Source organism: Anaerococcus provencensis, from assembly GCF_000312365.2.
Taxonomy (GTDB): Bacteria; Bacillota; Clostridia; order Tissierellales; family Peptoniphilaceae; genus Anaerococcus; species Anaerococcus provencensis.
In genome coordinates this window covers 758,538-816,208 of sequence record NZ_HG003686.1, presented here as the reverse complement: position 1 = coordinate 816,208, position 57,671 = coordinate 758,538, and the positions used below count along the sequence as shown (strand labels likewise).

51 protein-coding genes, 1 tRNA gene, 1 pseudogene and 1 riboswitch (1 of these 54 only partly in view) are annotated in these 57,671 nt (G+C 31.1%); of the genes and pseudogenes, 8 read left to right on the top strand and 45 right to left on the bottom strand.

The genetic code is table 11. The annotated features are described in order from the left end of the window. From BN38_RS06580 to BN38_RS06515, 14 genes are all read right to left on the bottom strand, one after another. On the bottom strand, positions 1 to 1,040 hold the 5' portion of the coding sequence (locus BN38_RS06580) for an ABC transporter permease (protein ID WP_044566166.1). Its footprint begins 1,462 nt before the window's first position; the window shows 1,040 of its 2,502 coding nt (coding positions 1–1,040); its start codon is at positions 1,038 to 1,040; its stop codon lies off the left edge, out of view. After that, complete coding sequence (locus tag BN38_RS06575; protein ID WP_044566165.1) at positions 1,003 to 1,680, bottom strand: ABC transporter ATP-binding protein; 678 nt, start codon at positions 1,678 to 1,680, stop codon at positions 1,003 to 1,005. The genes BN38_RS06580 and BN38_RS06575 overlap by 38 nt, the downstream gene beginning before the upstream one ends. Before the next feature lie 88 nt (positions 1,681 to 1,768). Beyond that, complete coding sequence (locus BN38_RS06570; protein WP_044566164.1) at positions 1,769 to 2,641, bottom strand: sensor histidine kinase; 873 nt, start codon at positions 2,639 to 2,641, stop codon at positions 1,769 to 1,771. After that, the gene (locus BN38_RS06565; protein ID WP_044566163.1) at positions 2,629 to 3,282 is read right to left on the bottom strand and encodes a response regulator transcription factor; all 654 of its coding nucleotides are present in this window, start codon (positions 3,280 to 3,282) and stop codon (positions 2,629 to 2,631) included. The genes BN38_RS06570 and BN38_RS06565 overlap by 13 nt, the downstream gene beginning before the upstream one ends. A gap of 617 nt (positions 3,283 to 3,899) precedes the next feature. Beyond that, positions 3,900 to 4,640 carry a hypothetical protein gene (locus BN38_RS06555; protein ID WP_044566161.1) on the bottom strand — a complete coding sequence of 247 codons (741 nt, stop codon included), beginning with the start codon at positions 4,638 to 4,640 and terminating at the stop codon, positions 3,900 to 3,902. Positions 4,641 to 4,704: 64 nt separating this feature from the next. Next, positions 4,705 to 6,483, bottom strand: coding sequence for a recombinase family protein (locus tag BN38_RS06550; protein WP_044566160.1), 1,779 nt, complete (start codon positions 6,481 to 6,483; stop codon positions 4,705 to 4,707). Positions 6,484 to 6,538: 55 nt separating this feature from the next. Further along, on the bottom strand, positions 6,539 to 6,676 hold the full coding sequence (locus tag BN38_RS11175; protein WP_195890886.1) for a hypothetical protein: 138 nt from the start codon (positions 6,674 to 6,676) through the stop codon (positions 6,539 to 6,541). Positions 6,677 to 6,981: 305 nt separating this feature from the next. Next, entirely contained in the window at positions 6,982 to 8,718 is a 1,737-nt protein-coding gene (locus BN38_RS06545; protein ID WP_044566159.1) for an ABC transporter ATP-binding protein, read from the bottom strand. Then, a complete protein-coding gene (locus BN38_RS06540) occupies positions 8,711 to 10,432 on the bottom strand; it encodes an ABC transporter ATP-binding protein (protein ID WP_044566158.1) in 1,722 nt (573 codons plus the stop codon). The genes BN38_RS06545 and BN38_RS06540 overlap by 8 nt, the downstream gene beginning before the upstream one ends. Beyond that, positions 10,404 to 11,894 (bottom strand): ABC transporter ATP-binding protein, encoded by a 1,491-nt coding sequence (locus BN38_RS06535; RefSeq protein ID WP_044566157.1) that lies wholly within the window; start codon positions 11,892 to 11,894, stop codon positions 10,404 to 10,406. Before BN38_RS06535 ends, BN38_RS06540 begins: the two co-directional genes overlap by 29 nt. Before the next feature lies 1 nt (position 11,895). After that, positions 11,896 to 12,567 (bottom strand): energy-coupling factor transporter transmembrane component T, encoded by a 672-nt coding sequence (locus BN38_RS06530; protein ID WP_044566156.1) that lies wholly within the window; start codon positions 12,565 to 12,567, stop codon positions 11,896 to 11,898. Then, positions 12,564 to 13,154 (bottom strand): MptD family putative ECF transporter S component, encoded by a 591-nt coding sequence (locus BN38_RS06525; protein WP_019115691.1) that lies wholly within the window; start codon positions 13,152 to 13,154, stop codon positions 12,564 to 12,566. Before BN38_RS06525 ends, BN38_RS06530 begins: the two co-directional genes overlap by 4 nt. 66 nt (positions 13,155 to 13,220) lie before the next feature. Then, a complete protein-coding gene (locus tag BN38_RS06520; protein WP_044566155.1) occupies positions 13,221 to 14,198 on the bottom strand; it encodes a helix-turn-helix domain-containing protein in 978 nt (325 codons plus the stop codon). 9 nt (positions 14,199 to 14,207) lie between these two features. Beyond that, entirely contained in the window at positions 14,208 to 14,792 is a 585-nt protein-coding gene (locus tag BN38_RS06515; protein ID WP_044566154.1) for a TetR/AcrR family transcriptional regulator, read from the bottom strand. A gap of 356 nt (positions 14,793 to 15,148) precedes the next feature. Between BN38_RS06515 and BN38_RS06510 the strand changes: the two genes are divergently transcribed. Continuing rightward, on the top strand, positions 15,149 to 15,490 hold the full coding sequence (locus BN38_RS06510) for a plasmid mobilization protein (RefSeq protein WP_044566153.1): 342 nt from the start codon (positions 15,149 to 15,151) through the stop codon (positions 15,488 to 15,490). 321 nt (positions 15,491 to 15,811) lie between these two features. Here the strand turns inward: BN38_RS06510 and BN38_RS06505 are convergent, their stop codons facing one another. From BN38_RS06505 to BN38_RS06480, 6 genes are all read right to left on the bottom strand, one after another. Beyond that, the gene (locus tag BN38_RS06505; protein WP_044566152.1) at positions 15,812 to 17,716 is read right to left on the bottom strand and encodes a UvrD-helicase domain-containing protein; all 1,905 of its coding nucleotides are present in this window, start codon (positions 17,714 to 17,716) and stop codon (positions 15,812 to 15,814) included. Next, positions 17,704 to 19,770: an ATP-dependent nuclease gene (locus BN38_RS06500; protein WP_044566151.1), complete on the bottom strand. Its 2,067-nt coding sequence runs from the start codon at positions 19,768 to 19,770 to the stop codon at positions 17,704 to 17,706. The genes BN38_RS06505 and BN38_RS06500 overlap by 13 nt, the downstream gene beginning before the upstream one ends. A gap of 75 nt (positions 19,771 to 19,845) precedes the next feature. Beyond that, positions 19,846 to 20,682: a nucleotidyl transferase AbiEii/AbiGii toxin family protein gene (locus tag BN38_RS06495; protein WP_044566150.1), complete on the bottom strand. Its 837-nt coding sequence runs from the start codon at positions 20,680 to 20,682 to the stop codon at positions 19,846 to 19,848. Next, positions 20,679 to 21,266: a type IV toxin-antitoxin system AbiEi family antitoxin domain-containing protein gene (locus BN38_RS06490; protein WP_044566149.1), complete on the bottom strand. Its 588-nt coding sequence runs from the start codon at positions 21,264 to 21,266 to the stop codon at positions 20,679 to 20,681. The genes BN38_RS06495 and BN38_RS06490 overlap by 4 nt, the downstream gene beginning before the upstream one ends. Before the next feature lie 312 nt (positions 21,267 to 21,578). Beyond that, a complete protein-coding gene (rlmD, locus tag BN38_RS06485) occupies positions 21,579 to 22,949 on the bottom strand; it encodes a 23S rRNA (uracil(1939)-C(5))-methyltransferase RlmD (RefSeq protein ID WP_044566148.1) in 1,371 nt (456 codons plus the stop codon). Further along, a complete protein-coding gene (locus BN38_RS06480) occupies positions 22,936 to 25,281 on the bottom strand; it encodes an ATP-dependent DNA helicase (protein ID WP_044566147.1) in 2,346 nt (781 codons plus the stop codon). Before BN38_RS06480 ends, rlmD begins: the two co-directional genes overlap by 14 nt. A gap of 67 nt (positions 25,282 to 25,348) precedes the next feature. Here BN38_RS06480 and BN38_RS06475 point away from each other — a divergent pair, with 67 nt between their 5' ends. Further along, positions 25,349 to 26,113: a nitroreductase family protein gene (locus tag BN38_RS06475; protein ID WP_044566146.1), complete on the top strand. Its 765-nt coding sequence runs from the start codon at positions 25,349 to 25,351 to the stop codon at positions 26,111 to 26,113. A 2-nt stretch (positions 26,114 to 26,115) separates the two neighbouring features. Here the strand turns inward: BN38_RS06475 and BN38_RS06470 are convergent, their stop codons facing one another. Next, entirely contained in the window at positions 26,116 to 26,724 is a 609-nt protein-coding gene (locus BN38_RS06470) for a DNA-3-methyladenine glycosylase (protein WP_044566145.1), read from the bottom strand. Positions 26,725 to 26,773: 49 nt separating this feature from the next. Next, positions 26,774 to 26,864, top strand: a riboswitch (THF riboswitch). A 21-nt stretch (positions 26,865 to 26,885) separates the two neighbouring features. On the opposite strand from BN38_RS06470, the gene BN38_RS10760 reads away from it, so the two are divergent. Next, entirely contained in the window at positions 26,886 to 27,404 is a 519-nt protein-coding gene (locus BN38_RS10760) for a folate family ECF transporter S component (protein WP_049944460.1), read from the top strand. Positions 27,405 to 27,428: 24 nt separating this feature from the next. Here BN38_RS10760 and BN38_RS06460 read toward each other — a convergent pair whose 3' ends face one another. The 8 genes and pseudogenes from BN38_RS06460 to BN38_RS06425 all read right to left on the bottom strand — a co-directional run bounded on the left by BN38_RS06460 (position 27,429) and on the right by BN38_RS06425 (position 36,337). Then, positions 27,429 to 27,935: a nucleoside 2-deoxyribosyltransferase gene (locus tag BN38_RS06460; protein ID WP_044566144.1), complete on the bottom strand. Its 507-nt coding sequence runs from the start codon at positions 27,933 to 27,935 to the stop codon at positions 27,429 to 27,431. 9 nt (positions 27,936 to 27,944) lie between these two features. Then, the gene (locus BN38_RS06455; RefSeq protein ID WP_044566143.1) at positions 27,945 to 28,784 is read right to left on the bottom strand and encodes a TPM domain-containing protein; all 840 of its coding nucleotides are present in this window, start codon (positions 28,782 to 28,784) and stop codon (positions 27,945 to 27,947) included. Positions 28,785 to 28,793: 9 nt separating this feature from the next. After that, positions 28,794 to 29,387, bottom strand: a complete 594-nt coding sequence (locus BN38_RS06450; protein ID WP_044566142.1) for a LemA family protein — start codon at positions 29,385 to 29,387, stop codon at positions 28,794 to 28,796. A gap of 26 nt (positions 29,388 to 29,413) precedes the next feature. Further along, positions 29,414 to 29,904: pseudogene (gene nrdG, locus BN38_RS06445) on the bottom strand (anaerobic ribonucleoside-triphosphate reductase activating protein). Next, a complete protein-coding gene (nrdD, locus tag BN38_RS06440) occupies positions 29,901 to 32,018 on the bottom strand; it encodes an anaerobic ribonucleoside-triphosphate reductase (RefSeq protein WP_044566141.1) in 2,118 nt (705 codons plus the stop codon). The pseudogene nrdG and the gene nrdD overlap by 4 nt, the downstream one beginning before the upstream one ends. A gap of 114 nt (positions 32,019 to 32,132) precedes the next feature. Next, positions 32,133 to 34,715, bottom strand: coding sequence for an ATP-dependent chaperone ClpB (clpB, locus tag BN38_RS06435; RefSeq protein ID WP_044566140.1), 2,583 nt, complete (start codon positions 34,713 to 34,715; stop codon positions 32,133 to 32,135). A 3-nt stretch (positions 34,716 to 34,718) separates the two neighbouring features. Then, positions 34,719 to 35,648: a J domain-containing protein gene (locus BN38_RS06430; RefSeq protein ID WP_044566139.1), complete on the bottom strand. Its 930-nt coding sequence runs from the start codon at positions 35,646 to 35,648 to the stop codon at positions 34,719 to 34,721. Between the two features lie 170 nt (positions 35,649 to 35,818). After that, a complete protein-coding gene (locus tag BN38_RS06425; protein ID WP_044566138.1) occupies positions 35,819 to 36,337 on the bottom strand; it encodes an adenine phosphoribosyltransferase in 519 nt (172 codons plus the stop codon). A gap of 85 nt (positions 36,338 to 36,422) precedes the next feature. Here BN38_RS06425 and BN38_RS06420 point away from each other — a divergent pair, with 85 nt between their 5' ends. From BN38_RS06420 to BN38_RS06405, 4 genes are all read left to right on the top strand, one after another. Beyond that, positions 36,423 to 37,751, top strand: a complete 1,329-nt coding sequence (locus BN38_RS06420) for an aminotransferase class I/II-fold pyridoxal phosphate-dependent enzyme (RefSeq protein WP_044566137.1) — start codon at positions 36,423 to 36,425, stop codon at positions 37,749 to 37,751. A gap of 60 nt (positions 37,752 to 37,811) precedes the next feature. Continuing rightward, positions 37,812 to 37,961 carry a six-cysteine ranthipeptide SCIFF gene (scfA, locus tag BN38_RS06415; protein ID WP_044566136.1) on the top strand — a complete coding sequence of 50 codons (150 nt, stop codon included), beginning with the start codon at positions 37,812 to 37,814 and terminating at the stop codon, positions 37,959 to 37,961. 77 nt (positions 37,962 to 38,038) lie between these two features. After that, entirely contained in the window at positions 38,039 to 39,424 is a 1,386-nt protein-coding gene (gene scfB / locus BN38_RS06410; protein ID WP_044566135.1) for a thioether cross-link-forming SCIFF peptide maturase, read from the top strand. Between the two features lie 71 nt (positions 39,425 to 39,495). Next, positions 39,496 to 40,017 carry a hypothetical protein gene (locus BN38_RS06405; RefSeq protein ID WP_044566134.1) on the top strand — a complete coding sequence of 174 codons (522 nt, stop codon included), beginning with the start codon at positions 39,496 to 39,498 and terminating at the stop codon, positions 40,015 to 40,017. Here BN38_RS06405 and BN38_RS06400 read toward each other — a convergent pair. The 15 genes from BN38_RS06400 to BN38_RS06330 form a co-directional block, all read right to left on the bottom strand. After that, a complete protein-coding gene (locus BN38_RS06400) occupies positions 40,009 to 40,635 on the bottom strand; it encodes a ComF family protein (protein WP_044566133.1) in 627 nt (208 codons plus the stop codon). The two genes, BN38_RS06405 and BN38_RS06400, sit on opposite strands and share 9 nt — an antisense overlap. Next, positions 40,628 to 42,784: an SF1B family DNA helicase RecD2 gene (gene recD2 / locus BN38_RS06395; protein WP_044566132.1), complete on the bottom strand. Its 2,157-nt coding sequence runs from the start codon at positions 42,782 to 42,784 to the stop codon at positions 40,628 to 40,630. The genes BN38_RS06400 and recD2 overlap by 8 nt, the downstream gene beginning before the upstream one ends. Continuing rightward, positions 42,785 to 44,062 carry a UDP-N-acetylglucosamine 1-carboxyvinyltransferase gene (gene murA, locus BN38_RS06390; protein ID WP_044566131.1) on the bottom strand — a complete coding sequence of 426 codons (1,278 nt, stop codon included), beginning with the start codon at positions 44,060 to 44,062 and terminating at the stop codon, positions 42,785 to 42,787. It lies immediately after the preceding gene. 11 nt (positions 44,063 to 44,073) lie between these two features. Continuing rightward, on the bottom strand, positions 44,074 to 44,706 hold the full coding sequence (gene upp, locus BN38_RS06385) for a uracil phosphoribosyltransferase (protein ID WP_044566130.1): 633 nt from the start codon (positions 44,704 to 44,706) through the stop codon (positions 44,074 to 44,076). Between the two features lie 9 nt (positions 44,707 to 44,715). After that, positions 44,716 to 45,753 carry an L-threonylcarbamoyladenylate synthase gene (locus tag BN38_RS06380; RefSeq protein WP_044566129.1) on the bottom strand — a complete coding sequence of 346 codons (1,038 nt, stop codon included), beginning with the start codon at positions 45,751 to 45,753 and terminating at the stop codon, positions 44,716 to 44,718. After that, complete coding sequence (locus tag BN38_RS06375; protein ID WP_044566128.1) at positions 45,734 to 46,729, bottom strand: cation diffusion facilitator family transporter; 996 nt, start codon at positions 46,727 to 46,729, stop codon at positions 45,734 to 45,736. Before BN38_RS06375 ends, BN38_RS06380 begins: the two co-directional genes overlap by 20 nt. Before the next feature lies 1 nt (position 46,730). Next, positions 46,731 to 47,801 carry a peptide chain release factor 1 gene (gene prfA, locus BN38_RS06370; RefSeq protein ID WP_044566127.1) on the bottom strand — a complete coding sequence of 357 codons (1,071 nt, stop codon included), beginning with the start codon at positions 47,799 to 47,801 and terminating at the stop codon, positions 46,731 to 46,733. 2 nt (positions 47,802 to 47,803) lie between these two features. Then, the gene (gene prmC / locus BN38_RS06365) at positions 47,804 to 48,598 is read right to left on the bottom strand and encodes a peptide chain release factor N(5)-glutamine methyltransferase (protein ID WP_044566126.1); all 795 of its coding nucleotides are present in this window, start codon (positions 48,596 to 48,598) and stop codon (positions 47,804 to 47,806) included. 36 nt (positions 48,599 to 48,634) lie between these two features. Continuing rightward, entirely contained in the window at positions 48,635 to 48,838 is a 204-nt protein-coding gene (gene rpmE, locus BN38_RS06360; protein ID WP_044566125.1) for a 50S ribosomal protein L31, read from the bottom strand. Positions 48,839 to 48,907: 69 nt separating this feature from the next. After that, on the bottom strand, positions 48,908 to 50,212 hold the full coding sequence (gene rho, locus BN38_RS06355) for a transcription termination factor Rho (RefSeq protein WP_044566124.1): 1,305 nt from the start codon (positions 50,210 to 50,212) through the stop codon (positions 48,908 to 48,910). A gap of 54 nt (positions 50,213 to 50,266) precedes the next feature. After that, positions 50,267 to 51,133 carry a class II fructose-1,6-bisphosphate aldolase gene (gene fba, locus BN38_RS06350; RefSeq protein WP_044566123.1) on the bottom strand — a complete coding sequence of 289 codons (867 nt, stop codon included), beginning with the start codon at positions 51,131 to 51,133 and terminating at the stop codon, positions 50,267 to 50,269. Positions 51,134 to 51,187: 54 nt separating this feature from the next. Beyond that, positions 51,188 to 52,900: a proline--tRNA ligase gene (locus tag BN38_RS06345; protein WP_044566122.1), complete on the bottom strand. Its 1,713-nt coding sequence runs from the start codon at positions 52,898 to 52,900 to the stop codon at positions 51,188 to 51,190. Between the two features lie 8 nt (positions 52,901 to 52,908). Beyond that, entirely contained in the window at positions 52,909 to 54,996 is a 2,088-nt protein-coding gene (locus BN38_RS06340) for a Tex-like N-terminal domain-containing protein (protein WP_044566121.1), read from the bottom strand. A gap of 9 nt (positions 54,997 to 55,005) precedes the next feature. Next, positions 55,006 to 55,779 (bottom strand): TraX family protein, encoded by a 774-nt coding sequence (locus BN38_RS06335; RefSeq protein WP_044566120.1) that lies wholly within the window; start codon positions 55,777 to 55,779, stop codon positions 55,006 to 55,008. 7 nt (positions 55,780 to 55,786) lie between these two features. Next, entirely contained in the window at positions 55,787 to 56,983 is a 1,197-nt protein-coding gene (locus tag BN38_RS06330) for a hypothetical protein (protein WP_044566119.1), read from the bottom strand. Between the two features lie 104 nt (positions 56,984 to 57,087). On the opposite strand from BN38_RS06330, the gene BN38_RS06325 reads away from it, so the two are divergent. Next, positions 57,088 to 57,163 (top strand) — tRNA-Thr (locus BN38_RS06325). Positions 57,164 to 57,320: 157 nt separating this feature from the next. On the opposite strand, the gene BN38_RS06320 is transcribed toward BN38_RS06325, so the two are convergent. Next, a partial coding sequence (locus BN38_RS06320; RefSeq protein WP_044566118.1) for a group II intron maturase-specific domain-containing protein occupies positions 57,321 to 57,671 on the bottom strand: 351 nt, incomplete at its 5' end.

Below are 57,671 nucleotides of genomic sequence, written 5' to 3'. Positions count from 1 at the left end.
CCTACTATATCTCCAACTATTATTGATGGAAGTGCTACTGCTAAAGACTCAAAATGAATAAGCTTTTTGATTTGTGACCTTGTCATTCCAATTGTTTTTAAAAGTCCCAGAAGTTTAATATCTTCATTTACGGATATCTTGAAAATATTATTTATTATTAAGTATCCTGCGACCATTACCAAAATTAAAAAAGCTAAGTATGGTAGAAATGTATTAAAATCAAAACTACTATCGCCAGATAAAAGATATGCAAAGTTAACGCCAATCCTTATTTCCTTGTCGGATAAATTTCCAGGATTATCTACCACTTTATAACCATTTCTCTCTGCAATTTTTAAAAGCTTATCCCCTATATTAAAAGAATTATTTAACATTACTCCCAAATCGCTATTATTTTTTGGAATCGATAATTTATCTACATAAGCTTTTGATAAATAGATTTGACCTACACCGACATTGGAGTCAATAGGATTTTGAAAAGTCCCCGATATAATAAATTTATCACTTTTATTTTCGATAATCTCTCCTGTGTAAGCTTTTTCTATTTTAAAAGGAACTTCTATTTCTTCTCCTATTTCATCCTTATGACCTAATTTATTAGCAGTTGATATATCTATAAATACTTCATTTTCTTTTTCTGGAAACTTTCCCTTAACTTTTTCTATTAGAGACCATTCAAATCCTTTTTTATCCATATAAGATAGTTCTGCCATAACTTTTTCATCGTCAAGGGTCCCAACTTTCTTTCTTATTGAAAAATCCTTTATATCCTTATCATGAGTTAATATATCTATATCTTCATCAGAAATATCTTTAAAAGAACCATGACTTACTGTACCAATAGTTTTCATCGTTTGGGTTTCCATACTTTTCCCTAAGCCAAAGCCTACAAAAAACAGACTTGTAAATAGTATAGAAGTCAAGGCAATGGCTAATAAGATAATATTTCTCCTGCTTTTATTCGCATTTAAAATATTTTTTGCTAGACTCCTTATATAAACTTTATTTTTGACTTTCATTATTTCCCACCAGCCTTCCATCTTCTATCCTTAGAGTTTTTTCTGCAGCTTGAGCGACAGCATCATCGTGAGTAATCATAAGAATAGTATTTCCAAGCTCTTTATTAATCTTTTTTAGTAAGTAAACAACTTGGGAAGAAGATTTTGAATCTAAATTTCCTGTAGGTTCGTCAGCTAGAATTAAAGATGGTTTGGTAACTAAGGCTCTTGCTATGGCAACTCTTTGTTGTTGTCCACCTGATAATTCATTTGGCATTTTATATTTTTGATCGCTTATCTCAAGTATATCTATTACAGAATCAACATATTTTTTATCTACCGTATCTCCATCTAGACCAAAGGGAATAATTATATTCTCATACACATTTAGCATTGGTAAAAGATTATATGCTTGAAAGACAAAACCAATATTTCTTCTCCTGAAAATAGTCCTCTCATCATCTTTTAAAGCATAAATGTCAATTTCATCAATCAAAACCTTCCCGCTTGTAGGATAATCAAGTCCACCTAGTAAATGTAATAGGGTTGATTTACCAGATCCGCTTGCTCCGATTATAGAAATAAATTCCCCTTTTTCTACATCAAAAGATACTCCGTCAAGAGCTCTTACTTCTACATCATTTGTTTTATAATATCTTTTTAAATTTTCTACTTTTAACATATCTATCACCTCTTTACATCTAATATAACATTCATATCTTACAAAGTACTTACAAGACTTCTTACAGTTTTGTAAGAAAAAAGACTTCTCACAAGGGGAAGTCTACTGAAAATTTTATTTTATTTTCATCCTTTGATGCTCTTATATTTCCGTCATGTTTTTCTATAATTTCTCTAGCTATAAAGAGACCCAGACCCAAACCGTCTTTGGAAACTGAATTTTTTCCTCTATAAAATCTTTCAAATATCTTTGGCAAATTTTCTTCTGACAAGTCTTGGCACTCATTTTCTATGTCTAAATTATAGTTTAGGTAAGATTTATAAACTGAAATAATAATAGTAGAACCATTGGGAGAGTATTTTATAGCATTATCTACCAGATTATGAATGGCTTCTTTAAGCCATCTTTCGTCTAAATTAAAAATTAAGTCTTCGTCATTTAAATTTATGCTTATACATTTTTCATCTAATATTACTTTAAATTCTCTCAAAACATCTTTTACTAAGTCTTTTAAATTTGCCGATGTTTTTTGTAAAGCAATAATATCAGATTCGAGCCTAGAAGATTTTACTAGGTTTTGTATTAAAAATTCTAGTTTATTAAGCTCATACTTTATAATTTCAATATACTCATCTTTGGGCTCGTCTTCTAAAAGACTAATGTATAAAGAAAGATTGGTTATTGGTGTCTTTGTTTGGTGTGATATATCTGCTATTAAATCTCTTGTTTTATTTTTTTCAGCATTTATTTTCGCTTCTTTTACTTGATTTGCATACAAAAATTTAATGAGTTTTGATTTTATTTTAGATAGTTCTTTTTCATCAAATTCTGTAATTTCTAAATTTCCATCCAAAGCCTTGTCAATATAGTCTGAAAGTTCACGCATTTCATTTTTCAAGATTATATATTTATATAAAAGAATTCCAATTATAAGAACTAAAATGCCTACTAAAAATGCCATTTATATCCAACTCCAAAGACTGTTTCTATTGGGTCATAGGGTTTTAATTTATTTCTGATTCTAGAAATATTGACACTCAGTGTATTTTGATCAATAAATTCATCATCTATTCCCCAAACAAAATCAAATAACAATTCTTTAGTAAGAACTTGAGACTTGTTTATTATTAGGTAGTATAAAATTTTTGTCTCTGTCCTTGTGAGATCTATGTTATTATTATCTACATAGAAGATATTTTCATTGAAATTAAAGTCTAAACCATCTTTCTTATAAAGATTTAAATCACTAGAAACTATTTTTTCAAAAGCTCTTTTTATCTTTGCTTCTAGGATTCCTAAAGAAAAAGGTTTTGTTAGATAGTCATCTGCCCCTAAATTTATGGCTGAAATGATATATGCTTCAAGATCTATGGCAGATAAAACTATAATAGGAATTGATGAAGTTTCTCTGGTATATTTTATTATTTCAAGACCATCTCCATCGGGAAGATTCATATCAAGTAAAATCAAATCCGCATCATCAATAAAATTTTTAGCTTCACTAATTGTGCTTACAGATAAAACCTCATAATTATTATTTAAAGCTATGGAAAGTCCTTTATTTAAATTTTTATCATCTTCAATTATTAATATCTTTTTCAATGAAATATTCTCCATATAATACCAATCTTAATTATAGCAAACTTTAATTATTTTTATTAAAATTTAACCTTTTAAAGATTTAAATAATCCAATATAAAATATTTTTATAACATAACTACTTTTATTTATTAGTTTTCTAATACATCAATAATTACTATATTTATCTATCGAATTACTCTATTCAATTTAAGCGTTTTATACTGCATAGCAAAATAAATTTAAAACTCTGTAATAGATGCAAAACTACCAAAAGGATTAATTATTGAGAACTTAAATTATGAAATATGGCCTGGATACTTTTATAAATAAATTATTTATTATGCATTTCGTTATTTATTAGTAATATTATCTATAAAATTAAATGAAATCATATATTAAATCACAATTATCCATAAACCATTCGTATCAAGATGTTGGATTATTTTTCACTAATCTATGCTCACTTTCATATTCAATAAATCTAATCAAAACAATACGTACATTTAAAATTATATCGTCATAATAATCCATATGAATCTCATTAAAATCCCACCAGGAACTTTTAGCAGGGTGAGCGCCATATTCGCATCTTAAATCATATATTAAATCTAGATATCTAATATTTAAATCGTTAATATTTAAAATACTTTTAATATATCTATGCATAATTTTTCTTTTTTTGTCGGTAAACTTTCTCTTATTTTTATAGATTGAATTATTATATCAATACAATTATCTAAACATATGATTGCCTCTTCTTCAAATAAGTTACTTATTAGTCCTAGAGACTTAGAATAATAAAAGATTGCTCTATTTACATAAGGATCAAGTGCGTTTATTTTGCTCATTATATAAATAAACATTTTGTAATTCCTATTATGCTTAGTATTATTTATACCAATACTATTAGTAAATTTCTTATAATCTTCATCTACGTTGTAGTGACCGTATCTAAACATTGATTGTCCCATAAATGAGCTGGATACTCCATATACTAGCGCTAATGCTCCAATGACGTTAATTATATAACTTCTATGCACATATTGACTCGAAAAATACATATAATTCGATATAAGTTCTGAAGTATATTTATTAGATGATATATTTCTCCATCCTTTAGACCAATCAGGTGATACTAACCCTACTATGAGTTCGTTTTCAAAAAAATCATATTTACAAGATATGTCTTCTGAAATATAATTGAATCCTATTGTTTCATCACAGCTTAAATCTCTAATCATTATAAGTTTATTACCTTCCATATCTTTTAATATTAAAGGTATTTTATTTAAAGAATTTTTAAGATTCTGTGTATTAAAATTACTATTTTGATTTATTACATCATTTATAAATTTATTTTTAAATTCTAAAAAGCACATTATCACCTCAATATCTATAACTAATATAATTATAGTTAGTTCTAGATTTTATTTATATAATATTTCACGTGATATCAATGCAATAGCCTCCACATGCGTTGTATTTTGCTTGGGAACATAATTTTTTATCCTCGTCATTCTTGTAGGAACACAATTTATTAATGTCATTGTCTTTGGCATTTTTTCTTTTATCTTTAAAGTTATTAGAATCTTGACTATCTTTAACTCCTGTTTTGAAATAGAATGTTAAGTCATATGGATGAACTGTTCCGTCTTTGTCAATTCTTCCAACCACAACTTTATCAACTATGCTTTCAAATACTGTTCTGTTAAATTCCTCTATAATTTCTCTATTCTCTAACACCTTTTTAAATTTCTTTAATCTTTCTTTAATAGAGTTTTCATCTTTTATCGTTAGTTCCAATGTTTTCTTTTCATCAAGTAATTCTTCTTTTTGTTTTGTTAGTTTTTTATACTTTTTAGCATAAACTTCTTCGTCTATACTATCTTCTAAATGCAGATCAACTAACTTTCTTTCTTGACTAATGATTCTGTTTAATTGGTTTTCTAACTTTTTCAAATCTTTGACTAAAGTATTATCATTTATTTCTTCTTCTACAATTTTTAAAAAGTCATCTATTACTGTTGAATCTGCATGGCATAATTGCCTATAACTTTCAACAAAAGCTTTTTCTATTGCTGCTTCTTGTATTCCTTTTGAATGAGGGCAATATTTTTTACCTTTTTTTGTTGACCTTACACATTGCCAGTTAATTTTTTTATAAATTGAACTAGTGTGCCATGTTCTTCTTGAAAGTATTTCACCACAAAATCCACATTCCAGCATACTTGAAAAAGCGTATTGTCTTGATAGTTTTTCTCTTTTTCTATCCTTGTTAGCTATAGTGTTTCTGTTTTGTGCTCTCCTAAGTCTAATCTCCTGTGCCTTTTCAAAATCTTCTTTTGATATAATTGGCTCGTGATGATTTTCAATGTGGTATTTATCAGATTCACCAAAGTTTGCTAGTCTTCTTTTTGTTATGGGATCAACTGTAAAAGTTTTTCCCATTAGTATGTCGCCAATATACTTTTCATTTTTAATTATTCCTAGCACTGTAGTATCAGACCATTTTGTTTTACCTCTAGGGGTGAGATATCCTTGTTCTTCTAGTTCCCTACCAATGACCGAACCACCATTGCCTTCTAAATATCTTTTAAAGATATATCTAACAATCTTAGCTTCTTCTTCATTTATAGAGACACTTTTTGTTATAGGGTCATAGTCGTATCCAAGGCAACCTTGAAAACCAATAAGCTCCCCTTTTTCCATTTTCATTTTCAGTCCTTTTTTTACATGGGCTGAGGTATTTTCTACTTCTTGTTGAGCTACTGAACTTAATATTGTTAATAGTAACTCTCCATCCATTGTCAAAGTATCTATATTTTCTTCTTCAAATACTACACCAACATTGTTTTCCTTTAATAGTCTTACATACTTTAAGGTATCTAATGTATTTCTAGCAAATCTTGATATAGATTTAGTAATTATCATGTCTATATATCCATTTTGGCAATCACTTATTAGTCTCATGAAATCTGCTCTTTTAGTAGCAGTTGTTCCTGTTGTTGCTTCATCTGCATATATACCAGCCAAAGTCCAATTCTTATTATTTTTTATTAGATTTGCGTAATAATCAACTTGCGATTTATATGATTCAAGTTGGTCTCTACTATCAGTGCTAACTCGACAATATGCTGCAACTCGTTTTAATTCTAAATCTAGTGCATTTCTATTTCTTGCTCCTGTATTTGAAGCTTTTATTAATTTTACTTTAGTATTCATTTTACCCCCTTCCCATTTTGTATCTTTCTACAGTGTTATTATATCACAAGAACAATTACTTTCTATCCATCTTCTTATAATCATTTTCTAATCTATTTTTAATTTTTGTATATTCCTTATCATTAATTAATTTAAGATCATAAAGTCTACATAACATAGCAACTCTCATACTATAAATCTTTATTGCTTGCATTTTAACCTCCTATATAAGTTGATTTTTTTTACCTTGATAAGTGGATTAAATCTGAAATGTGCTAATTCCACATAAGCAACTTCAAGAATATTGGCACTTCAAAGTATTTTTGTTTTTATAGCAAGATGACAAAATACCCCTCACCTTATAAAGTGAAATTTGCCCTCTCTGGTAACCAAAATTTTTATTTTTTTAGTATTTTGAGTTTTAATGATTAATTTGAACATAAAAAGAGGACTTATGCTATTAGGCATAAATCCTCTAATCTAAATTTTCCTGTTCAAAGACTTTAATATTTCTTTCCATCAATTATTTAATTTCCATGATTCTGCCTTAGCTTTTGCATTGATAAGGTCAGAATAAAGTCCATTATTTTTAATCAGTTCTTCGTGATTTCCACGTTCTACTATTTCCCCATCTTTTAAGACTAAAATCTGGTCAGCATTTCTTATTGTCTTTAGTCTATGGGCAATCATTATTACCGTCTTATTTTTTGTTAATGATTCTATTGCTTCTTTTAATTTATCTTCATTTTCTGGATCTATACTTGCTGTGGCTTCATCAAAGATTATGATGTCCGCATCTTTTAGCATGGCTCTTGCTATGGATATTCTTTGTTTTTCTCCTCCAGAAAGGCTTGCTCCACCTTCTCCGATAATAGTATTATATCCATCTGGGAGATTTTCTATAAATTCATGGCACCTTGCCTTCTTTGCAGCTTCTACAACTTCTTCATGGCTTGCGTTTTGTTTTCCAAATTTTATATTGTTTTCAATTGTATCCTCAAATAGATATACATCTTGAAATACCATGGAAATAGAATTCATTAGATTTTCTATCTTATAATTTTTAATATTTTCTCCACCTATTAAAATTTCACCAGAATTTACATCCCAAAATCTCGCTATTAGATTACAAAATGTTGTTTTACCAGATCCAGATGGACCAACTATGGCAGTCATAGTATTTTCTTTTATCTCTGCTGATACATTTTTTAAAATTGGTCTGTCATCATAAGAAAAGCTAACATTTTTAAAGACTATATTGTGATTTTTTATAGGCTCTGTAATACTTCCTTCTCTTATATCAGGCATAGAGTCGATAAAACCTAAAGAATCTATAGCATTTTCGCAAGCTCTTAGGATTGCCATGTTTGATCCTGCCCCGATTAAGCCTTCAAAGATAATAAAGGATGCCATAATCATAAGAATTGTTTCAGCAAGTGGAAGTTCACCAGATAAATTTAATTTTAATGATACATAGACCATAGCTACTGTTGTTATTCCCATTACAATTCTTTGGATAACTGTGTAAGGTGCTACAGATATTTCTAAATCTAAAAGTATATTTGATGTATCTTTTATAGACTTTCTTAAAGCCCTGTTATTTTCTCCACCAAGATTATAGGATTTTATAACCTGCATTCCTTGTAAAGTTGCTAATACTTCTTTTGTAAGTCTTGTTTGTGTTTCTGTCATTTTGTCTGCATTAGCTGATGATTTTTTCTCCATCATTGATGTAACGATGAAAAATACTACCACACCTGCTACAGCAACCAGTCCTACCTTTATGTTAAAAATTAAAGTTCCAAGGACAAAGACTAAAGTATTTAAAACTCCACCAAGTACAAGAACCAAAAGCATAGGCACCCACATTTCTGCTTGGGAAAGTGAAGATGTAGCAATAGTAGTTAATCTTCCTAGTGAAAAGCTTGAAAAGAAACCCATAGGAACTCTTTTTATTTTTTCTCCTATTTCTATCCTCTTATGAGCTGCCATAAAATATCCAGCGTGTGTTTGTGCCATTTGTGATGATTTTTGTGTCATTATCTTTCCAACAAGGGATATAACTAATATTCCAAGACAAACAAAGATAGCCTTATCGTCTAAAGTTTTAGAAAATATATTTACTAGCATATAGTAAATTGCACCAAACTCAAGGGCATTAAATACTGCGTGCAAAAATCCAGCGAGAATAGATTTCTTAATATATACCTGTTCTTCTTTTGAAAAATTCCATATCTTTTTAAATACATTAAGCATTTTCATCACCCCTTAAATTTGCAGCATACATTTCCTTATAAAGTTCTGATGACTTTAATAGTTCTTCATGAGTACCATAAGAATTTAATTTGCCATCTTTAATAACAAATATCCTATCTACATCAACAATTGTCTTTAACCTATGAGCGATTATGATTAAAGTTTTACCCTTAACTAGATTTGCCAAGGCGTTTTGTATGAGAGCTTCATTTTCAGGATCTATATAAGAAGTTGCTTCATCTAAAATTACGATTGGTGCATTCTTTAGCATGGCACGAGCAATAGATATTCTTTGTCTTTCTCCTCCAGACAGATGACCTCCACCTTCACCAACTCTTGTATCATAACCATTAGATAGATTCATAATAAAATCATGGCAGGCAGATTTTTTACATACCTCTATGATTTCTTCGTCAGAGGCATTCTTATTTCCAAGCCTAATATTTTCCTTTATAGTCATATCAAAAAGAAAATTATCTTGGGATACGAAAGAAATTAATGAAGACAAGTTTTCGAGAGACACATCCTTTGTTTCTACTCCACCGATTTTAATAGAACCTCTATCTACATTCCAAAAACCAGCAATAAGTTTTGCTATTGTTGACTTGCCTGATCCCGAAGGTCCAACGAGGGCTGAAACAGAAGATTCTTTTATTTCCATAGAAAGATTATCAATGACTTTCTTTTCTCCATCGTAAGAAAAGTCTACGTCTTGAAGTTCTATATTATAGGATTCTATTTTTTCTCCCTTGTCAATATTTTCTAACTCTCTTGAGTCTAAAATCTTTCCTATTTCAGAAGTTATAGTTGATATTCTTGACATATCATCCATATAGTTCATGATTTTTAAAATACTAGAAACTGTAGCAAAGGATAAGACGATTAAGGTAATTAAATTTCCTAAATCAATACTTCCATTTATATAAAATAAAATCCCAAAGGGTATGATTGTAATAATTCCCATAGGAGAAAGTAATCTACCTATGGCAACCCTATTCATAGATTCACCCATCCAGTTATAATAAAAGCTTGCATTATCATAAACTGCATCAGCATATTTTTTATAAGATGATTCGCTTTGATTAAATGTCTTTATTACTTCTATTCCATTTATATACTCAACAATGGAATTATTCATATGTTGACCAATGGCAACTGACTTTCCAAACATTTCTTTATAATGAGCATTCATAACAGACATCATGGTAGCCATTCCCACCACAAATGGAATTAGTGATAATAAAGTTAAACGCCAATCTAATGTAAACATGTAAATAAACAATAGAATAGGTCCTACTAAATTTGCAGTAAATTCTGGCACTAAGTGGGCAAGGGATGTTTCCATAGAATCAACTTGCTCAACAATTATATTTTTAAATTCCCCTGAAGATCTTGAAAGAACATCTCCCAGTGGCATCTTAAATATTTTTTTGGAAATATCATTTCTAATTTCTCCTAATGAATTAAAGGTTGCTGTATGAGAAATACTTGTTGATATTCCTGCTGCCACTTCTTTAATAACAAATGTTATTAAAATATTTATGCATAGTGGAGTATATAAACTCATATCATTTGCACCATTAATTAAGTTTACAACAATTTTTGCCATGTATATATAGGAAAAAAAACCTGCCACCACTCCCACTATCGCAAGTAGGACGGATGCAAAATATGATCCTTTTCTTTTACTTACATATTGTTTTATTAAATCCATCAAATCCCCTCCTAAATATTAAATTTTTTCCCATTAATATAGCTAATATTTTTTCTTTATCCTCCTTTGTAGAAAATTCCTCAAAAGAGTATCCGTCTAAATAAAGAATTTTATTGCAGGAATTACACAAAAATTCATAATCATGGGAAATTATAAGTATAATTTTTTCTTTTTCTTGTAATTTCTTCATTCTTTCTGAAATAATTTGCATATTATGTCCATCTAAACCACTTGTTGGCTCATCAAATAAATAAACATCTCTTTCTAAAAGTTCTGCTGAAGCGATAGTTAATCTTTGTTTTTGTCCGCCTGACATGATTTGTGGATGGATGTCTTTTATATTTTCTAAGTTAAAATCAGCTAATATTTTATCTGTATCTGCATCTTTATTATTTAGTTTTAACTCGTCTTCTGCTGAAACTTCAAAAAGATTACTATCAGGATTATTTGACAGGTAGTATATTCTTTTTTGCCTATTTCTTTTGTTTAATTTTTCTCCATTTATAGATATAAAACCACTATCTTTTTTCATAAGTCCACTTAAAATTTTAAACAGAGTAGATTTGCCTATGCCATTATCCCCAATAATTCCATAAATATTTCCACTTTTAAATTCGTAGGTCAAATCTTTTATAAGGACATTCTTATTATAGGAAAAAGAAATTTTTTCTAAGTTCATAGAATTTATCTCTTTTAACTTATTTATCTTAGGAGATATTTTATTTAAAGAAAAGAATCTTAATCCTAACTTATTGAAAAAATCTTCACTTTTTGATAATAGTTCTTCCTCTGTAAAAACATTGCTAATTTCCCCATTTTCAAGATAATAATATTTATCCACTACTCCTCTAAGGTAGTATAGCCTATGCTCTGAAATGATTATTGTCTTTTTATTTTTCTTTAATAAAAGCATAAGTTTTCTTAAAGCTTCTACACTTTTCATATCTAGGTTAGCAGACGGTTCATCAAAAACATAAATAGGTGGATTAAGTGCATTTATTGAAGCAATTGCTATTTTTTGTCTTTCTCCACTTGAAAGATGAAATAAGTTTTTATCTTTTAAATCTTCTCCATTAATAGATTTTAAGGAATTATTGATTATTTCATCTATTTTTTCTCTTTCTATCCCATAATTTTCAAGCCCGAAGGCAATTTCATCTTCTACATTTTCTGCAAAAAATTGACTCTTGGGATTTTGAAAAATAGATCCTACTTTCCTCCCTATTTCATATAATTCTTTTTCCAGGGGATTTATTCCATCTATGGAAATTTCTCCCTTTAATTTCCCTCCATAAAATTTATAAGCAAGACCATTTATAAGTCTTGTAAGGGTAGTTTTACCACAACCACTCGCCCCTATAAAGGCAACACATTCCCCATCATTAATTTCCAAATTAATATTTTTTAAGATGTTTGCTGAATCTTTACTGTAGGCAAAGCTTACATTTTTTAACTTGATCATCTTAATAACTCCTCTCCAGGAAAATCATGCTCATTGTGATAAAGATGGTGATTAAACAAACAATAACATCAAGATTTCTAAATTTTATTTCTCTTCTTGAGCTATGTTTTCCAGATGCAGAAATTCCTCTTACTTCCGATGCGGCGGCAAGTTCTTCAGCTATTTTTGAAGATGAAAACATTATAGGAACAAATAAATATTCCATCGTTAAAAATGGTTTTTTAATAGAAATTAATCCTCTCAATCTCAACGAGTCGATAATTTCTTTAAACTCACTTTTAACTACTGGGAAAAATCTCATCATGAAAATAAGTGGCAAAGCAACATTTCTATGAATTTTCATTTTTTTCATTATTGCCATTATCTCTCCTAGAGGTGTTTTTAAAATTGGTATTACTGATAGAACTATAACTAATGTTCTTATAACCATAAACAGAAACATATCTGGAATCAAAATGCCAAAACCTTCACCATTTGAGACAAATCTCAAAAAACTTAAAACACCCATTGCAATAATTAGTTTTATAGTAGATTTGCTATATCCTTGCAGTGATACATAAATAACTAGAATGGCGGCTAATAAAAAAAGTACAGTATCTTTGGACAATACTGAAACCAAAAATACTGTACTTAAAAATACTACTAATTTGGAACGTAAGTCCAAATGCATCATTTTATTATGCCTGTCTTTTTAAAATGCTTTTCTGTCATCTTATTTCCTAAATAGCAACCAATAATTGCCGCCACAATTGTACATGCTAAAGAAATAAGAATCCATTTAGGATTTGTATAATACTGAGTTTGTATTTGAACTTGTTCGGGAGATACGCCAGACTTAATGAAGGCATCTTTAAAAAACCATATTTCGCTCATACCATGAGCCGCTCTAGTTAATGATGTAATTATCCAAGCAATAGTAATTCTTTTTATATTCCTATAGCTATCTGTACCAATCATAGATAACTCTGCAATTATCCCGCCACCTACAAACCATGGAATCATAAAAGGACCCATAAAGACAGTTGCTAATATAGCTTGTATAATGTTATAAATTAGTGCAACTCCTGGTTTACCTACTTTCATAGCCATATAAACAAAAAATGGTCCTAAAATTAGTGCAGTAAACACAGCATTAAAAATCATATTAAAAAATAATGATGCTCCTGTAATCATTGAAAAAGCAATGAATACAACAATCATGATTGCAGAAAAGATTCCTATGGTTGCTAAATCTTTTATAGTTAATTTTTTGCTTTCCATAATTCAACCTCCTTAGTTGATAGCTGTTATCATTCTATAATAGACTAAGCTTATTTTCTTGACTATTTAGACTAAATGTGCTGTTTTAGATATTTTTCTATATTCTGAAGGAGTGAGATTAAACTTATTTTTAAAAGTATTTGAAAATTTAGCATGATCTGTGAAACCTACCCTAATAGCAATTTCCGTAATTGAAATTGATGTATTATTCAAAAAATCAGCTGCTACCTCCAATCTTTTACTTGTTATAGCTTCCTTAATTGTTTGCCCAAAAACACTCTTATAGCAAGATTTCATTGTGGTAGTATTTATCTTAAAGATTTCTGATAGTTTATCATAAGTTATATTTTTTTCGTAATTATTCTTTATAAATTCATCTATTTTCTTTACAATATCAACATTTGTCTTAATAAAATATTTCCTATCGCTTATCTTGTTACTGGTATCAAGGCTTGAAATATATAGGAAAAGTTCTTGAAATTTTACCCTTAGATATTCAATTAGAATTTCATCTGGAACTTTATAAACTTCATAAAAAATATGTTCAATATGCCGAGTAGCTCTTTGTACAAAAATTTTGTCCTTATTGCATAATTTTCTTAAAACAACTTCAAATTTAATCCCTAACATTTCCTCTAAAAAATATATTTCGCTATCAAATTCTTTTGGATTAATATAAAAAGTCACACCATGATAATGAGATATAGGAAAAAAAGATTCCTCAGAGCTGTTACTACTTGCATTGATTGCAAAATCTCCCGATTCCATATAAGTAATAGTTCCATCGCTTAACACACATTCAAATCTTCCTTCTCTACAATGATTAATCTCATAGCTTTGATTTAAATTTTTTGATAATTTTTTCTTTATGACAGAAGTGTGTATATCATTATAAAAAACTGTTACCCCTTTGAAAATTTCGTACTTCGAAACTATATACTTCCCATTTTCCAAATTATAAAATTCGCAAATTCTCCCTTTAGAATTTTCTATTATTTTTTCTAAATTTCTTCCATAAAGATGGCACATTAACTCCTTACCCATAAAAATCTCCTAATTAATGAGTTTTTCTCTCAAATAACCTTCCAACATCTTTTTGATTGTTTTTTTATTTTCAATAAAAATTTCTTTTTGATTTAAACTTTCATATCCTAAAATCAGAGTATTTACAAAGGTCACTAAAAACTCATCTTCAAAAATAGATGAGAGCTTATCGTTTGGATCAAATGCAGACGATAAAATTTCTGTGTTTGTTTCTTTTAAATTTTCAAACATTTCACACAATCTTTTATCTTCATTTTGTAGTTTCAAAAAAATTGCATAGATGCTTTTAAATTCATTTTCATCATAAATTCTTTCCATCATCATCTCAGTAATTGCGTCTAAAGTCGTTAACTTAGATGTGTCGATAGTTTTGCTTTTTTCTCCTCTATATTTGATGCCTAATTTCATAAAATCATAAATCATTTCGTAGGTTGATCCATAATGATAGTAAACACCACCTTTACTTAAACTTACTTTTTCTATAACATCTTCCATAGTTGTATTTTGGAAACCCTTTTCTAAGAAACATTTTTTTGCAGCTTCCAGAATTTCTAACTTCCTTTTTTCTCCAACTTTCAATTTTTTATCATTCAAAACTTTATCTCCTGTCAATAAATAATTCCGACGCTATCGTCAGTTTTATTGTAGCTCATTTGATAATTAATTTCAATACATGGATTATTTTAAATTTTAGTAATCTTATTTAAGATATTTGCTTGAACGCCCTTTATACTTCTTTATTAATTTCTTTAAATGCGGTATAATTAATAGAACTTAATAAACGCTTAACGCTTAACGCTTATAACTTTAATAGCAAGCACAGTAAGTGTACGGACACTTACGAAAAAATTAATGGAGCAGACCTTTACGGAATGCTCTATTTTTTTTAATTTTTACCTTGTTAGGGAGAACCCTAAGACCCCGAAATATCTTTTATAAAGGAGAATAAAATGGCAAATAGATTTAGAAATGAAAGAATAGAAATAAAACTAACTAAAGAAGAAAAAGAAGTTTTTGAAAACAAAATGAAACTTGCAAATTGTAAAACAATGTCCCACTTTCTTAGAAAGTGCGTATTAGAAAAAGAAATTTATGTAGTAGATTTAGAACCATTTAGAAACCTACAATGGCTACTTTCAAATGCAACAAATAATATAAACCAGATTGCAAAAGCTACTAATACAACTGGTGTTATTTACAAGAATGAAATCGAATCAATGAATAAACAGATAGAAAAATTATCAAGAGAAATATGGCAGATCCATTCCCTACTTCTTAATAAATCAAAATGAAATTTATTATATAAGTCAAAATTTAATTTATAAATACATTAAATACCAGATGAGAAATTCTACATTTTTAATAAAAACTAGGTACATCAAATACTGCATTTTTCATGAATATAATCAAGTTTTTATTTTTCAAATCAATCTACATGATTTGAAAAGTATCTTTCCGAACTTAAATATAGTATTCTAGTAAATACAATAAAAAAAGAATACCCTCATGCAAGAGTATTCTTAAAATAAAAATAGTAATTATCTTTTTTCATTCTATAGAATAATATTAAAAAGCAGCATAAAACATAAGTAGAAATAGTGCCTACTTTTCAATTAAATCGAAGAGAGATCTATAACATTTTCTTCTCCAAAATACTCTTTAGCTTTTTCTAATATGTCAGAATCATCAGTAGGCATATATATTATTAAATTCTTTTTTGCTCTTGTTATACATACATAAAATAATTTTTTTGTACGTTTCTGAACATTAGAGTTCGGAGATCCTTTCCCAAATAATGTTCTAAAGTCATATTTATTCCAATCAGACTCTAATACAAGCAATACATTGTCATATTCACTACCTTTAACACTATGTTGAGTACAAATTGGTGAAAATTCTTTTAAATATAAAACGCTTTTTCTATATTGATTAAATGTTATCTTTTTTATTCTCTCCCATAAATAAAACCCTTTATTTGAAATATAATCACTAAACAATTCATCTTCTTTGAGTAACCCTTTTACTTCCGCAAATTTTAATACATTTTCTATCGTTTGATTATCTTCACTTACAAGATAATCAATTGCTTGCTTAAGGCAAATCTTATCATTTCTATTATGAATAGAAAATTTTGTTATTCGTAGAAAATCATTAAATCTATTAGCCTCATATAATTCAATAATCTCCTCTAATATATCTAATCTGCGTAAAATCCTATCTCTATAAGAATTAGCTTCATATCTACCACTCATTCCATTTAATTTATATGACATGAGTGATTCCTTAGTGATTCTACATTTTTCGTAAGCTTCTTCCCATGACATATCTTCTAAAACACTATATATTGACTGATAAATTTCATTTCCGTTAATTTGATCTAACAGCTCCACTTTGTTATATGTCGGTTTTACCTCTAACGCTATTTCTCCCAAAGTCTTATTACAGTCTAAATTTCCCTTATCAATTTTTTTCTTTATCCCACTTATAAGCTTAGTTATCAAATCAGCATTATATAGATCATATAAGTCTTTAAAGCCAGTCATTTCAGCATTATATTTATGTGTTAGCCTTAACTCTTTTGTTTGTTTTCCATCAGAAAAATCCCAAGATTCAAAAATATTCTTCCCCTTTACACTTATAAAATCATTTATTTCAGTTCCATATAAAAATTTAATACTACCTTCTCTAATAGTACCATTTTCCATATTAGGTGCATTTATATCTTCTGAAGGTCTTTGCTCAATATCATCATCTCTAAACTTATTGGCTACTTCGATTACAACTCTTGGATTTCTTCGGTTTTGCGTCTTTACTATTTTAGTTAAATTATATTGATTTAAATTACCAACTCCGTCGTCATATATAGACTGCATTGAATCTCCAAAAAAACCAATTACATTTTTCTTATCGCTTTGCTCAAGATGCTTTAGTAAAATATCAGCAACTAAAGGACTTGTATCCTGATATTCATCAACAAAAATACAATCTGCAATATCCTTTAAAATGTCCGCTATTTTTTTATATTTCCCAAACATTTTCTCTGCAACAATCAAAATGTGATCATGGCTGATTTTCACTATATTTTCATCATTTGGCGTTACAGAATAATACTCGTCATAATCAACATAAAGATTTTCGAAATATTCTTCAGAAATTAAATCCTCAGAAAAATCTTTTGGCTTTTTAAAGTTCTTTTCATTATCATCGTTAATAAGCTCAACTAAAATATTTTTTATTTCATTCTGATATTTTCTGATAAGAGCCCATATAAACTCATGTATTGTTGAAACCCAAATATTCTCATTTTCTATTCTTGATAAAATTTCGGCAACTGCATTATTTGTATATGTAATGCATACTATCTTAATATCTGGAAATTCCTCTGTGAGTGCATTTATTAAGGAAATTAAGGAGTATGTTTTTCCACTTCCTGCTCCACCTTCTAAAATAAAATTTTCACCATTTTTTATACATTGAAGAGCTTCTAATACTTCTTTTTCCAATGTTAGCGTATCCATAATAAGCCCTCCTCAATATAATGTGGAACTGCCCATTTTTCATCTTCTTCTCCATTCTCATCATCAAAATACAATAAGCTTGATGCAAATGCCGATTTCTTTTTCACATTATTTAAAGCAAAATTATAATAATCACCATTATCTATTTCATCATTCGAAAAATCTTTTAAAGCTCCGTACTCACAAAGACCTTCTTTATTCTTTAATATAAAGTCTTTATTTAACGCTATAAATGCATCTTCAAAACTACTTACTTGGTACCCACCATCAGTTTCCGGTATTTGATAAGCTATTCTTATATTATTTTTAATTTTATCCTCAGGTGTTTTTTTTAAAAGTTCCTCAAATTCATTATTTGACTCATCAAGACAAGTATCTTTGAAAAAATCTTTTATCGAAGCGTTGCTTGTATACTTTGCTTCCTGAGGGTGAGATTTTACATATCTCCCATTGTTATTTTTAGTAGCGGCATCTATATCTGTGATTATTAAAACCTTAATACCTAAAAACTCAAATAATGGAATAAAGATATGTGAATGCGCTCCAACTTCTATTATAGAAATATTCTGTGATAATAGTGGTATAAGATTTGCTTTTGGCTTTTCTTTATTGTCAATCTTATGCATCATCATTGGCATTAAAATTCGTTCAGTATCTCCTTCTATACAAATAGCTTTATCAGTAAAGAAAAGTTCACTTCTATTCATTGTCAGATATTGTTTTACAAACTTAAATCCTTTCTGTTCATCTCCGCCATACTCTTCTTTTAAAGAATTAAAACTCTTAGCTATAACCGTATTTCCGTTTTTCTTCAAATATATAATGTCATCAAAGTTACATTCAGAAACTATATGTGATGAATGCGAAGTAATTAAAACCTGCAACTGCTTATTCTTTTCTTTCAACAACTTATTTCTATGTGCTTTGATATGAGATTTAATATTCCTTATAAATATATACTGTAACTGAGGGTGTGTATGTGCTTCAGGTTCTTCAATATATAAAAGATTTATATCTGCTGGTTGTTCAAACAATTCTTGTATATTGGTTTCAATCTCAAATAAAATACCAATTAAATTCAAATACCCCAACCCATTATATGTTTCTGGAAGCGAACAATCTCCCCCTTGTCTATAACTTAAGTTTGTATTATCTGACAATAAATTTTTCTCTGAAATAGATGACTCTATTGCTATATCAATTCCATTTTCTGCGCCACCATAAGTTTTAATAACATCTATAACATCACTAAAAATACCATCAATAGGTTCTTCACCTTCACTTTTTTCTCCATTGTAAATCTTATATAATTCTTTATCGGCTTCCTCCAATTTTTCTTCAAGTCTTGTAAATACCGATTCACTTTCATCTTTTGCAGCTTTATAAGAACTGAAATATTTACCAGTTAAACCTGATAAAACATGATTACGATCATCATTAGAAACCGCTCGATCAGCTCTTATTCCTGCCACTTTAATGACTTTTTGAATATCTTTATTATCAATTTCTTCTGATCTATCTTGCGTTATTTCGTTTGCTTCAACATCAAACCCTCTTGAATATTTTTTCGTTTCAAAGAAGTTTCCAAAATTCTTACTCATAAATTTGGAAAATGATTTAAAATCTTCAATATTTTTTTCACTCATAATGTTTTTTAATTCTATGATTTTTTTTGCAGCTATTAACGAAATAAATTCTAAAACTATTATGTTATTATCTGGATTTAAGTCCATCATGAATTTTTGAATATTCTTATATGAATCATTATCATTATACTCAATAAATAATTGCATATTAATAGTTTCTAATAATTGAACTTCATCCAGCTTTGTTATATCAAAACCAATTATTTTTTTATAAAGATCTTTCTGGCATTCTAAATTTATATCTTCCCAAAATAATTTAGATGAATTTAGCATTTTATCTAAAACAATAATGGATGACGTTTTTCCACAATTATTTTTACCTATAACTAGCGACAATTCATCTTTAAAATTTAACTCAAAATTTTTTAATAATCTAAAGTTTTTGACTTTCATCTTTTTTAAAATCATTTTAATACTCCTTTTTACCTTCTACATCAAACTTTTTTTTATATTTATTTTCCTAAAATCCTTTGTCTACTTACATCAACTTGTTGTTTCCGAGACAATTCTCACTACATCAACAACTTTATCAAAGGTCAGATCTTCAATATACTTATTTTCACTGAGATATACATCCCACAAGGATCTTAGGTATGAATCTTCTTTTATGTCCTCGATTATTTCCTCATAGTCTTGCATTTCCTCCTCACTTCCTCTTTTGTCAGAAGTTCTTTCTATTGCTTCTTTTAAAATTTTATAATCTATATCATCTTTTTTTAGTTTGTAGAGGGTGTATAGGTCGTAGAAGTCTCTCATTCGTGTTGTTGTTATATTTCTTCTGATTATGGTTTCATATTTTTCAGCTAAAATTGTTTCTAATGGATATGCCATTATTTTTATATCTTCTTGGCTAAAGATACAGGGATAAGTATATTCTATTTCCCTTGGCGTTATTGCATCTCCTGTTGTTAGGTCTAGTTTCATCGGGTTTTTGGTCTTTCCAACATTTGCTATTAGTGATATTCTAAAGTTCTCGTACTCGTCCTCTTCCCTAATATAACTAATGTCTTTTATTTCAAATCTTATTCCATCATCGACATCTATATTTATAATTTCATCTACGATTTCTTTTATTTTTTCTTCTTTTAGGGGTATGCCTTTTATGGTTGTGTCCATATCCATAGTTGTTCTATTTTCAATTCCAATTAAGGAAGATATTAGGAATCCTCCTTTTATTACAAAATTATTTTTGTAATTTGATTTGGATAGCCTTTCTAAAAATCTTTCGAAGAAATATATTTGCAGAACTTCTTGCGACTTTAGATTTTTCTTCTCTGCCATGCTTCTTATCTTGCCCTTTATACTCTCAATATTAATCACGATAATACCTCCATGTATTTTCTAATTTCATTTTCTATTTTAAATAATCTACTGTATTTTATGAGTCGTCTTAGATTTTTATTTTGTGATTTAAAGTATCTTTTTATGGCTTCTGTAAAAATTTGCTTATCTATTTTTTCTCTGTCTATTATGATATCGCAAATTGTTCGATCTATATCGTAAACTGGAATAAGGTTGCCTTGTGGTGATTTTATTTCTGTCTTTCCTATTTCGTATAAGTCTTTTTTTACATAGTGAACTTGCAGGTCTTCGTATCTATTTTTGATATGGCTTGCATTATAGCCTTGGGGCACAGATATATGAAATACATTTGGAGTTCTATCTGATAGGTCGTGGAGATAGAGGGCTGTTTGATGGGAAAATATAATTCGATTACTATTTGATGATATTAAAACAAAATCGTCTATTACTTTTCCTTTTAATTGATATAGTCCCGGTCTTAATCTTTCTAATTGTCCGCTCTTTGTTAATTCCGATAGATTATGCCTGGTATATCCAAGGTCTTCCGCTTCTTTGTTGGTTATTACTAAATTTTCTTGTATATATTCTTTAAGTGTATTCATAGTCCGCCTCCTCTCGTTTACGCTTTTATTATATCTTATAAAAGCGAATATGTAAAGTTGCTTATGAGTTTTCCATTTTTTGAAAAAGGATGTAACGAAATATTACTACCTTTAATAAAAAAGAGCAGCCTTTTAAGCTACTCTTGTAGAAAGTACAAAATGGGTTAATTATATTTTTTGTGTTTCCTCATACTAGTCTCAAAACTACTCTTACATCCATGTAGTTTTTTTGAGTCTTTTTGACGTATCCTTCTTCATCTTTATCAAAGACAAAATGCTTATAAAACTGCTTGAAATGCAGGATTTCTAAGTTTACATCTTTTGTATCAACGCTATAGTCTCCACATGCCTAGATTTTGGAAATTGGTCTATCACTTCGTATTTGTTTATTTTGTATCCATTAGCTATAAATTCTTTCAAGTTTTCAACTTGAGTTTTTGGATTGCAAGAAATGTATATAAATTTTTCGGGATTTAATTTTAAAATTTTTTCTAGTGCATTAGCAGCTATTCCTACTCTAGGAGGATCTAGGATTACTAGGTCAAAATCTCCTTTAATATGATCAATTTCTTCTAGAACATCTCCACATAGAAATTCTATATTTTCTATTTCATTGATTTTTGCATTTTCATATGCCTTGTCCACTGCTTCTTCTACTATTTCTATTCCTGTAGACTTTTTGGCAGCCTTTGCCATTACTTGAGTTATGGTTCCTGTGCCAGAGTATAGGTCTAACACATTTGTATCTCGGTCTATTTCTCCAAGTTCAAATGCTTTTTTGTAAATCTTTTCTGCAGTAAATACATTTGGCTGGAAAAATGAAAATGGTGATATATTAAATTTAAGTCCCATCATTTCTTCTGTTATATGATCTTTTCCAAAGATTAGGTTGATTTTTTCAGCAACTACTGCATCTGCTGGGGAATCATTGATTACGTGGAAGATAGAAACTATCTCACCTTGTAAATCAAGATCTTTTACGAAGTTTACAAATAATTTTTTTCTTATCTCATCAAAACTATCTTCACTTGTTGTGACAAGGACTAACATTATTTGACCAGTTCTCAGAGCCTTTCTAATGATTAGGTGACGTAATAGCCCCTCTCTTGTTGATTTGTGATAAAAGCTAGTTTTTCTATCTCTGAAATATTTCTGTACAGATTGTCGTATTTTATTGAAATCTTCATCTACAATATTACAATCAATGGTATCTACTATTTCATAGAATCTATTTTGCCTGTGAAGTCCAAGGACTAGTTCTCCACCTTTTTTACTATCTCCAAAAGTGTATTCCATTTTATTTCTATAAGCACTAACTACATCTGCCCTATTTATTGAAATATCACCATCGTATACAATATCATTATCAGCAAAGAGCTTCTTAATCATATCAAGTTTTAGCATAAGTTCTGTTTCATAGGCCAATTTTTGATAAGAACATCCACCACATATATCTGCCTTAGGACAATGATTTTTATTATTTTCTAGGTAAGAATTTTCAACTAATTCTAAAAACTTGCCTTTTTTATATCCATTTCTATTTCTAGTAATTTTAACCCTTGCTTTTTGCCCTAATAATCCACCTTTAAATTCTACAATCTGATTATCGCTTGTTTTACCAATGGAAATATTAGGATATTTCATATCATATATATCTACTTCAAATGTCTTATTCTTTCTCACTATCTGTCTCCCAAAATCTACTTATTTCTTTTCTAAAATCTCTGGATTCATTTACAATTTTTATATCTTTTTTTCTCCAGTGTTTAGGGTAAAGCATTCTATATTTGTAGCTAGTAAATCTATCGTCTAGTAAATATATTATTCCCCTATCATATTCACTTCTTATAACTCTTCCTGCTGCCTGAAAAACCTTATTTATACCAGGATAAGTATAGGAATAGTCAAATCCATTTAATCCCTGTTTGTCAAAGTGCTCTTTGATAAGATTTCTCTCAAATCCAACTCCTGGCATGCCAACAGAAATTACCATTGTACCTATAAGTCTATCTCCAAGTAAATCTACTCCCTCAGAAAAAATACCTCCTAGTACTGCAAAAGCAGTATTATTAGTATCCTTGTCAAATTTTTCGAGAAACTTATGAGCATCTTTTTCATTCATAAACCTATCTTGGAGTAAAATCTCATCATCATATCTTGACGAATAATCTTCATAAACATCCATCATATATGAATATGATGGAAAAAATATAAAATAATTACCTTCTCTAGAATGAATAAATTCACTTATAGACTCACTAACTATAGGCACGTTATAATTTCTATCCCTATATCTAGTGGATATTTCTCTGGCAAATATCTCATAATTATCATTTGAAAATGGCATATCAAGCTTAAGTCTTAGGGCATCATTTGCTCCAAGCATCCTCATAAAATAATCCATTGGTGAAAGGGTAGCTGAGAAAAATACTGTTGTTTTTGAAAAACTATAAATGTTTTTTAAGACTTGTGATGGATCTATACATTTTATTTCAAAGTATATCTCGTCGTTTATCTCATCGTAGGCAATTATTGAATAGAATCCTTCGGTGTAATGATCAGTTATTTTAAAATACCTATTGATATCAAAATACAAATTTAATAAATCATCGTAGTTTTCATCTTCCCTGTCTTCGACCAAATACTTCTGTAGAGGTTTTAAAAGTTTTGCAAATATATCATCAAAATCATCTATTTGTTTTTCCTGGTAATAGAATAATTTTTTACCATGCTTAGCATAAAGATTATTAAATTCTTCGACAATTTGTTTTAAGTATTTTATTAAAGTTTTGTATTTTTTCTTGTCCAATTTGTCAAAAAGAACCATAAAGCGAGTCTCAGTAAATCTAAAGGAATACATATCCCTAGACCTTTCTAAAAGGTTATGGGATTCGTCTACCAAAAATATGTATCTATCAACAATTTCGTCAAAAAATCTCCTGAGATACACCGTTGGATTAAATACATAGTTATAATCACAAACTATAAAATCTGCATAGTTTGATATATCAAGTTGAAACTCAAATGGACAGACTCTATATTTTTCTGCATAGGAAGTTATAGTAGCAAAATCGATTATTTCTTCTTTTGAGATTATATCTAAGAGTGCATCGTTTACCCTATCAAAATGTCCCTTAGCAAATGGGCAATCAACAGGATTGCATTTAACCTCATCATTTAGGCATATTTTTTCTTTGGAAGTAATAGCCAATGCTTTGATGAACATTCCCTTATTTTTGAGAATTTTGATCGATTTCATTGCTTCTTTTGCCTGGGTATTTTTACTTGTAAGGTAAAATATCCTATCAGAAAGGTCCTCTCCCATTGATTTTATAGAAGGGAAAACTGTTGATATAGTCTTGCCAATGCCAGTGGGAGCATCTACAATTAAATTGTCTTCTTTCATAATAGAAGTATATACTGCAACAGCTAGCTTTCTTTGACCCTTCCTATAATCTTTATAAGGAAAATCTAATTTTCTTATAGTCTCGTCCCTTTTGATTTTGTTATTAGCCAAAATTTTTGAAAAATTCAAATATGACTTTAGCAAATCATAATAAAAAGTTTTTAAGTACTCAAAATCAAATTCTTTTTTGAATATTTTACTAGTGTAATCTTCGATATTAACATATGTCAGCGTGATAAATATACTATCTAAGTTCTTATCTAAGCAATAAAAATAAGCGTAGCACATAGCTTGCGCCCAGTGTAATTTGTTGGAATCATCAATTTCATCTAAATTTCTACTAGTAGATTTTATCTCATCTATAGTGTAAATACTCCCATCTTTAATAAGGCCATCCGCCCTACCTTCGACTTTAAATTCTACATCATCTATAATAGTAGTATTTTTTAAAGAATATTCCTTTTTGTAATTTTTACCATAGGAAGACTGGATTTTTTGATGAGCTTTAATACCCTCAATCATCCTAGCATTGTCACGAAATCTATTGTCTATATCTCCAGATCTCATTACAAATTCTATTAGATTTCTAACTGAAATTTTTACAAGCATATTATCACCTTTAATTTAATATACCATAAGCTGGGTATATAGGTATAAAGAAACATAAGGAGATGTTATGAATACAAGTATTGAGGATCAATTAAAACATAGGACAATTAGGGAATTTAAAGACGAGAAATTAGATGAAAGTCTGGTTAATAAGCTACTAGAAGTTGCAAATAGATCTGCATCAAGTAATGGTATGCAATTTTTTTCTATAATCAATGTAACAGACCAAGCTATCAAAGATCAACTAGCAGAAAATGGTGGCCAAGAATATATGGCTCGCGCACCACATTTATGGATTTTTGTTGCAGACTTATATAGAAATTACAATATCGCCAAAGAAAACGGCCAAGAAAATGATGAAATGATAGGTTTCGATAAATTTATCCAAGCTATGACCGATTCAATTATAGCCGCTCAAAACGTCACAGTCGCTGCCGAAAGTTTGGGACTTGGAACAAATTATTTTGGAAATATTCACAATGACACCCAAAAAGTTATAGAACTATTAGACCTTCCAAAGCTAACCTATCCTGCTGTGGGACTTTCTTTTGGCATCCCAAACCAAGAACCACAACTTAAGCCAAGACTAGATATAATGTTAAAAACTTTTGATAATTCTTATAAGGTTTACGATAATTACAACGAAATGATAAAAGAATATGATAAGGAAATGACAACATATTACGATTTAAGAGATGCAAATCGTAGATCTGATTCCTTTAGTAAGCAAATTCCTAAGAAACAAGGAAGCGTTATAAAAAATAGAGGAAAAATGTTTGAAACACTATTAAATCAAGGCTTTAAGATAAGCTATAAAGATGAGCTAAATTAGGCTCATCTTTTAAATTTGGAAACATATGGATTGTCTTTGATATAAAATCTGTATGGATAATCCTTAGCTTCTTTTGCATAATCTATTCCTATCCTTACATCTGTCTCAATTTCAAAGTCTTTATCTCCGTCTATTAGATAAATTTGTGGCCCAAATAAATTTCTACCATTTAAACTTTTATCAATATCCAAAGCTTTGGTAAGTTTACCAGGTCCATTAGTCAGGTTATTTTTTTGATATTTGTTTAAATCTATGTAGTTCTTTCCAAATCTATTAATACTCATTTGATTAATTCCTTCGATTGGCTCAACTGCTCTGATGAGCACTGCTTCAGGATTTGATTTATCCATTGTTACAAAATTCATCAAGTAATGGATACCATAAGTTTGATAAACATATATAGTTCCAGCATCTTCATACATTATTTTGTTTATTTCAGTCCTTTTTCCTCCAAATGTATGGCAAGCCCTATCTTCTATGCCTAAGTATCCCTCAGTTTCTACTATCATTGCTTTGTATATATACTTATTAGTTTTTCTAATAATTATTTTTCCTAATAAGTCTTTTGCAACGCTTAATGTATTTCTATTAAAAAAGTTTTTATCTAACATTTTATCCTTCCATGTATTAATTATTTCTCTTATATGTTATCATATAATCATCAGAGTAGATAGGAAGCATCAAGTGCTAAGAAATGGGTTGTTGTTCTTAGACGAAGCTAAGGCTATGATTTTCTATCGCAACCGCTGCCTCTGATAGAAAGGGGATAAAATTGAATAAAAAACTAACGGTTAATATGCTAACTAAAATTGCAATTTTAGCAGCACTAGCAGTTGTATTAAGAAGGTATTTTACCATTACAATTCCTGTAAACAAAAAAATCGGCATAGGAGATGCTCCTATTATGATATCAGGAATCATATATGGACCTGCCCTTGGTGGGCTAACTGGAGCTCTAGCAGATATTGTTGGGATGCTCTTAAATCCAGATGGTATATTTCACCCAGGATTTACCTTTACTGCTTTTTTGACAGGATTTTTGCCAGGAGTCATTTCTTACTATATTTTTAAGAAAGACTACGACAAAAAGCTTATATGGATAATTGTTTTAAGTGCTTTTGTTGTATTTTTGGGAGTTAAGTTATTTTTAGATTCTGTTTGGTTACAACAATATTCTAAAAACCCATATTGGATATATGTACTTAGAAGAATTCCAAAACAGATAATCGATACAATTATAAATGTCTTGGTTTTAAGTATATTAATTCCAAGAATCAAAAATTATGCATAAAAATTGGGGCTAAGTTTTAGCCCCTCATTTATTTTCTTCTATAAATTTATTTATATGATCTATAACTTCGTCAACATATGAATCATCTCCAGCATAACCAACAACCAGATGACCATGTTCCTTTACCTTACCTACTATCATTAGGTTTCTATAAAGCTTGTTTTCACCTGTGCCAAGATATCTCATATCGGTTATTATACCAATGATAAGTCTTGGAAAATCAATATTATTTTCCTCTTCCATCTCTGCAATGACCCCATGAGCCATTATTTCTCCGGCGACTCCATCGTCTATAGTTAGTCCATCAAGACAAGCTATTAGTACATTGGATTTTTTTAGTTCTGCTGTGTCAGCCTGAGCTATTTTTATATCAGTTATGATGTCATCATTATTTTTCTTATCATTTATATCTGCATTTCTTTGAGGCACATATAATTCTAAGTCAGTTTTCTCTTCTATTATTTTAGCCAAATTTTCAGTCCATTTAAACATGGCATCGTTGAAAAAATGGCTTGCTAAATATCCATACATCTTTTCTCCTTAAAAACTCCTGCCGGCTCCTCCGCCACCAGAGCTACCACCGCCGCTTGTGAATCCACCAGAAAAGCTAGAATTTGATGAAGAACCACCAAATGAATTGGAAGAATTTGTCCAAGTATAGGAATCAAATGGGTCATTGTGATATCTTCTATAGCGTGGATAGCCTCTATAGTATCTACCCCTATTTCTACCATAAAATCTAGATCTATTGAGCATATTAGAAATCACAATAAATACTACAAGCATCATAAACAAAGTTCCAAAGCTTATCTTATAGCCAGAACCAGCATTTTCATTTAGATAATATTCGTAATTTCCATCAAGCTTAACATTGTACTCATCAGCAACTTCAGCTACTATAGCATTGAATCCTTCATTGATTGCCTTTGAATAGTTACCATCTTTTAAATCTTCAAGCATAAAATTATCAATGATTCTACCAACTTTTCCATCGTTGAGTCTACCTTCGATGCCATAACCTGTAGTTATGAATACTTCTCTCTTACCTGATAGGTCATCTTCGCTTATTAATATTAAAACACCATTTTTCTTATCTTGATCTCCTATTTTCCACTTGTTAAATATCTGTGGTCCCAAATCTCTTGCTGGAAGTCCATTTGTATTCTTTACTGTTGCAACCATTACTTGAGATCCAGTTTTACTTACTAATTCCTTGTTGGTTTTAGTAATATTTTCCTTAGTGCTATAATCTAGCATGTCAAGTTCGTCATAGTAAAAGTCGCTTGGTATAGCTGGCAGTGACGCCATAGATTTTAGGGGAAAAAGTAAGATAAGTAAAGATATTAATAGATTTATTCCTACAAATTTTCCCTTTTTCATAATCCACCTCTAATTATCTTTGCTAAAATCGACAGTTGGTGCGTTTTCGCTTCCTTCACTTGCTTGGAAATACTCTGCTTGGTCATAGCCAGTAATTCCAGCTATAATATTAGTTGGGAATTTTTTAATGTCAGAATTATATTTCTTTACAGCGCTGTTATAATTTCCTCTTTCGACAGAAATCCTATTTTCAGAACCAGCAAGCTCATCCATTAGTTGTGTGTACTGAGTATTTGCTTTTAGGTCTGGATATGCTTCTGCAACTACATTTATGTCTCTTATAGCTTGGCTAACTTTTTCATTAGCATCAGCCAATTCTTGTGGTGAAGATGCATTTTTAACTCCAGCCCTTGCTTCAGTTACCTTTGTTAAGGTCTCTCCTTCATAATCAGAATAACCCTTTACTGTGTTTACAAGGTTTGGTATCAAGTCAGCTCTTCTTTGTACAACATTTTGCACTTGTGCGTAGGCTTCGTTTACATCTTCACGAGCTCCTGCAAGTCTATTGTAGGTCGGAACTGTTAGGACTAATAGAATGACAACTATTGCAATTATGATGCCTATAGTTCCAAAACCTGATTTCTTATTGTTCTTAATTTTCATATTTCCTCCTATTTGTCTATATATTATTAATACCCTTCAAGGAGGATAAGTTCATCATTTAGCAAACTTTCTTTTACATCAATTATTCTTTGATTTCTTGATCCTCTAAAATAGAGGTTAAGATCTTTCATACTTTCAATAAAAGGACCATCTACAAGAACATCGACAAGTTTGAGAAGTTCAAGAGTATCCTCGTGTTTTATTAGGAAATCATAAGTATAGCCAGAGTATATCCAGATGGACTTATTAGTTTTGATTTTTTTAGTAAGGAAATTAGTCCTTGAGCATTTTCAAAAGGTTCGCCACCAAGAATGGTTAGGCCTGATACATTAGGATCACTTAAATATGAAATCAATAATTCATCTTCTTTTTCGGTCCAAAGATTTCCAAAACTAGGATTTTGGTAGTCTTTATTAAAGCAGTTTTTACAGTTTAGGCTACAGCCTGTTACAAATATGCTGGTCCTAATTCCTGGTCCATTTGCTATATCATATTTTCTTATTTGTCCATAATTCATATATGAAGCACCCTAGCTTTTATTTCTTTTGTCCTTCCTTCATTCCAAAAGTTTTCTCCAAGGTAGCCACAAGTCCTACGGACCACTGTAAGTGTGCTTCGGTCTTTGTTACCACAATTTGGACAGTACCATTCGTTCTCATCATTTAATAGAATTTCACCATCAAAACCACAGTTAGCGCAATAGTCAGACTTTGTGTTAAACTCAGCATATTGGATATGGTCGTAAATATATTTAATCATAGTTAACAGCGCCTGGTGGTTTTTTGTCATATTAGGTATTTCAGCATAGGAAATACAACCACCTGTTGAAAGAGCTTGAAATTCACTTTCAAAATCAAACTTATCAAATACAGAAATTTCTTCTCTTACATCAACATGGAAAGAGTTTGTATAATATCCCTTGTCTGTTACATCTTTGATATCACCAAATCTTTTCTTATCTATTGAGCAGAACCTATGGGTCAAACTTTCTGCTGGTGTGCCGTATACAGCAAAGGCTATTCCGTACTCCTTAGTCCATTCTTCTTTTTTATCATTTAATAATTTCATTATTTTCTTAGCAAATTCTTTGCCGACATCACTAGTATGAGATTTTCCGGTAACAAGGATACTTGCTTCATATATTCCGATATAGCCTATTGTTACTGTAGCATAGCCATTTTCGAGAAGTGGCTTTATAGGTGTGTGTTTTGGCAGTCTTGCTATAGCCCCATGGCTAAAGTGGATTGGGGAACTATCACTTGTTACTTTTGATAGATGTTCATATCTCAATAGGCCAACTTCTTTGACAAGATCTAGTCTTTTATAGAGAATTTCAAAGAATTTATCTTGGTCATTTCTAGCAAGGATTCCTATTTGTGGGAGATTGATGGTACAAACTCCCATATTGAATCTTCCATCAAATTTGTACTTGCCATTTTCATCTTTGTATGGAGGCAAAAATGCCCTGCAACCCATTGGAGAAAATACATTTCCCTCGTAATTTTCTCTCATCTTCTTAGCGGAAATATAATCAGGATACATTCTTTTAGCAGTGCATTTGCTCGCAAGTTCCGTTAGATAGTAATACTTGCTGTCTTCGTGGATATTATTTTCATCTAGGACATATATTAGCTTTGGAAAGGCTGGTGTAACATATACACCTGCTTCGTTTTTTATCCCTTGTATTCTTTGATTAAGGATTTCTTCAATAATTTTTACTGTTTGATCTAGGTATGGGTCGTTGTCATCTGTGTGCATAAATAGTGTTACAAATGGAGCTTGTCCATTGCTAGTCATAAGTGTATTTATCTGGTATTGAATAGTTTGTATACCAGATTCCAAGTCTTTTTGGGTCATAGCAGTTGCCATTGACTCAGCCTTTTTACTATCTTCTAGAGTCTCGTTAGCTAATTTAAGATTCTTCTTGTAGGACTTTTTTAAATATGGGCTTAGACATGATATGTTTATTGACTGACCACCATATTGATTTGATGCAATCTGGGCTATAATTTGAGTCATCACATTGCATGCTACTTGAAAAGACTTTGGACTTTCTATCATCTTGCCATTAATTACAGTCCCATTGTCAAGCATATCTTTCATATCTACTAAACAACAGTTAAATATTGGTTGAATTAGGTAGTCAAGGTCGTGGATATGGATTGCACCTGATTCGTGAGCTTCTACCAAATCAGCGGGTATAAGCTTTCTTTTTGCTATATCTTTTGCAACTTCTCCAGCTATCAAGTCTCTTTGAGTAGATGCAATTACAGGATTCTTATTAGAATTTTCCTCCATTACATCTATATTTGTCATATTTAATAGAGATAATATATCTTTATCGGAAGTGTTTTGCTCTCTTTTGTATGTTTGTATTGACTTGTAGGATTCATAGGCTCTAGCTGTGGCAGGATTACTTCTTTCGATTAATTTATAGTAAACTAAGTCTTCTATGTCATATATGGATATTTCTTTATCTTTAACTTCGTTTTTAATCTCATTTGCAATTTCACTTGCTTGATTTTCTATGTATATACCACTCGGGCTTTTCATTGCTTTTTCTATAGCTATTACAATTTTTTCTGTATTGAATTTAGTTTTTCTACCGTCTCTTTTTATTACTTCAGTCATATTTACCCCTCCAATTTCTATAAAAGTATACCATATGTAGTGTTATTTGTAAATGACATACTATATATAGTGTTTTGCTAGGGTATAAAAAACGGGCCGTAAAGCCCGTCCTTATCAAACTTTGAAAGTTAATTCATTATTTTCTCCAAGGTCTAGTATTGCCTTATCTTTTGCTTTTACTTTGCCTTCAATAATGAGCTTACCTAGTTTTGTTTCAACATTCTTTTGTAGGTATCTTTTTACTGGTCTTGCACCATAATCTACATCGTAAGAATTAGCAAGAATATATTCCTTAGCTCTTGGAGTTATATCCAAGTCTATATTTAAGTCTTTTAGTCTCTTTCTAATATCAGCCACTTGTAAGTCTATAATCTTATAAACTTGATCGCTAGTTAATGGGCTAAACATTACTATATCATCAATACGATTTAAGAATTCTGGTTTAAAAGAAGTTCTTAAAGCTTCTTCTACTAATTTTTGATTCATATCATCAATGGTACCATCATCTTTTAGACCATCTAATAAATATTGGCTTCCTATATTTGAAGTCATTATAATAATTGTATTTTTAAAGTCTACTGTTCTACCCATACTATCAGTTAATCTGCCATCATCCAGGACTTGTAATAATATATTAAATACATCTGGATGAGCTTTTTCAATCTCATCAAATAAGATAACGGCATAAGGCATACGGCGTACTGCTTCTGTTAGTTGTCCACCTTCTTCATAACCAACATAACCAGGAGCTGCACCTATAAGTCTTGATACTGAGTATTTTTCCATATATTCACTCATATCAATTCTTATCATATGGTTCTCGTCATCAAACATTGCTTCAGATAATGCCTTTGCAAGTTCTGTCTTACCAACACCAGTTGGACCTAAGAATATAAAAGACCCAATTGGTTTAGATGCATCCTTTAGTCCACTTCTAGCACGAATTATAGCTTCTGAAACAGCTTCTACTGCTTGATCTTGGCCTATTACTCTTTGATGAAGCTTATCAGGCAAAGATAGTATCTTTTCTCTTTCACTTTCTACAAGTTTTGATACTGGTATTCCTGTCCAATTGCTTACAACATCAGCAACATCTTCGTCTGTTACCACTTCTTTTATAGAATCTTCATTATTATTTTGTGATAAGTCACTAGCTTTCTTTAATTTTTCTTCAAGACCTGGAAGAGTTCCATATCTAAGTTCAGAAAGTTTTTCAAAGTCATAATTACGTTCTGCCTTATCTATTTCTACCTTTACCTTGTCTATCTCTTCTTTGATATTTTTTACATCATCGATTGAAGATTTTTGTTCTTTCCATCTTAAAAAGTCCGCATCATATTTTTCTGATAGGTCAGCTAATTCTCTTTCTAGAATATTTAATCTTTCTTTTGACGATTCATCTTCTTCTTTTTTAAGAGCAGTGATTTCTATTTGCAATTGCAATAATTTTCTCTTCTCCTCATCAAGATAAGTTGGCATTGTATCAATTTCTGTACGGACTGTAGCACAGGCCTCATCCATTAAATCTATAGCCTTATCTGGAAGAAATCTATCGCTAATGTACCTATCAGATAATTGGGCCGCGGCTATTACAGCACTATCTTGTATTCTAATACCGTGAAAGATTTCGTACTTGTCTTTGATACCCCTTAAGATACTAATAGTATCTTCAACACTCGGTTCATTAACCATTACTTTTTGGAAACGTCTTTCAAGGGCGCCATCTTTTTCAATATATTCACGGTATTCGTTTAAGGTGGTTGCTCCGATTACCTTTATCTCACCACGGGCAAGCATTGGTTTCATAATATTTGATGCATCCATAGCGCCTTCTGATTTGCCAGCACCAACTAGAGTGTGGATTTCATCTATAAACATTATTATTTGACCGTCAGAATTTTGTACTTCTTCAAGGACTGCCTTTAATCTTTCTTCGAACTGACCGCGATATTTTGCACCTGCTACAAGAGAACCCATGTCAAGAGAAAATATAGTTCTACCTTGTAAAGGCTCTGGAACGTCGTTATTTACAATTCTTTGTGCTAGTCCCTCTACTATGGCCGTTTTACCAACACCTGGATTACCAATCAATACTGGATTGTTTTTCTTACGTCTTGATAAAATTCTAAGAGCATTTCTTATCTCACTATCACGACCTATAACTGGATCTATTTTACCCTCTCTAGCTTCCTGAGTAAGATCACGACCAAATTTTTCCAATGGATTATTAGTTTCTTCTGGATTATCGCTAGTAACTTTTTGACCTTTTCTGACCTTTTCTATAGAATTTTTAAAAGTCTTGTAGGTCAAGCCATATCTCTTGTTGATATCACTGACTTTAGTTTTTTCATTTAATAGTGCTAAAAATATATGCTCAAGGGAAACAAAACTATCTCCCATAGCCTTGGCTTCATCTTCACTCTTAAGGAGTATCCTGGTAAATGTTTGTGTTGGATAGATATCAGAGCCTCCACTTGCTTGTGGAAGTCTTTCTACTAAATCCTTTATTTCGTTTCTATAAGCATTGAAATCAACATCCATAGTCTTTATCACCTGAGCTACTATAGAATCTGAGTTTTCAATACTAGCATAGTTTAAGTGAATTTCATTAACTTCTGGATTGGAGTTTTTGATTGCTATGCTATTTGCATCATTTATTGCTTCTAATGATTTTTGTGTAAATTTTTTATAATCCATAACTTATCCCCCTATTTCACTTAATTTTTGGTATAGTTCTTTTGCTTCTTCGCTCATATTTTCTGGGTTATCAACCATCAATTCTAAGATCAAATCACCCTTCTTGCCCTTTCTATCCTTGTAACCAAAGCCCTTTAGCCTAATCTTTTGTCCAGAATGGATTTTTTCGGGAATGGTTACCATAAGACTTCCATCAAGGGTAGAAATTTTCTTCTTAGTGCCAAAATAGGCATCCCATGGCATAATTATTTCTTTTTGTATAATGTCGTTGCCTTCAACCCTACGATTATCTTCTTCTTTTATAATAACTTTTGCCAAAATATAAGCATTTATACCAAATTTTGAACCATTGACCTTAATTTTATTGTTATTTTTTATTCCTTTTGGTATAGAAATCTCTACATTTTTTGTAGAATTGACATCTTTAACAGCTATAATTTTACTAGTACCATTGATAGCTTCATCTATTGATATCTCTACTTTTGCATCTAAAGTGCTTTTTTTCTTGGCATTAAAGCCTGATCCATTAGTAAATCTTTTTGATTGGGACCTAGCAGAAGAAGCAGTCCTTCCTATGCCACCAAAAAGTGTATCAAAGAAGTCTGAAAAACCGCTATCTCCACCTGTTGAATAGCTATAGCTACCACCCCTGCCAAAGTTTCCAAAATCAAAACCAAAATCACTTGGATTGAAATTTTGTCCACCAGAGAAATTAGCGTTTTTGCCAAACATATCGTATTTTTTTCTTTTCTCAGGATCTGATAGCACTTCATAAGCTTCGTTTATTTCACTAAATTTATCTTGAGCATCTTTATCATCTGGATGAAGGTCTGGGTGGTACTTTTTTGCAAGTTTCCTGTATGCTTTCTTGATATCTGCATCACTTGCTTTTTTGTCCACTCCCAATAATTCATAATAATCTTTATATTTCATTTACGCCTCCATCTTTATCTTTATTTGACCATCTCTGACCTTAATCTTACTATACTATGGCTTCTTTCTTATTCAAGTTTTCTAATATAATTTTTTACTATCTAAAGATTCCTTTTAAATAAGTTAATATATAAAGAAACTTATAAAAGCCATCATAAGATGGCCTTTGTTTAATGATCGTATTTTACAAGGGATATTACCTTATAGTCTTTTAGTGCTTGTCTAGCATTTAATTCTTCAAGTTCAATTAAGAATTCAAATGCAGCTACTTCTGCGCCAAGGGTTTCAATTAGTTTAGCACAAGCTTTTGCAGAACCACCTGTTGCTATAAGGTCATCTATTATTACGACCTTATCTCCCTCATTAAGTGCGTCTTTATGCATTTCAAGTTCATTGCTACCGTATTCTAGTTCATAAGAAACTTTTTCTATTTCTCCTGGTAGCTTGCCTGGTTTTCTTACAGGAACAAATCCTACCCCTAGCCTATCAGCTAGTGGAGCACCAAATATGAACCCTCTAGACTCAATACCTACGATATAGTTAAAGTCAATACCTTCAAGCTCTTTTTCGAGCATATTTAATGATTCTTCAAATGCGTCTTTGTCTTTTAAAAGTGTAGTAATATCCTTAAAAGAAATCCCTTCTATTGGGTAGTCTTCGATTACTCTAATTTTTGATTTAATATCCATTCCATCCTCCAAATATCTTTATACCCTTATTATACCTTTATTATCTTCTAAGATTTAGTGTAAAATAGTATTTGAGGTGATTTCTATGCTTAACGAAAAATTAGACCAATACTTGAAAAAAGATTACTATCCCTTTCATATGCCAGGATCAAAAAGAACTAATAAATTAAGAGAAGATATTCCCTATAAGAGAGATTTAACAGAAATTTATGGTTTTGATAACCTAAATGACCCTAAGGATATATTTTGCCAGATGGAAGAGCAAATAGCTGATATTTATCAAGTAGAAGATGCTATAATTTCTACAAATGGTTCAACTTGTGGAATTTTATCTACTATTAGAGCCCTAACTTATGAGAACAAAAATATCCTTATCCAAAGATCTTCCCATAAGTCAGTCTACAATGCTATTGAATTGAATAATTTAAAATCTGATTATATAAATGTGATTATAGATAATATGGGAGCAATAATTGACATTGATTATGAGGACCTAGAAGAGAATTTATCTAATAAGGATTATGCTGCTATAGTAATTACTTCACCATCATATGAAGGTTATTATTTAGATTTAGATAAAATATATGGTATTGCCAAAACTTACTCAACTCCTCTTATTGTTGATATGGCCCATGGATCCCATAGTGTTCTATCTGGTAAATATCATAATGATTTTGCTATTGCTATAACGTCATTTCACAAAAACTTATCAGCCCTAACTCCATCTTCTGCTGTACTTATTAATAATATGGATTACTCTAAAGAAATACGCAGAAATATGGCTATATTTCAAACGTCATCACCGTCATATGTAATCTTGCAATCTATTGATGAAATGATTGATAAATTTCCAGAGTTTTATCATAAGTATAGTGATTTAGAAAAAAACTTGAATGCAATTTATGATCTCAATTTAGATCATTTAGAAATTGTAAACGATAATAAAAAAGATAGGAGCAAAATTTTAGTTTCTACTGCTAATACTGATATCGATGGTTTTATTTTAGAAGAAATGTTAAGGGATAGAAAAATAGAAATTGAAATGTCATATCCTACTTATGCCCTACTTATTGCAAGTATTTTTGATAGTAAAATAGGATTTGACCGCTTGCAAGATGCTCTTTTGGATATTGATAAAAGGATCAAAAAATCCACCAATAATTTTTCTTTTGCTTATAAGATACCAGAAAAATCAATGGAAATATATGAAACTATACTTAAAGAAAAATCTACAGTTAACATAGGTGATTCAGCTGGTAAAATCTGTGGGCAGTTTGTCTATGCCTATCCTCCAGGAATACCAATCCTAAGTCCAGGTGAAGTAATTGATAAAGATATAATTTCTACTATGAAATATATGACAGATCATCAGACTAAACTGAATATAGAAGATACAATACTTATCCTAGATTGACAAATTATCTCATAACTGTTAATATTAATTTGTATAGGAATTATACAAAGGAGTATACATATGAAAAGAATTGTAACTTTAAATACCAGAAATCTTCACAATAGCAAGAAAAATGGTGGATGTGGTGAATGCCAAACATCTTGCCAATCTGCTTGCAAAACAAGCTGTGGAGTAGCTAACCAAGAATGTGTTAGCAAAAAGAATAAATAAGGGATTATCCCTTATTTTTTTCTTTTAAAAACCTAGTATTTTAATATAATACTATATATTAAACTTGAGGAGAATTTATGATACACCAATATAAGGCCAAAGGCTTTAATATAGTTTTAGATACATATAGTGGATCGGTTCATGCTGTTGATGATGTGACCTATCAAATTATTTCATTATACGAAGATAATACAAAAGAAGAGATTAAAAATCTTTTGTCTACATACAATCTCTCTGATGATCAATTTGAAGAAGCCTATAATGAAGTAAAAACATTAGAAGAAGAAGGAATGTTATTTACCACTGATAACTTTGCTGACCTATCAATAGGTGTCACAAAAAGACCTACAAATGTCAAAGCAATTTGTTTAAATGTGGCCCACACTTGCAATCTTTCTTGCGAATATTGCTTTGCAAAGGGTGGCAAATACCATGGGCCTGATGCCATCATGACAGTAGAAACAGCAAAAGATGCTATAGACTTTTTAATCGCAAACTCTGGAAGCCATTATAACTTAGATGTAGATTTCTTCGGTGGTGAACCTCTAATGAACTGGGATGTTGTTACTCAAACTGTAGACTATGCCAGAAGTTTAGAAGAAAATTATAATAAACATTTCAACTTCACCTTAACTACTAATGGCATGCTTTTAGATGACGACAAAATTGACTATTTAAATGAAAATATGAAAAATGTCGTCTTGTCCCTGGATGGTAGACGTGAGATTCATGATGAATTCAGAAAAACTATAGGTGGAAAGGGTTCATTTGACACCGTAGTTCCAAAATTCCAAAACTTTGTCAAAAAACGTGGCGACAAAGAATACTATATGCGTGGGACTTTTACAGCAAATAACCTTGATTTTACCGAAGATATAAAAACCTACTTAGACCTTGGTTTTAAGAGAACTTCTCTAGAACCAGTTGTAGGTAACTCTGAATCAGCATACGCCCTTAAAGAAGAAGATTTGCCAGTTCTTTATGAAGAATATGAGAAATTAGCAGATATGATGATGGAAGCAATTGATAAGAACGATGAATTCATCTTCTACCACTATATGATTGACCTAGAAAATGGTCCATGTGCTCACAAAAGGCTATCAGGTTGTGGATCTGGAACAGAATATATGGCCGTAACCCCTAGTGGTGAATTATATCCTTGCCATCAATTTGTAGGTAATGAGGACTTTATTATAGGAAATCTTAAAGAAGGTATACTAAGAGATGATCTAGTCAATCAGTTTAAGACCTGCAACTGTTACTCAAAAGAAGAATGCAAGTCTTGCTGGGCTAATATGTACTGTTCTGGCGGTTGTGCTGCAAATAACTTTAATGCCAATGGAGATATAAACCAAATTCACCAGTATTCTTGTAAATTGTTTAGAAAAAGAATTGAAATGGCCATTGCAATTAAGATTTATGAATATATGAAAGAAAACGACAAAGAAGAAGTCATAGCATAGTATCACTTACCCAATAATAGGCTGAATAAAGGTCTTATTATTGGGTATTTTATTATTATGGAGGATTAATAATGACTGATGATAAAAAAAGAACCTTTGAAGCCGGAGATAGTGACAATGTTAAGGATCAGGTAAAAGAAACTGGCGATAATATAAAAGAATCAATAGATAAGACTAGTGATAATATCAAAGAAGATTTTGAAGAAACTAGCAAAGAATTAAAAACTAACTTCAATAAGGCGAAGGATAATCTTGAAAAAGATTTCGATAAGGCTAAAAAAGAAGTAGAAGAAAACTTTGATGATGTAAAAAGTGATGTAGAGGAAGATTTTGAAAGAGTAAAAAATAAGGATAGTAAAGATTCTTCTTCCTACAAAAAAGAAGAAGATCATAGCAGGGCTAATAGGAATAACAGAAGTAATAGCCCTAATCACAGAAGTCCTAGAGAAAGAAAAGCTGCTGAAGCAGAAAAACCATTTTATACAACATGGTGGTTCTGGGTACTTATAGTCATCCTATTATTCCTATTATGGAAATATGGATTTAATAAGTCTACTACAACAGCATATTTACAATCATACTTATTAGTTTAGTCTATGTTCTGAGGTGATAGCCAAGGCTGTCACCTCTTTTACATTGGCTTTTTCTAAAACTTTCGCCATCTCTTTTACAGTATTGCCAGTTGTTATAAGATCATCTATTATTAAAACTGACTTACTTGACAAATCACCATCAAATTTAAAGGCTCCCTTTAGATTGTAAGATCTTTCGTCTTTAGAAAGTGTATGTTGGGCCTTGGTATTACGCTCTTTTGTAAAATTATCCAAATATGATGGATTAATATCATCAATAAAATAATCACAAATCATTCTGATATGATCAAAGCCTCTATCATTTATAGTCTGTCTAGAACTTGGCGAAGGTAAAATATAATCAACATCAAATAGTTTGTGGACTCTGCCATAATCATACAAAATGCTAGAAAATACCTTGCTAAGAGAGGTGTTCCTATTAAATTTATAGTCAGCGATTAGTTTTTTCATCGTCTCATTATAAAAATAAACTGCATGTGCCTGATAATTATCGATTTTGAATTGATTTGCAACATAATCCAGTTTTTTTAGGCAATCTTTACACAAGAAATGAGCAACTGCCTCATTAGATTTACAGATGTAGCATATATTTTTGTCAAGAAATAACCAATTAATCATCAATGACATCCCCCATCTCATTTATCCAGTATGATAAATTAGTATACCTCTTATTGGAAGAATTATTATCAACCATTTTCTTTATTATCTTCTTATCTCCAACCAAAATAACAAGTTTTTTGGCACGTGTCACACCTGTATAGAACAAATTTCTAGTTAAAAGCATTGGAGCTACTTGCATCATAGGTATAATCACACAATCAAATTCGGAACCTTGGGACTTATGAATTGTTATGGCATAAGATAAATCTAAATCTTTTATATCTTCTTTTTTGTATTTTACAAAAGAACCGTCATAAAATACAACTTCTAGATTTTCGTACTCTCTATCAATTTCTCTAACAAATCCAATATCACCATTATAGACACCCTCAGTTTCATAGATAGAATTTTCTGGTATAAGGTTATAATTATTCCTTATCTGCATAACCTTATCATTGATTTTGAAAATTTGCTTATTAATTTCTAGTTTTTCTTGTGATAGGTTGATAGCTTTTTGCATATTTTCATTTATATATGCTGATCCCCATGGAGTTTTCTTGCTAGGGCAAAGTATTTGTATGTCCTTTACCTTATCTATGCCGTAAAACTTCGGAAGCCTATTATTTACTAGGTCAATCAAAACATCATTAAAATTATTTGGGTTTGCTTCTACAAAAAAGAAATCCTTTCCTTGCTCATTTAGTATTGGATACTCACCATTATTGATCCTATGGGCATTGATAACTATATTGGATTCTCCTGCTTGCCTAAAAATTTTTTTAAGTCTTATGGTTTTTATATCAGTTTCTATTATATTTTTTAGTACGTTGCCAGGGCCAACTGATGGCAATTGATCGCTATCTCCTACCAAAATTAAGGCTGTACTTGCTGATATAGCTGATAGTAAGGTCTTCATTAGATAAATATCGACCATACTCATCTCATCCACAATAATATAATCTTTTTCTATAGGATTTTCTTCATTATATTCAGATATGACTTCATCTGGCCTTATTCCTATCATCCTATGTATTGTATAGGCTTCATCATTAGTAGATTCTTGCATTCTCTTTGCGGCACGTCCTGTTGGAGCTAATAGAGCATAAGAAAGATTATTAGACCTTAATATAGAGGTAATGGCCTTTATTATAGTGGTTTTTCCTGTACCTGGACCTCCAGTAATTACTAAAAGCATATTTTTGAATGCTTCGTTTATGGCAAGTTTCTGTTCATCAGAAAATACAGATAGATCTTCATCTATTGTAACATCAAAGGCATATGGTGTTTTCTTTTTGTATAAAAGCTCCAAACCAACTGATTTCTCTGCCTTAAATAATGAGTTTTTATAAATAAATTTCTGCTCGTTTATGAGAACATTATATAATTTCCCTTCTAGAGCATCATCATTTATTTCTTTTACTACTTCTTCTTTTTTTACTCTCAAAAGTTTACTAACATTATCTACTAGATAATCATATTTTAAGGCTGTATGTCCATTAAATTCAGATTCGTAATTCAATATATAGGAAATCCCTGCAGATATCCTGAATTTAGAATTTGACTTCATCTGCATATTTTGACCAATAGTATCGGCCATTTTAAATCCGATTCCAGATATATCTTCCATTAGTTGGTAGGGATTTGTCTTTATAATATCTATAGCATCATTACCATAAAGTTTGTAGATTTTCATAGACAGATTATATGATATATTTAAGCCTTGTAAAAATAGCATGGTATTTCTCGAATCCCTAGATTCTTCTGAAGTCATCTTTATATCAGCTATTTTCTTTTTGCCTATACCTGGTATTTCTATGAGCTTATCGGGATCATTATAGACGATATCTATTGACTTATCTTTAAATCTGTCGTAGATATCTGATGCTGTTTTTTTGCCTATGCCCTTAATATTTGCATTGGCCAAATAATTTATGATGCTGGCTTTCCCTGTTGGTTTTTTCAAATTTACAGAGTTAACAACGATTTGCTCACCGTATTTATCATGATAGGTAAAGTCTCCTTCAATTTCTAAGTTATCTCCAGGCTCAAAAAAAGGCATAGTACCCACACAAGTTATATCAGAATCAGAAGTTTCCACAACAATAATGTTGTAGCCATTCTCTTCATTTCTATAAATTATGTTTGTTACTATGCCTTCTATTTTCATTTAATCTATTGTTACTCTCTTAATATCTCCACCAAGCTTAGTAAATTTTTCAACTAGCTTGCTATAGCCCCTATCTATATGATAGATGTCAGATATCTTTGTTTGTCCACTTGCAGTAAGACCAGCCATAACAAGGGCAGCACCAGCTCTTAAATCAGTGGCTTTTACATCAGCACCATGGAGTTTATCTACTCCAACAATAGTAGCCCTATTGCCACTTGTTGCGATAGCAGCTCCCATTTTATTTAATTGCTCTACATGCATAAATCTATTTTCAAAAACAGTTTCTTGAATTTTACTTTCACCATCACAGACTGTCATTAAAGCCATAAATTGAGCTTGGGCATCTGTAGGAAAACCAGGATATGGTAGAGTTTGAATATTAGTTGGCTTTAGCTTTTGATTTGCTGAAACCTTAATAATATCTTCTTCTTCAATTTCTTCTACGCTAGCACCCATTTCAATAAGCTTTGCTATTACCGGCCTAATATGTGATCCAATCACGTTTTTGATTGTAACATCACCTTTAGTCATCACAGCTGCTAGCATATAGCTTGCAGCTTCAATCCTATCTGGAATGATAGTATGACTTGTACCAGTAAGTTTTTCTACACCCTCTATTACTATAGTTGATGTTCCAGCTCCCTTAATCTTTGCTCCCATTTTTGAAAGGAAAGATGCAAGATCTACAATTTCTGGTTCTTTAGCAGCATTTTCTATGATGGTTTCGCCCTTAGCAAGGCAGGCTGCCATCATTATGTTTTGTGTGGCACCTACAGATGGGAAGTCCAGATAAATTTCATTACCAATAAGTTCTCCATTGGTTGTTATTGATATAGCTTCATCATTTACTAAAGCATGAGCTCCTAAAGCTTCAAATCCCTTTAGATGAAGGTCTATAGGTCTAGCGCCAATATTACAGCCTCCAGGAGCTTTGGTGTGGGCTTCTTTAAACCTTGATAACAATGGTCCCATTACGACAAATGAGGCTCTCATCTTATCCATAAGTTCAAAAGGAGTTTCGCAAGTGTTTATGCCTGATGAATCAATTCTTAAGGATTCATCTCCTATATATTCAACCTTACTACCCAGATGTTTTAATACCTCTATCATTATCTCAACATCTTTTAGCTTAGGAACACCATCTAGAATTATCTCTTCAGTACCCAAGACACAAGCGGCAAGTATTGGCAAGGCAGAATTTTTAGCTCCTGATATAAGAACTTCCCCTCTTAATGGTCCACCGCCGTTTATAAGTAAAATCTCTTTTTTATCCATTTATTTTTCCTTTATTTTGTACCAAATAGTCTATCTCCTGCATCACCAAGGCCAGGTACAATGTAACTATTTTCATTTAATCCCTCATCAAGTTGTGCAACAGTGATTTCAACATCAGGATGGGCTTCTCTTAATTTTTCTATTCCTTCTGGAGCTGCTATTATGCTAAGTAATCTTATACTATTGCAGCCCTTAGCTTTTAAATTGTCTATTGCATCACAAGCTGATCCACCTGTTGCAAGCATTGGATCAATGACAATAATATCTCTTTTCTCAACATCTAATGGTAACTTAGAATAATATTCAACTGGAGTAAGGGTCTCTTCATCCCTATACATACCTATATGTCCAATTTTGGCTGCAGGAAAGACTTCCAAGACACCATCAACCATACCAAGTCCTGCTCTTAATATTGGCACTATACCAAGTTTCTTGCCAGAAAGCTTATATCCAGTTGTTTTTGTAATTGGAGTTTCAACTTCGTACTCTTCAAGTTCTAAATCTTTTGTAGCCTCATATGCTAGAATCATAGCTATCTCTTTTATAATAGATCTAAATTCATTTGATCCCGTATTTATATCTCTAAGAATAGATATCTTGTGTTTAATTACCGGATGGTCCAAAATTTTTACATGTTCTTGCATTAATTTCTCCTATACATAGTTTACATTAAAAGATGCTGACTTCTTCATTCTATTCATTATACTCTTACCCAAGCCTTCTTCACTTACACCCTCAGCTAGAATTAAATCAACATTTTCATCATCCATCAATCTAAGCGATGTAAATAAAACATGGGACATATATGTCAAATCGTATCTATTACCAAGACTAATAAGCTTAAAATCTTTAAACTTACTTAATTGGTCTTCAAATACGAGTACACCTACCTTTTTACCCTTACTCTTCTCATCTAAAGCCTTCTTTAGTATTTCATCAGAAGCTTTTTCTCCTACAAAAATTTCCATCTTTGCTTTTGGAGCGTAGTGGGTATATTTTTGACCTGGAGATTTTGGTATTTTTTTGCTATCTACTATTGAATCATCAAGTCTTACATTTGGTAAAATATCTTTGATATACTCGTAAGTATAAAAGCCTGGTCTAAGTATAGTTGGTACTTCTTCGCTAAGATCTATTACCGTTGATTCTATGCCTATATCACAAGCTCCACCATCAATTATAAGTGGTATCTTGCCATTAAGGTCTTGGTATACATCAATAGCTCTAGTAGGTGAAGGCTTGCCTGACAAATTAGCACTAGGGGCAGCAATTGGAGTATTTGCTGCACTTATTAAAGCAAGTGCTATTTCATCTTTGGGATATCTGATTGCAACGGTATCAAGCCCTGCTGTAACTGCACTAGGGACCTTGCCTGATTTTTTGAAGATAATAGTAAGAGGTCCTGGCCAGCAACTTTCCATCAATTTTTTACTTTCTTCATTTATATCATCAGTTAAATTATATAACATAGATATATTAGAAATATGTAAAATCAGTGGATTGTCATTCGGTCTACCCTTGGCTTCAAATATATGCTTGCAAGCTGTATCATTTAAACCATCGGCTCCAAGACCATAGACAGTTTCAGTAGGAAAGGCTACTAGGGAGCCTTCCTTGATGATTTTTCCAGCATTTTCTATAATTTTTTTATCAATATTATTTCGATCTATTTTAGAAATCGTCGTATTCATTTATTGCCTGTTTTTCTAATTGTTCAATTTCTCTTTTTAAATTATCATTAAGTATTAAGGAATAGGTTGGATCTAAATGTACATTTAGTCTAATTCCTGTTTCTTTTTCTACTTCTTTTTGTATGTCAGTTATTAATTGGTGGGCTGCTAGTAGAGAAATATTTTGCGCTATTTCAACATCAACAGTTCCATCCAAATGTCCTTTGCCATAATCGTGTATTTCTAATCCATGATAACCAATTATAAAATGATTATCAACCAACATAGCTCCAAGCTTTTTCTCTACCTCTGGGCTAAGTCTTTGGCCTAGTAGATAGTTCATGGTGTCTCTAAACATATTGAAGCCTGGCATAAATACTGCACCAGATAGGATAACACCTGCTAAGGCATCTAAGTTAAAGTTTATATATTTTTGTAGGTACAAAGATATAATTATAGCAAGAGTTGATAGTATGTCATTTCTTGAATCTATCATAACTCCCAAATTTAGCTCAGAGTCAAGGTTTCTATATAATTTTCTATTTAAAAAATATATATAGATTTTGGCAAGTATACTTATGACAAGAACTCCCATTGTTAGATAATTAATTGATACGATATTATCTTCCTTAAATTTACCCAAGGAATTTAAAAGCAAAGAAAATCCAACATACATTATTAATATACTAACTAGTAGGGTGATTAACGCTTCTCCCCTACCATATCCGTGAGGGTGTTCTTTATCTGCTGGTTTCCTACTTATCTTAGCACCCACAAAGGCCATAATAGCCACAATTGTATCTGATAGATTGTTGAAACCATCGTTAATTATTGCAGCAGAGTTTACTATCACTCCTACTATCAATTTACCTGCACTAAGCAAGATATTAATTACTATAGATATTATAGATGATAGAGAGATTAAAGCCAATCTAGTGTGTGGATTCTCCTCATTCTTATAATCATCTACAAATTTATTAGCTAATAAATTAAACAATTTATTCACCTATGTGTTCTAGTTTTCTAGTTTGATCTTCAGTTGTTAGTGCATCAATCATTTCTTCAATATTGCCATTCAAAAAGTCCTCTAGCTGATATATGGTTTTATTGATTCTATGATCTGTAATCCTACCTTGGGGGAAGTTGTAAGTCCTAATTCTTTCAGACCTATCACCTGTTCCTACTTGAGATTTTCTATTATCAGCAATTTCTTTGTTTCTTTTTTCTTCTTCTATCTCATAAAGGCGAGCTCTCAAAACTCTCATAGCTTTTTCTTTGTTTTTAATCTGACTTTTCTCATCTTGGCAGGTTACAACAAGACCTGTTGGTTCGTGAGTAAGTCTTACTGCAGAGTCTGTTGTATTTACAGATTGACCACCATTACCAGAAGACCTATAAACATCTACCCTAATGTCATTTGGGTCAAGCTTAATATCAACTTCATCAACTTCTGGCATTACCGCAACTGTTGCTGTAGATGTGTGGATTCTACCACCAGATTCTGTTTCTGGTACACGTTGGACCCTGTGAACACCTGATTCATATTTTAGTTTTGAGTAGGCACCTTCACCTTTTACAACAAAGGTTGCTTCCTTTATGCCCCCTACTCCCTGGCTAGTCACATCAATCTCTTCGGTTTTGAAGCCTGCTTTATCAGCATACATATTGTACATTCTGTACAAGTCTCCTGCAAAAAGTCCTGCTTCATCTCCACCAGCTCCTGGTCTAATCTCTACGATTACGTCTTTTGTATCGTTAGGGTCTTTAGGGATTAGTAGAATCTTCATCTCTTCGTTATAAACTTCAAGGTTTTTCTTTTCTTCATTGATTTGCTCTTTTAACATTTCAAGCATTTCTTCATCATTAGTTTCTTCTAGCAATTCTTGATTTTCCTCAATGGTTGCTTCAGAATTTAAGATATCCTCGTATTTTTCAACTACTGGTTTTAGTGAATTGTATTCTCTAGATATCTTTGTGTATTTTTCAATGTCAGAAATAACTTCCGGATCTGCAAGTTTTAACTCGAGATCTTTAAAATTATCTCTAATATGATCTAAATTTTCGAACATAGTTATCCTTTCTGGGCAATGATAAACCTATCGAACCCATTAAAATCTTTCAAATTAATTATATTTTTAAAATCAGATTTGACCAATAGTTCATTTATTGGATCCTTTTGATCATATCCAATTTCAAAAATTAAATGTGCATTATCATTTAAATACTCATTAGCCTGGTCAATAATTTTTTTATAGAAATAAAGACCATCTTTCCCACCATACAAGGCTAATTTTGGTTCATGGTAGAGCTTTTTGTCCAAGGCAAGATAATCTTTTTCGTTAATATAGGGAGGATTTGAAACTATAATATCAAATGTATCGCTTATATTATCAAACAAATCACTTTTTATAAAATTAACATTAGTAAGGTTCAAATTATCTTTATTTTCATTAGAAAGACTTAATGCATCTTCACTAATATCTACTCCAAAAACTTGCGAATCAGGCAGATTTTTCCCTAAGCTTAGGCTTATGGCCCCAGATCCAGCTCCTACATCCAAGATTTTATCTTTTTTAAAATCAGATTTTATTATATAGTCGACTATAATCTCAGTTTCAAACCTAGGTATTAAAGCTCTCTTATCTACTATTAAACTTATATTTAAAAACTCCCAAGACCCTAGAGCATATTGTAAGGGGATTCCATTATTAAGATCTTCTTCTATGGATAAAATCTTATCTTCTACATCACTTGTCAATTGAGATTCTGGGTTTAAATATAAGTATGATTTTGACTTATCCATTAGATATGATAATCCTATTATTAAATCATCATTTGCCTTGTTTATAACATCTTTTACTTTCATTATGCATACAAAAATAAGGTTAGTTTCCTAACCTTATTATTTTCTACCGTATCTTCTGTTAAATTTCTCTACATTACCACCACGCTCAGCTGTTCTTTGTTTACCTGAGTAGAATGGATGGCAATTGTTGCAAACTTCTACTTTGATTTCTTCTTCTGTAGATCCAACAGTAAATTCATTACCGCAAGAAATACATGTTACTTTAGCTTCGTGGTATTCTGGATGTAAGTCTTTTTTCATATAAACACCTCTATCTTCTTCATTCAATAAGCATTTAAGATTATACCATGTATAAAGCTTATAATCAAGTCAAAGTGTTCTATTTATAAGATCTACAAATTTATCATTAGAATCGGTTTTTTTCATAAAGTCAATGAGCTCAATAATTGATCCTGTTTTGTCTAATTCTGATTTTCTAAGTTTATAGATTGCCTCTAATTCTTCCTTATTTAGTAATAAGTCTTCCCTTCTAGTAGATGATTTTTCTATATTTATAGCTGGGAAGATTCTCCTATCAGATAATCTTCTATCAAGGTGGACTTCCATATTACCAGTTCCTTTAAATTCCTCAAAAATGAGATCATCCATTCTAGAACCTGTATCAATTAGGGCTGTAGCGAGGATTGTAAGAGAACCTCCACCCTCAATATTTCTGGCTGCACCAAAGAATTGTTTTGGTCCAACAAGGGCCATTGGATCAAGTCCACCAGATAAAGTTTTACCTGACTGAGGAGTTATTATGTTATAGGCTCTTGTAAGCCTTGTTATAGAGTCAAGCAGGATTACAACGTCCTTTTTATCTTCTACAAATCTTTTTGCTCTTTCCAAAATCATATCTGCTATTTCTACATGATTTTGTGGTGGCATATCAAATGTAGATGAGGCAACTTCTGTTCTCATATAATCGTTAGAAGGGTCCCTGTATTCATTTACAAATCTTATAAAGTCTGTAACTTCCTCTGGTCTTTCATCTATTAATAGTACAAAAATTTTTACATCATCATAGTTTTTCTCAATAGACCTTTCTATTTCTTTGATTAAAGTCGTCTTTCCTGCCTTAGGTTGAGAAACTATAAGACCTCTTTGACCCTTACCTATAGGAGATATGATGTCAATAATTCTGCCTGATAAATTATCAGCAGATCTCTCTAATTGTAATCTTTCATCTGGATATATAGGTGTTAAGTCTTCAAAACTTATTCTATTAAAGGCTTCGCCAGGTTTTATGCCATTGACATCTGTTACAAATATTAATGGAGCAAATTTATCCTTATCGTGTTTTTCACGGGCGATTCCCCTTATGTAATCTCCTGTTTTTAGTCTAAACATCTTTATTTGCTTAGGAGGTACATATATATCATCGTCACCTTGCTCATAAAGGTCAGATCTTAAAAAGCCATAACCATCTGGTAAGATCTCTAGCACACCCTCACAATCAAACTTAGCTCCCAGATCATTGTCTTGTTTTTCTTTTTTATCTTCTTCATTTTCTTTTTGAGCTTGTTCGATTAGTTTTATTAATTCATCTTTTTTATATTTAGTAACTGAAGAGATCTCTAATTCTTTAGCAATTTCTCTCAGTTCAGCCACTGTTTTTTCTTGGTAATTTGTCATATATTCCTTAATAGAAATAAAGGACCCAAAGGCCCTTTACTTTCAATCTTTTTACTATTTATCAGCAGAGCCTTCTGAACCCATCATAGCTACTTTTTCATAAACAACTTCTTTGATAGCTTTTGTACCTGGCGCTAATAGTTTTCTTGGATCAAAGCCTTTACCTTGTTGATCTTTGCCTTCTTCAATGTATTTGCGAGTTTCTTTAGCAAAAGCTATTTGACATTCTGTATTTACATTGATCTTTGAAACTCCAAGCTCAATAGCCTTTTTAACTTGATCTTCAGGAATTCCTGTACCACCATGAAGTACAATTGGCATATTTACTGCGTCAGAAATTTCTTTTAATCTATCAAAGTTTAATCCTTTCCAATTTTCTGGATAAACTCCGTGAATATTACCAATACCTGCAGCTAAGAAGTCAATACCACAAGAAGCAATTTTTTTACATTCTTCTACATCTGCAAGCTCTCCTTCGCTTGCTACACCGTCTTCTTCTCCACCGATGCCACCAACTTCTGCTTCTACAGAAATGTTTTTAGCATGAGCAAGTTCTACTATTTCACGAGTTTTTTCAAGGTTTTCATCAAGTGGAAGGCTTGATCCATCAAACATTACTGATGTAAATCCTGCTTCTATACAAGCTTTTGCACCTTCATATGTTCCATGATCTAGGTGAATAGCAACTGGTACAGTAATATTTAACTCATCGTGCATAGCGCGAACTAGGTCAGCAACTACTCTAAATCCACCCATATATTTTGCAGCACCTTCAGATGATGCTATGATAACTGCAGTTTGTTTTTCTTCTGCTGCTTCTAGGATTGCTCTAGTCCATTCAAGGTTGTTTGTGTTGAAATGTCCTATTGCATATCCATTTTCATAAGCTTTGTCTAAGAATTCTTTTGCATTAACTATCATTATTTTCTCCTTATAATTTAAATAAGTTTCTTTACTACTAAGATGATACCCTTTTTATCTTGCCAAGTCTTCTTCTACAGAAGAAATAACTTCTTCTATAGCTTTTGATTTGTCAATCTTTTCAATTTGCATTTCTTTTCTTGTAGAATATTCAACTACATTATCTTTTGCATCTTTTCCTACAGTTATCCTATATGGAATACCTATTAGATCTCGGTCGTTGAATTTAACTCCAGCTCTTTCTTTTCTATCATCAAGGAGAACGTCTATACCTTTTTTTCTTAATTCTTGGTAAATTTCTTCTCCAAGCTTCATTTGATTTTCATCATTGATATTTATGATAGTAATCATAGCTTCAAATGGTGCTACAGATGTTGGCCATATTATTCCTTTTTCATCATAATTTTGTTCAACAATAGCTGAAATTGATCTTGATATACCTATACCATAGCTACCCATAATAAATGGTTGTTGTTTGCCATTTTCATCTAGGAAATATGCTTCTAGACTCTCAGAATATTTAGTACCTAATTGGAAAATATTGCCCACTTCTATGCCACGAGCAGATTTTAATATACCCGATTCATCATAGGCCATATCACCTTCCTTGGCTGTAAGTAAATCTTCTACAACTTCACCTTCAAAATCTCTAGCAAAATTTGCATTTATATAGTGGTGGTCAGTTTTATTTGCACCTATTACAACATTATTGATTTTTGTTATAGATTCATCAACTATAACTCTCACATCTTCTAAGCCAATAGGTCCTGTAAATCCTGCTTTTGCTCCTGTTAATTTCTCTATGGTTTCATCATCCATCATTTCAATATCGTGTTCAGCAGCCTTTAAATATGACAAAAGTTTTGCTTCATTTAATTCGCGATCACCAGGAATCATTACGAAAACCGGCTCACCTTTTACCATCAAGTCGACTACTTTTGCAAATTTATTAGATGGAATTGCCAAGAATTCACTTACTTCTCCTATAGTAGTTACATTTGGTGTTTCTACAAGTTCAAGCTCTTTTAAATCCTCTACTATTGGATCAAATTTAAAGCGAGCCTTCTCATCAGTAGCGGCATAGTCAGAATCTTCAGTAAAGAAAATCACTCCTTCACCTGTTTCAGCTAGTGCTATAAATTCATGAGACATTCTTCCACCCATTGAACCAGTATCACCTTCTACAATTTTGTAATCAATACCCATCTTATCAAAAGCCTCTACATAAGCATCCCACATCAATTGGTAGGATTCTTCCAAGCCTTCTTGATCTTTATCAAAAGAATAAGCATCTTTCATCAAGAAGTCACGACTTCTGTTGATACCAAATCTAGGCCTTTTTTCATCCCTAAACTTATCTACTATTTGATATAAATTTAATGGAAGTTGCTTGTAAGAATTTAGTTCGTTTTTAACTAAATCTGTTAGAGCTTCTTCTGCTGTAGGTCCTAGTGCGTACTCTCTTTCGTTCCTATCTTTTATCTTGAACATTTCTGGACCAAAAGTATCCCAACGTCCACTTTTCTCCCAAATTTCTTTATCTTGTAAAATAGATGTAGAAATTTCTATAGAATCATGTCCGTCCATAGATTCTTTTACTATGTCGATGATTTTATTTTTAACTTTTTGTCCTAATGGTAAGAATGAATAAATACCACTAGCTTGCTTTCTAATAAACGCTCCCCTAACTAGAAGCTTGTGGCTTGCTGTCTCTGCATCAACTGGGTCTTCCCTTAGTGTTGGCATATAATACTTTGATAATCTCATAATTCTCCTTAATTAATATCCTTCATGGATAAACCAATTCTTTCTCTTTTTTTATCTATCTCTATAACTCTTACTTTTACAATATCTGAATTAGTCAATACTTCATTTGGGTCTTTGATGAATTTTTTGGAAATATTTGAAATATGGACTAGTCCATCAATTCCAACTCCTATATCTACAAAAGCTCCAAAATCTGTGATATTTCTAACCTTACCTGTAAGCTCGTCCCCTATTTTCAAATCGTCAATAGTCATTATTTCAGACTTAGTGAGGATTTCAGGATTATCTTCCCTAGGATCACGGCCTGGTTTTTTAAGCTCACTAATAATATCTTCTAAAGTCGGCCTTCCAACTTCCAATTCATCAGCAAGTTTGTCTATATCAATTTCGTTTAGATCTAAATCTTTAACCTTATTAGCAATCTTATAACTTTCTGGATGAACACCTGTATTATCTAGAAGTTCAGGTGAGTCAGGAAATCTTAAGAATCCTGCTGCAAGTTTATAGGTCTTATCTCCTAGGCCCTTAACTTTTTTCAAATCTTTTCTATAGATTAGATTTCCTTCTTTAAACTCATCTTCTATACGCTTTGCAATGGTTAAATTTAGGCCAGATACATAAGACAAAAGCTTATAGGAAGCATTGTTAATAGTAACTCCTACTTCATTTACTGCATCTTCTACAACTTTTGAGAGCTCTTCATCAAGCTTTTTCTCATTTATATCGTGTTGGTATTGGCCTACGCCAATGTGCTTAGGCTCGATTTTTACAAGTTCTGCCATAGGATCTTGGAGTCTTCTTGCCATGGATATAGCTCCTCGAATAGTAACATCAAGGTCCGGGAATTCTTCTTCACCAAGACTTGATGCAGAATATACAGAAGCTCCTGCTTCATTTACCACAGCATAGGCAATATCTTTATCTATTTCTTCTAATAATTTATTTACAAAAACTTCTGTTTCTCTACTTGCAGTTGCATTGCCCAAGGCTATCAATCTCACATCATGTTTTTCTATAAGATTTTTCAATATTGCTATTGATTCTTTTTCTTTTTTGTGAGGTATGACTGGGTAAATAACAGCTTGGTCCAAATACTTTCCATTTTGATCAACTACTGCTACCTTACAACCTGTTCTATAACCAGGGTCAAGCCCCATTACATTTTTTCCTTTTATAGGTCTTTGTAGTAAATAAGGCTTTAAGTTATTAGAAAAAACCTTAATAGATTCATCTTCTGCATTTTCTGTCAAGAAATTTCTAAGTTCTGTGGTTATTGACGGCAGTATTAATCTCTTATATGCGTCATCTATAGACTTATCAAGCAGTGATTTTTGATAATCATTGTTTACTTCGTATAAGTTGCTGATTAGTTTCTTGTTATAATCATCAGAAAACTCAACTTTTATAGCAAGTGCATCTTCTTTTTCACCACGATTTAAGGCTAGTATTTGATAAGCTTTTATATCTTTTAGTTTTTTAGAAAAATCATAATAAGTCTGATACAGATTTTCGGGATCTTCTTTTTCTGTTGCAATAATCCTTGCTCTTATCATCCCATCACGTCTTATAATATTTCTAGCATCTATATTGTTAGAAATATCTTCAGCCATGATATCTAGTGATCTTTCAATAGCAAGTTCAGGACTTTCTACATCATCGCTAATAAAATCCTTAGCAAAAGTTAATGCATCTTCTTCATCTTTAGACTCAGTAAACAAATACTTATATAAGTCTTCAAGTCCAAGCTCTCTAGCTATATCTGCCCTTGTCTTTCTTTTTTTCTTATAAGGGCTATAAATATCTTCAAGCAAAGTTAGAGAATTGGTAGATAGGATTTGCTCCCTTAGCTCTTCTGTTAGTTTTCCTTGAGATTCTATAGAACTAAGTATTTCCTCTTGTCTTTTTTCTACATTTCTAAGTTTATTAAGATTTTTTTCAATTTCTCTTATTTCAACATCAGTTAAATTTCCAGTTTTTTCTTTTCTATATCTTGCAATAAAGGCTACAGTGGAACCCTCGTCTAGTAAGTTTCTTACACTTTCTATTTTTTCTTCTTCTAGATTTAATTGCTCTGATAAAATATTTATTATATCCATGATTTCCTTTTATAAAATTAATAGTTTCAACAAATAAATTACTAATAAATGAGCAGGATAAAAAATATAAAAAGCCCATTTATTTTGCTTTCCTTTTTTCCCATTATATAACATAATTAAGGGAATGGCTAAATATACAAATCCATAGCTAATGGGTATAACAGAGCCCCAAACTTCAAATTCAAACAAAAATCCAATCATTAAAGCTAAGGCAGTAAGTATTTTATTATTTCTAGCCAAATATAATAAAACAATAGCCAATACTCCATTGGATGAGTAATCAGTCCTTAAAAATGCAGTTAAGTACATGGCAACTATAGTTAATAAAATAATACCTACAATATTTATTATAATATTTTCATGTCTCTTTAGAAGTTTGTCAATGAAAAATATTGTCAAGGCTGCAATTAAGATTGTAAATATAACATTTTGTCCGTATGAGTAGAAAGGCTCTCCATAAAATGCTAAATCATAGGGAACTTCAGCAACCAGTGCAAAGGCTAAAAGTCTTAAAAAATATTTCTTATAGTTTTTTGTGTAAATTACAGCTTGAACTGTAAAAAAACAAAATATTGGCATGGCTATTCTTCCGATAAAAACAAAAAGATCAGCCATAAACCAATATTCTTCACCCATATTATACATTAAATTCGTTTGGGCAAGATGGGATAGGAGCATAGTGAAGATAGCTATCCATTTTAAATGCCCAGCAGTTAAATATGACCTATCCCTATTCCAAATTTTATTATATTCTTCTAAAGAATTTACCTTAAGTATATCCATAAAACTCCTAGTTACCAGTAATGAAATTTATCTTATATTTTGGAAAATTCATACTAATAATCTTGCCCCCAACATTAGCATAGTCTGTTTCATCTATATCATAAACATTTGACGGATCAAAAAATATTATCTTATTGTTAGGGTTTGTAGATGGTGCTACTTCAAGTTCAAATTTATATCTATCCTTATCCTTTGAGTAAGCAAGAAGTATATCAATAAATCTTCCATAATCATATTCATTTACAGTCTCAAATTCCAAGTCGATTTTATATTCGTTTTCTTCGTGAATTTTTAAAATCGGTCTTTTACTTTCGTAGCTACTTACTTCCCCACTTTTAAGGTCAGTAATAGACATAACTGTTATATTTCTGCTCTGATCAAAATCTCCAGACACAAGTTTGATTATATCTGTATTTGAAAGTTTATTAGTATCAGAACCTTCATAAACTTCACTTTTTGAACTTGGAACTTTTACAAAATTATAATCATTTGTGTCCACAGCATGATTATTAGACTTTTCAGGCTTTTCATAAATCTTGATGGTTTCATCATCATCTTTATCTATATCAAATGACTTTCTAGTTCTTCTTCCCTGATTCTTTGAGTTAGTCTTATTTTCTACTTTCTCATCATCATTCAAAAATTCTTGAATTTCTTTAAAATCCATCCTATCTTTCAATAGAAAATTGTCTTTGCTTGATAAGTACCTAGATGTAGAATAGACTGTTTTGATGGTCATATAAATAAAGCTTATAGAAGTTAAAATAGTCAATATGTTTTTTGGGATAATATCATTATAGTTAAACAAGTTTATAACAAGCATCAAAATGAAGGGTGTTATTCCAGTAAATTTTAGAAAATCTTTAAACTTGGAATTTTCATTTGTCTCAGATTTTTTTGCGTTATTATTAATTCTTATTGACATCTTTAATACTTTTAAGAAAAATATTACAAAGCCAAGTATATAAAGACCGGTTACAGCATTATATAACCAAGGGATTTGCCCATAAAGGTCAAACGGAAGCATCTTAATAGCATAATCAATAGCAAAAGCTAAAACAAGCACAAAAAGTCCAGCTTTTCTAAATGTTTTAGACACTAAAAAAACAAGCAAATTTAATACAATAATTGCAAGAGGAACTAGCGCTATTTTATAATCTGTTGATAAAGTCTGTAATTGTCTAATAATAAATGATAAATCCATAATAACTCCTTTTATAATTATATCAAATTAGCAATTACATACAAATATTTTTAAAATATATAACTTTGATTATTTTAATATATCAGTATAATATCCTATTATAGGCTTCAATAGCTCAATTGGCAGAGCAACGGTATCGTAAACCGTAGGTTGCAGGTTCGATTCCTGTTTGAAGCTCCACACTATGATAAATGACCTAGGTAGAGTTATTTTTTCTTACTAGGTCTTTTTTTATTATTAAATAATAATTTTAAATAATAATTATTACTTTAATCGAGTAGGAGCTAACATGTAGCCCCTCTCACACCACTGTACGTGCCGTTCGGCATACAGCGGTTTAATTCAAATAATAATCCAAACAACTTTGAAGTCCTCGCTTTGCGAGGATTTCTTTGTTTATATGATGTAGTCCTGTGGTTTTGGCAACCGCTTGATAGTGGTCTCCAAATCCTACTGACTGTTTTGCCATCCACATCGGAACTCCTAACTTTCGAAGTCCCCATAGGCGTTTTTCACTAGTCTTCCACTGCTTCCATATGACTATTCTCATTCTTGTTCTAAGTCGTTCATCTATCTTTCTAAGGACCGTCTTCATATCTCCTAGTCTAAAATAGCTTATCCACCCTCTAATTACTTGATTCAGTCTGTTGATTCGATAAGTCATTGCTACCGACCAGCTTCTCTTTGT

Coding starts and splice junctions, on each gene's coding strand:
- BN38_RS06575 (WP_044566165.1), bottom strand. CDS start 1,680: ATGTTAAAAGTAGAAAATTTAAAAAGATATTATAAAACAAATGATGTA.
- BN38_RS06570 (WP_044566164.1), bottom strand. CDS start 2,641: ATGGCATTTTTAGTAGGCATTTTAGTTCTTATAATTGGAATTCTTTTA.
- BN38_RS06555 (WP_044566161.1), bottom strand. CDS start 4,640: ATGTGCTTTTTAGAATTTAAAAATAAATTTATAAATGATGTAATAAAT.
- BN38_RS06550 (WP_044566160.1), bottom strand. CDS start 6,483: ATGAATACTAAAGTAAAATTAATAAAAGCTTCAAATACAGGAGCAAGA.
- BN38_RS11175 (WP_195890886.1), bottom strand. CDS start 6,676: ATGCAAGCAATAAAGATTTATAGTATGAGAGTTGCTATGTTATGTAGA.
- BN38_RS06545 (WP_044566159.1), bottom strand. CDS start 8,718: ATGCTTAATGTATTTAAAAAGATATGGAATTTTTCAAAAGAAGAACAG.
- BN38_RS06540 (WP_044566158.1), bottom strand. CDS start 10,432: ATGGATTTAATAAAACAATATGTAAGTAAAAGAAAAGGATCATATTTT.
- BN38_RS06535 (WP_044566157.1), bottom strand. CDS start 11,894: ATGATCAAGTTAAAAAATGTAAGCTTTGCCTACAGTAAAGATTCAGCA.
- BN38_RS06530 (WP_044566156.1), bottom strand. CDS start 12,567: ATGATGCATTTGGACTTACGTTCCAAATTAGTAGTATTTTTAAGTACA.
- BN38_RS06525 (WP_019115691.1), bottom strand. CDS start 13,154: ATGGAAAGCAAAAAATTAACTATAAAAGATTTAGCAACCATAGGAATC.
- BN38_RS06520 (WP_044566155.1), bottom strand. CDS start 14,198: ATGGGTAAGGAGTTAATGTGCCATCTTTATGGAAGAAATTTAGAAAAA.
- BN38_RS06510 (WP_044566153.1), top strand. CDS start 15,149: ATGGCAAATAGATTTAGAAATGAAAGAATAGAAATAAAACTAACTAAA.
- BN38_RS06505 (WP_044566152.1), bottom strand. CDS start 17,716: ATGGATACGCTAACATTGGAAAAAGAAGTATTAGAAGCTCTTCAATGT.
- BN38_RS06500 (WP_044566151.1), bottom strand. CDS start 19,770: ATGATTTTAAAAAAGATGAAAGTCAAAAACTTTAGATTATTAAAAAAT.
- BN38_RS06490 (WP_044566149.1), bottom strand. CDS start 21,266: ATGAATACACTTAAAGAATATATACAAGAAAATTTAGTAATAACCAAC.
- BN38_RS06480 (WP_044566147.1), bottom strand. CDS start 25,281: ATGCTTGTAAAAATTTCAGTTAGAAATCTAATAGAATTTGTAATGAGA.
- BN38_RS06475 (WP_044566146.1), top strand. CDS start 25,349: ATGAATACAAGTATTGAGGATCAATTAAAACATAGGACAATTAGGGAA.
- BN38_RS06470 (WP_044566145.1), bottom strand. CDS start 26,724: ATGTTAGATAAAAACTTTTTTAATAGAAATACATTAAGCGTTGCAAAA.
- BN38_RS06460 (WP_044566144.1), bottom strand. CDS start 27,935: ATGTATGGATATTTAGCAAGCCATTTTTTCAACGATGCCATGTTTAAA.
- BN38_RS06455 (WP_044566143.1), bottom strand. CDS start 28,784: ATGAAAAAGGGAAAATTTGTAGGAATAAATCTATTAATATCTTTACTT.
- BN38_RS06450 (WP_044566142.1), bottom strand. CDS start 29,387: ATGAAAATTAAGAACAATAAGAAATCAGGTTTTGGAACTATAGGCATC.
- nrdD (WP_044566141.1), bottom strand. CDS start 32,018: ATGACTGAAGTAATAAAAAGAGACGGTAGAAAAACTAAATTCAATACA.
- clpB (WP_044566140.1), bottom strand. CDS start 34,715: ATGGATTATAAAAAATTTACACAAAAATCATTAGAAGCAATAAATGAT.
- BN38_RS06430 (WP_044566139.1), bottom strand. CDS start 35,648: ATGAAATATAAAGATTATTATGAATTATTGGGAGTGGACAAAAAAGCA.
- BN38_RS06425 (WP_044566138.1), bottom strand. CDS start 36,337: ATGGATATTAAATCAAAAATTAGAGTAATCGAAGACTACCCAATAGAA.
- BN38_RS06420 (WP_044566137.1), top strand. CDS start 36,423: ATGCTTAACGAAAAATTAGACCAATACTTGAAAAAAGATTACTATCCC.
- scfA (WP_044566136.1), top strand. CDS start 37,812: ATGAAAAGAATTGTAACTTTAAATACCAGAAATCTTCACAATAGCAAG.
- scfB (WP_044566135.1), top strand. CDS start 38,039: ATGATACACCAATATAAGGCCAAAGGCTTTAATATAGTTTTAGATACA.
- BN38_RS06405 (WP_044566134.1), top strand. CDS start 39,496: ATGACTGATGATAAAAAAAGAACCTTTGAAGCCGGAGATAGTGACAAT.
- BN38_RS06400 (WP_044566133.1), bottom strand. CDS start 40,635: ATGATTAATTGGTTATTTCTTGACAAAAATATATGCTACATCTGTAAA.
- recD2 (WP_044566132.1), bottom strand. CDS start 42,784: ATGAAAATAGAAGGCATAGTAACAAACATAATTTATAGAAATGAAGAG.
- murA (WP_044566131.1), bottom strand. CDS start 44,062: ATGGATAAAAAAGAGATTTTACTTATAAACGGCGGTGGACCATTAAGA.
- upp (WP_044566130.1), bottom strand. CDS start 44,706: ATGCAAGAACATGTAAAAATTTTGGACCATCCGGTAATTAAACACAAG.
- BN38_RS06380 (WP_044566129.1), bottom strand. CDS start 45,753: ATGAATACGACGATTTCTAAAATAGATCGAAATAATATTGATAAAAAA.
- prfA (WP_044566127.1), bottom strand. CDS start 47,801: ATGTTCGAAAATTTAGATCATATTAGAGATAATTTTAAAGATCTCGAG.
- prmC (WP_044566126.1), bottom strand. CDS start 48,598: ATGAAAGTAAAAGATGTTATAAACAAGGCAAATGATGATTTAATAATA.
- rpmE (WP_044566125.1), bottom strand. CDS start 48,838: ATGAAAAAAGACTTACATCCAGAATACCACGAAGCTAAAGTAACATGT.
- rho (WP_044566124.1), bottom strand. CDS start 50,212: ATGACAAATTACCAAGAAAAAACAGTGGCTGAACTGAGAGAAATTGCT.
- fba (WP_044566123.1), bottom strand. CDS start 51,133: ATGATAGTTAATGCAAAAGAATTCTTAGACAAAGCTTATGAAAATGGA.
- BN38_RS06345 (WP_044566122.1), bottom strand. CDS start 52,900: ATGAGATTATCAAAGTATTATATGCCAACACTAAGGGAAGACCCAGTT.
- BN38_RS06340 (WP_044566121.1), bottom strand. CDS start 54,996: ATGGATATAATAAATATTTTATCAGAGCAATTAAATCTAGAAGAAGAA.
- BN38_RS06335 (WP_044566120.1), bottom strand. CDS start 55,779: ATGGATATACTTAAGGTAAATTCTTTAGAAGAATATAATAAAATTTGG.
- BN38_RS06330 (WP_044566119.1), bottom strand. CDS start 56,983: ATGGATTTATCATTTATTATTAGACAATTACAGACTTTATCAACAGAT.